Below are 56,383 nucleotides of genomic sequence, written 5' to 3' on the forward strand. Positions count from 1 at the left end.
TCCCGCAAGCCGTCATAGCGAACCGTCTGCCCGCCGATCAGAAAGGTGTCGCCGGTTTCCAGCGTTGCGGCAAAGCTCTCCTCGACCTCGCCCAAGGGGGCACCGCCGCGACCACGGAAGCGGACCTTCAGCATCTCCGCCTCGACGATGGTGCCGATGTTCATGCGCAGATCACGGGTGGCGCGTGGGTCGCGCAACCGCCACAGCCCGTCGCGCAACATCAGCCGCTGCCAGCGGTCATAGGCGCGCAGGGCATAGCCACCGGTCGCCGCGAAATCCAGACAGGCGTCAAAATCCTCCTGCGTCAGATGGCGATAGGGACCGGACTCGCGCACCTCGCGGAACAGGTCATCGGGGTCAAAGGGACCGGCGCAGGCGGTCAGCAGGATATGCTGGCACAGCACGTCCAAGGGGCCAGGACCGCGCGGATCGCCGTCCAGATCGCGTTCGCGCACGGCCTGCAGGGCGGCGGTGCATTCGATCACCTCGAAGCGGTTGGCAGGCACGATGCGTGCGCGGCTTGGCGCGTTATAGCGGTGGTTGGCCCGCCCGATCCGCTGGACCAGACGCTTGACGTTCTTGGGCGCGCCGACCTGAATGACCAGATCGACCGCCCCCCAATCGATGCCCAGATCAAGGCTGCCGGTCGCCACGACGGCGCGCAATTCGCCTGCGGCCATGGCGGCCTCGACCCGCTGGCGGGCCTCGCGCGACAGGCTACCGTGGTGCAGACCGATGGGCAGGTTATCGTCATTGGCGGCCCAGATGGCTTGGAAGAACAGCTCGGCTTGGGCGCGGGTGTTGATGAAGATGATGGTGGTGGTGGCCTGCGCCACCTGTGCCAGCACGTCGCGCACGGCGTAATGCCCACCGCCCCCTGCCCAAGGCGCGGGTTGCGTCGTTGCCAGCATGGCGATGTCGGGATCGGGGCCGGGATCGGCGTTGATGACCTGCGCGCCGCCCATGAAACCGGCCAGCCGCTGCGGGTCCTCGACTGTGGCGGACAGGCCTGTGACGGTAACTTCGGGGGCCAACGCCTTCAGCCGCGCAAGGCACAGCATCAGCTGATCGCCGCGCTTGCTTTCGGCCAACGCGTGCAGTTCATCCAGCACCACGCGGCGCAGCCCGCGAAAGATGCGCGGCGCCTGTTCATAGGACAGCATCAGCGCCAGCGATTCCGGCGTGGTCAGCAGCACATCAGGCGGATCGATCTTCTGGCGCGCGCGCTGGCTGGCGCGGGTGTCGCCGGTACGATCCTCGATGCGGATATCAAGGCCCAGATCGGCCACGGGGCGCGACAGGTTGCGGGCGATATCGGCGGTCAGCGCCTTCAGCGGCGACACGTAAAGCGTGTGCATCCCTTGATGCGGTTCGGCCAGATCGACCAGCGTCGGCAGGAAACCGGCCAGCGTCTTGCCCCCGCCCGTCGGCGCGATCAGCAGCGTGTCGCCCTTGGCCTGCATCAGATCGATCTGATGCGGATGGGGCTGCCAGCCCTGACGGGTGAACCAGTCCTGAAAACGCGGGGGCAGTGTCACGGGATCATGTCTTTCAGGGTCTGTAACCGGTCGGCTTCGGGGGCGGGTTTGTCCCACCTTATGCGGCTGATGCGGGGAAAGCGCATGGCGACGCCGGATTTGTGGCGGGCAGATGCGTTCAACCCCTCGAACGCGACCTCCAGCACCAGTTTGGGGGCGACAGAGCGGACGGGGCCGAAACGTTCGGTGGTGTTGTTGCGAACGAAGCGATCCAGTTCGCGCAGTTCCTCATCCGTGAAGCCGAAATAGGCTTTGCCAACGGGGACCAGCACATCACCATCCCACAGGCCGAAGGTAAAGTCGCTGTAGAAACCCGACCGTTTGCCGTGCCCGCGCTGCGCGTAGAGCATCACCGCGTCGATCACCATCGGATCGCGCTTCCACTTGAACCACGGGCCGCGCGGGCGACCACCCACGTAAGGACTGTCGCGGCGTTTGATCATCACGCCCTCGATCACGATGCTGGGCGGATCGGCACGCAGAGCGGCCAGATCGTCCCATGTAGCAAAATCCAACAAGGGTGACACATCGATCCGGTCGCTGCCGAAATCAGCCTTTTGCAGGATCGCGCGGCGGTCCTGATGCGGCAGGTCGCGCAGGTCGCGGCCATCCCAGATCATCAGGTCATAAACGCGCAAACCGGCGGGGTGGCTGTCCAGCATCGCCTTGCCGACAACCTTGCGGCCAAGGCGCTTTTGCAGATCACCGAAGGGGGCCACATCAGCCCCACGCCGGACCAGCAATTCGCCGTCGATGGCACCGTCGAAATTCAATGCCTCGATCACGTCGGGGAAGGATCCGCTGATATCCTCGCCCGTGCGGGAATACAGGCGGCGCACACCGTCATCATTGACCGCCTGCACGCGGATACCGTCCCATTTCCATTCCGCAATATGGTCGGCGGGGTCCAGCGCGCGCAGCTGATCCAGATCGACGGGGGTCGACAGCATCACGGGCCGGAAGGGCGCCTTGGCCGCATGTTCGGGGCGCGTGCCACCGGCAATCCAGTCGAACAGCGGCTGATAGGGGGGCGTCAGACCGTGCCAGATTTCCTCAAGGTCCTTGACCTGCGGGTCGCCCATTTCGGCCAGGGCCAGCCGCGCCATGCGGGCCGACAGACCTACCCGCATGTTGCCGGTGGCCAGTTTCAGGAAGGCCAGACGTTCCGACGGGCCAAGCCGGTCCAGCATGGCGCTGATTGCGGTAGGCAGGGCTGTGCGGCCCGTGTCCGACAGCAAGGCCACGGCATCGCGCAGCGGAACATCGTCGTCCTGATCGCCGTCCCACAACAGCGCAATCGTTTCGGCCAGATCACCAACGAAATCATAGGACAACGCGAACAGCTGTTCATCGACCCGTTCGGCCATCAAACCGCGCAGCAGCTTGGGCGTCACGGCGCGCAGCTTCAGATCGCCGGTCAGCGCAGCCAAGGCAAAGCCGCGATCCGGGTCGGGGGTCTGTTCCAGATAGTGCCGCAGGATGCGCAGCTTGGCGTTGCGGGCGGCGGTGAAGGCCAGACGTTCCAGAAGGTTGGCAAAGGATTTCATTCCGGTTCATCCTCGTAGCCCACCAGCCGCAGGGGGCGGGCGGCGATCTGGTGCAATTCGCACCAGCGCATCAACCCGTCCTCATTCCCATGGGTGATCCAGACCTCGGAGGGGGCCAGCTCGCGGATGGTCTGGGTCACCTGCGGCCAATCGACATGGTCGCTGATAACCAAGGGCAGTTCGACCCCGCGCTGGCGGGCACGGGCACGGACCTGCATCCAGCCCGAGGCAAAACCGATCACAGGGTCGCGGAAACGCTGAACCCATGCGCTGGCAAAGGCGGAGGGTGGCGCGATGACCAGCTGGGCGGGCACATCGGCGGCGGTAGCGGGGATCAGCTCGCCCAGATCGATGCCTTGTTCGACATGGTAATCGCACAGCCGCTGCAAAGCGCCGTGGATGGCGATCGGGCCATCGACACCGGCCTGACGGGCAAGCGAGATCACCCGCTGTGCTTTGCCCAAAGCATAGGCCCCGATCAGGTGCTGGCGTTCGGGGAATTCCTCCATGCTGGCACGCAGGCGGGCCATTTCGTCAAGCGGGTCGGGGTGGCGGAAGACGGGCAGCCCGAAGGTCGCCTCGGTCACGAAGATATCGCAGGGAACGGGTTCGTAGGGTGCGCAGACGGGGTTCGGGCGACGGCAGTAATCACCCGACACGACAATCTTCGGCCCCTTATCGGGTTGAACCGCGATCTGGGCCGATCCCAAAATATGCCCTGCCGGATGAAAGCTGACGGTGGTATCGCCGACGCGGATCTGCCCATCGGCGACCTGACGGCTTTCGGTGAAATCGGAACCATAGCGAATGGCCATAATTTCCAGCGTCTGGCGGGTGGCCATGACGGCACCATGCCCCGCGCGGGCGTGGTCGCCATGGCCGTGCGTGATCAGCGCGCGGGGGACCGGGCGGATGGGGTCGATGTAGAAATCACCGGGCGGGCAATAAAGTCCAGCCTCGGTCGGGTGCAATATCTGATCGGCGCGCATGGACCCACGATGGCAAATGTTTCATGATAATCAACGCGGCAGCCGAAGCGGGCGGGCCGTGAAGATCGTCTCCATTGAGAAAACGCCCGTAACGCGTTCTAGGTCCATGTCGCGGATCAATGCCTTGTAGCAAAGGTCATAGGCAGACATCGAGGTGGTCACCAGCTTTGCCATATAATCCCATTCGCCGCCGATGCGGTGAAACTCGGTGATCTCGGGAATGGATTCGACGCGGGCACGGAAACGCTTGGCCCATGCGTCGTCATGGTGGCGGGTGCGGATCATCACGAATACCGTCAGATGCAGGCCCGCGCGCGCCGCATCGATGACCGCACGGTTGCCTTGCAGAATGCCCGCTTGGGTCAGTTTTTGCAGACGCCGCCAACAGGCATTCTGCGACAGACCAATGCGGTCGGCCAGATCACGTTGTGACAATGCGCTGTCCTGCTGCAGGGCAGACAGGATCATGTTGTCGATTTCATCTATACGATGCGTATAATCGTTCATTTGACCCGATAATTATGCAAAACTAGCTAGATTTGAAATCAATATATGCGTCGTTCTGTGTCAAATTCCATAGAAAATAACAGGACGCCCCCATGGATATCTTCGACACATTTCGCGCAGGGCTGGGACAGCCCGACGAATTGCATCACGACATCATCGGCAAGGATGCGGTGATCGAGGGGCCATTCGGTCCCAAGCCGCTGATCTATGCCGATTACATCGCCTCGGGGCGGGCGTTGCGGGTGGTTGAACAGACCATCATGGACCATGTGTTGCCGTGGTATGCCAACAGCCATACCGAGGCCAGCCATTGCGGCGGCGTGATGACCCGCATGCGGCGGGCGGCGCGGGCACAGATTCTGGGATGTGTCGGGGGGACGGCGGACCATGCGGTCGTCTTTACCGGATCGGGCGCGACGGCAGGTCTGAACCGGTTGGTGCATCTGTTGCAGGCAGGGCCGCAGATCACGGTGATTATCGGGCCCTATGAACACCACTCGAATATCCTGCCGTGGCGTGAAAGCGGCGCGACGGTGATCGAATTGCCCGAAGGGCCGCAGGGCGGGCCCGACATGGATGCCCTAACCGATGCGCTGGCACGATCAGGACGCTGTATTGTGGCGATGTCGGCGGCGTCGAATGTGACAGGGGTCGTCAGTGATGTCGCGGCAATCACCACGGTGGTCAAGGCTGCAGGGGCCGCGATGGTCTGGGATTACGCCGGTGGCGCGCCCTATCTGCCCATCGATATGGGGTTGGGGATGGATGCTGTTGTCACCTCGCCCCATAAATTCCTTGGGGGGCCGGGGGCATCGGGGGTGATGATCCTGCGCCGCGATACCGTGCGGTCCGACCGCCCCAGCCTTCCCGGAGGCGGAACGGTGAAATTCGTCAATGACGATGGTCATGACTATGCCACCGCCGTCGAGGCCCGCGAGGAAGCGGGCACCCCCAATGTCGTCGGGGACATCCGCGCGGCGCTGGTCTTTGTGTTGAAGGACCATGTCGGGCAGGCTTGGATCGACGATGCGCATCGCCGCTGGATGCAGAAAGCGGCAGGGCTGCAAAATCTGGCGGGGGTTCTGATGCTGGGCCGTGATGACATCACACGCCTGCCGATTCTGGCGTTCCGGCTGCGTGATGGCGCGGGCGGTTTTATCCACCAGCAGCTGGCCACGCGGATGCTGTCGGATCTGTTCGGGGTGCAGGCGCGGGGCGGATGTGCCTGTGCCGGTCCCTATGTCCATCGTCTGTTGGGAATTGGCCCGCAGGAATCGGCGCAATTGCGGGCGGCAATCCTGTCGGGGCGGGAAATCGACAAGCCGGGCTTTGTGCGCCTGAATCTGTGCTGGGCCGCCCCCGAAGTGGAGATCGAGGCGATCCTGACAGCCGTCGCCGAACTGGCCGCCAACGCGCCACATTATCTGGCGCGCTATCAGGCCGATCCGGCAACGGCGATCTTTTCGCCGCTGGCGGCCTAACCGGGGGGTGCCCGCTTGACGGCGGGCGCCTTAGACAGCTGCACGGCCAGAATGCCGACCATGATGATCGCGACCCCGATCACATCACCCGCCCCAAGGTTTTCCCCCAGCAAAAGTGCAGCAAGTGCCACCCCGAAAAACGGTGTCAGGAAATGGAAGGTTGCCGCGCGAACCGCGCCAATTCGGCCAACCAGCAGGAACCAGACCCATGTCGCGCCGATCCCCGGAACGATCACGGTATAAAGGAATGCCGTGACCAGACGCGGCGTCAGCGTGACCTGCCATGTTTCGAAAAATGGCGCGATCATGCCAAGCGTCACGGCACCAACCAGCATCTGCAGGCCAACAATCATCATGACATTGCCGCCGGAACTGGCACCGCGCACGGTCAGCGTGGCCACCGCCAGCGCAAAGGCCGCCACAAAGCACATGGCGATTCCCGCCGGATCGCTGCCGCCTTGCAACCTTGCGCCCATAATGATGGCAACGCCGATCACGCCCAAGGCAAGCCCGCCATACCCCAGACGGCGCAGACGTTCGCCCATCAGGCTCCAACCCAGAAATGCAACCAGAAGCGGCATTGTGGCGGCGATGATCGAGGCGAGGCTGGCCTCGATCGACTGCATCGCGATCCAGTTCAGGCCCAGATACAAGGCGTTCTGGCACAGCCCCAGAATGATCACCGCCCGCCATTGCGGACGCGTCAGCCCGCGCCATGACTGGCCCAAGGCCCATGCAATCAGGATACCGATCACCCCTGACAGGGCAAAGCGCAGCGACAGGGCCATCAGGGGCGGAGCCTCCGTTACGATCATACGGGTGGTGGTAAAGGCAGACGCCCACATCACCACAAAGGCCAGCCCCATCGCCAACGCCTTGAAATCCATGCCTGTCCCCTGCTTCATGTTCTGCAAAACGGCTAACAGACGCATAGGACATCGGGAAGGCAGAAAGGAAAAGGGCCGCATCCCGAACGGAATGCGACCCTTGTCAGTCAGGCAAAGCCGGAAAAATCAGCTGTTGACGCTGTCTTTCAGTGCTTTGGCGATGGTCACCTTGACTTGCTTGTCAGCAGGCTTGGTCATCATTTCCTGGGTCTGCGGGTTGCGGACCTGACGCTCGGGGCGTGCGCGGCAGGCGATTTTGCCGATACCGGGCAAAGTCACAGCGCCGCCACCGGCGACTTCGCGCGTGACGATTGCAACGATCGCATCCAGAGCGGCCGATGCGGATTTCTTATCCGAACCCATTTCTTCGGCAAGAGTCGCCACCAGTTGGGTTTTGGTCATTGGTTTTGCAGCAGCCGTCGTCATGGTCTGTCTCCTTTTGCCCTATTTTAGCGGGCCCACAAATTGCGCCTTTTGCGGCATATCGCCTGCTACACACGGTTTTTACGGGCAGTTCAAGCCTTTTTCGATCAACGCGCGGAAAGCCGCGTCGGTCAGTTTTTGCGAAGCGGTCACAGAAATGCCGTCTCGCTGAAGGAACGCAGTTTGCGCGAATGGATCTTTTCCAGCGGCATCTCGCGCAGTTTTTCCATTGCGCGGATGCCGATCAGCAGGTGGTTGGCGACCTGCGTGCGGTAAAAATCGGTGGCCATCCCCGGCAGCTTCAGTTCACCGTGCAGCGGCTTGTCACTGACGCACAGCAAGGTGCCATAGGGGACGCGGAACCTGAAACCATTGGCCGCAATCGTTGCGCTTTCCATATCCAGTGCGACAGCGCGCGACAGCGACAGCCGGTGGACGGGGCCGGAATGGTCGCGCAATTCCCAGTTGCGGTTGTCGATGGTGGCAACAGTACCGGTGCGCATGATGCGCTTCAGCTCGTACCCCTCCAGCTGGGTGACTTCGGCGACGGCTTCCTGCAGGGCGACCTGCACCTCGGCCAATGCGGGAATGGGGACCCAGACGGGCAGGTCATCATCCAGCACATGATCTTCGCGCAGATAGGCATGGGCCAGAACGAAATCGCCCAAGGACTGGCTGTTGCGCAGGCCCGCGCAATGGCCAACCATCAGCCACGCATGGGGCCGCAGCACCGCGATATGGTCCGTCGCGGTCTTGGCATTGGACGGGCCGACGCCGATATTGACCAGCGTGATCCCCTGCCCGTCGGCGCGTTTCAGGTGATAGGTCGGCATTTGCGGCATCTTGGTCAGGGGCGTGATCTGCCCGTCAGCCGTGGTGATTTCCTGATTCCCCGGCGCGACGAAACCGGTATAGCCTGCGTCGGGATCGGACAGAACGCGGCGGGCATAAGCCTCGAATTCATCAACATAGAACTGATAGTTGGTAAACAGGATAAAGTTCTGGAAATGCTCGGGTGATGTGGCCGTGTAATGGGACAGGCGGGCCAACGAATAATCGATGCGCTGCGCCGTAAAGGCCGACAGATATTGCGTGCCATCGGGCTGGGGCACGGCCACGCCATTGACGATATCATCGTTCATCGTATTCAGGTCCGGCACGTCGAATACGTCCCGCAACGAAAACGACAGCACCCCTTCCTGCGGCACAGCCAGATCACTGTTCGAGGCGACGGCAAAATGCACCGGCATCGGCGTATCGGACAGGCCGATCCGGACCGGCACACCGTGGTTGCGGATCAGCAGACCCACCTGTTCGATCAGGTAGTTCTGGAACAGATCGGGGCGGGTGATGGTGGCCGCATAGCTGCCCGGTTCGACAACATGCCCGAAGGACAGTCGCGAATCGGTTTTGGTATGGGTCGGCACCGTCAGGCGGATTTCAGGATAAAAAGCACGATAGCGGGCCGTCGGTTCGGCACCTTCCAGAACGCGGGTGAAATTTTCCAGCAAGAACCCCGTTGCCTGATCGTAAAGCGACCGCAAATACTGGATTGCTTGCGCGGCATCGGTGAATTCGCGGCGTTCGGGGGTCCGGGGGCTTTCAACCGGCAGGAATCGGGAATCCGTTGTCATATGTTCATGTCCTTCTTTGGAACAAACCCTGCCAGCACCGCCTGCGGCAGGCAAGCGTCTGGCGCTGCCTGAAACGCGCGGTTACGGTAGCGTCATGGAAATGCTTGTTTTCGGTCATGGCTATTCGGCCAGCTATCTGACGCCCCTGCTGATCGCACGGGGCTGGAATGTCACAGGCACGACGCGGGGTGATACCGCCCGCGTTGCGGCATCGGGCGCGCAGCCTTTGCTGTGGCCGGGCCCACGCCAGCCTTTGCTGGATGCCATTGCGCGGGCTGATGCGATTCTGGTGTCGGCGGCCCCTGCTGATCAGGGCGATCCGGTGCTGGCCGATTTTCGCGACGCGCTGGCGGCATCCCGTCCGCACTGGATCGGCTATCTGTCGACGACGGGTGTGTACGGCGACCGCAATGGCGGCTGGGTGGACGAAGACAGCGTGCTGGACGGATCGGGACCCCGTGGTCAGGCCCGCATCAGGGCCGAGGCTGACTGGCAGGCCCTTGCCCGTGCCCATAATCTGCCACTGACCATCTTCCGGCTGGCGGGCATCTATGGTCCGGGCCGCGGGCCGTTCAAAAAGGTGCTGGATGGCACGGCGCGCCGGATCATCAAGGAAGGTCAAGTCTTTTCCCGCATCCATGTGGAAGATATCGCGCAGATCCTGCTGGCCTCGATCCAGCAACCGCATGGCAGCGGTATCTACAATATGTGCGATGACGACCCTGCCCCGCCGCAGGATGTGATTGCCCATGCCGCCGGATTGCTGGGCATGCCTGTGCCCCCTGCCGTGCCCTTGGAACAGGCGCAGATGTCGCCGATGGCGCGGTCATTTTACGCCGACAGCAAACGCGTGCGGAACGACCGCATCAAATCCGAGTTGGGCGTCGAACTGCTTTACCCAGATTACCGCAGCGGGCTTGCCGCCCTGTTGCACACCGAAACCTGAGGCTGTGCGCCGCATTGCAACCGCCCCCGCCCCATGCATGGATCGCGACATGACACAGAACCATGATGTTATCATTGCCGGAGGCGGGCTGAACGGCCCCGCATTGGCCTTGGCGCTGGCGCAATCAGGCCTGTCGGTGGCGGTCATCGACCCCCGACCTGCCGATGCCCGCGCCAGCGATACCTTTGACGGGCGGGCCTATGCGCTGGCCGTTTCCTCGCAACGTTTGCTGAAAGCGCTTGGACTGTGGGACGGGCTGGCCGCCGACAGCCAGCCGATCCGGCAGGTCAAGGCATCGCAGGGCCGCGCAGGCGAAGGTGCTGCGCCGTTTTTCCTGCATTTCGACAGCGCCGAGACCGAGGAAGGCCCCGTCGGTCACATGCTGGAGGATCGCTTTCTGTACAAAGCCCTGCTGAACGCAATGCAGGGCAGCGTCACCCATCTGTCCGGTGTGGCGGTCAGCGGCCATCAGGTCGATGCAGCAGGTGTGACGGTGACCCTGTCCGATGGCCGCAAAATGCAGGGGCGGATGCTGGTCGGTGCCGACGGGCGCGGGTCGGGTGTGGCGAAACGGGCGGGTATTGCGCGGCGCGGCTGGGATTATGGCCAGACGGCGCTGGTGGCCGCCATTGAACATGATCTGCCCCATAACGGCATCGCGCAGCAGTACTTCATGTCCTCCGGCCCGTTGGCAATCCTGCCGCTGACCGGCAATCGCAGCAGCGTCGTCTGGTCCGAAACCCGTGCCAATGCCGAAGCGATCCTGACGCTGGAGGATGATGATTTCCTGTCGGTCCTGCGCCCGCGCTTTGGCGATTTTCTGGGCAATATCAGACTGGCAGGGGCGCGCTTTTCCTATCCACTCAGCCTGTCGTTGGCTGACAGCTATGCCGCGCCGCGTGTGGCATTGGTGGGTGATGCGGCACATGGTGTGCATCCGATTGCCGGTCAGGGGCTGAACCTCGGTCTGCGCGATGTCGCAGCCTTGGCGCAGGTTTTGGTCGAGGCGACGCGCCGCGGCGAGGATATCGGGTCCGAGCTGGTTTTGCAGCGCTATCAGGCGTGGCGGCGTTTTGATGCGACCTCACTGGCGCTTGGCATGGACAGCGTGAACCGGCTGTTTGCGACGGATAATCCGGTTATCTCGGCCATAAGGCGCTTGGGGATGGGCGCTGTCACAGCGATGCCCGCCCTGCGGCGCGGATTTATGCGGCAGGCTGCAGGTCTGTCGGTCGATCCGATGCCGCGTCTTCTGACGGGGCGACCGCTTTAGAACTTTCCCCGCAGCGGCTTTATCTGCATAGGCTGCCATCAATGCGAAGGGGGCAGCATGACACAGCATCTGGGCCGGTTTCTGGACGATCTGGACCGTGACATCCGCGCTTCGGCGGATTGGGGCAAGGTTGCCGACTATATTCCGGAACTGGGTGGCATCGATCCGGCGCAATTTGGCATCGCCGTCGCTTTGGCGGATGGCCAGCTGTTGACCGCAGGTCAGGCAGGCCAGCCGTTTTCCATCCAGTCGGTCAGCAAGGTCTTTGCGCTCGCCTGCGTTCTGGGGCGGATCGGGGAACAACTGTGGCTGCGGGTTGGTCGCGAACCCTCTGGCGACCGGTTCGATTCCATCTTGCTGCTGGAACAGGAAAAGGGCCGTCCGCGCAATCCGTTTATCAACGCCGGTGCGCTGGTGGTGACCGATGAATTGCTGACAGGCCGCAGCCCGAAACAGGCCCTGTCCGAGGTGATCGGCTTTCTGCGCACCGCCGCAGGGGATGATGACATCCACATCGACAAAGCCGTCGCCGAATCCGAGGCGGCACATGGGCATCGCAACGCAGCCCTTGCCCATTACCTGCGCAGCTTCGGCAATTTGCGTAATCCGCCGGATCATGTCACCGGCACCTATTTCCACCAATGCGCGATCGAGATGTCATGCATCCAGCTGGCCCGCGCCGGTCGCGTCATTGCCGGACTGGATTGTGCGCCAAATCTGCTGTCGCGTGTGAAACAACGGCGGATCAACGCACTGATGATGACTTGCGGCCAATATGACGGGTCAGGTAATTTTGCCTTTCGGGTTGGGCTGCCTGCCAAATCTGGGGTCGGTGGCGGGCTGCTGGTCATTGCACCGGGGCGCGCCTCTATCGCGATCTGGTCGCCGGGGCTGGATGGCTGGGGCAATTCGCAGGCGGGCACCTTGGCGGCCGAAAAGCTGGCCGAATTTACCGGCTGGTCGGTCTTCGGCTAAAGCAACCTAGGCCGCCAACAGCTGGCCTGCATGGCGCAGGTCCGACAACAGCTCGGCCCGCGCGGTGGCGGCGCGGTCATCAGGCAGGCGCAGGATCAGGCTGGGGTGCCATGTCACCAGAACCGGCCCGCCATCTGTGGCCGCCTGAACCTTACCACGGCGCGGGGTCAGGGGCGATCTGTCCCCTGTCAGTGCAAAGGCCGCCGTTGCGCCCAAGGCCACCGTCAGCTTGGGCGCGACAAAGCGACGTTCCAGCCCCAGCCACCAGCTGCAATGTTCGACATGCGATTTATCGGGCGTCTGGTGCAGCCGCCTTTTGCCCCGCGGCGTAAAGCGGAAGTGTTTGACCGCATTGGTCATCCACGCCTTATCAGGGTCAAGGGCGGCTTGGGTCATGGTCTGGCGCAGCAACTGCCCTGCAGGCCCGACAAAGGGGCGACCGGCCAGATCCTCTTGATCGCCGGGGGCTTCGCCGACAAACATTAGACCCGCATCGGGATCACCCTGCCCCCAGACCGTCTGCGTTGCATCATGGCACAATTCACAGCGTGTGCAGCGTGCCGCCTGTTCCTGTGCCTGAGTGATGGTTTCCGCAGGCGTATCCTGCGGCTGTTGCCTGATACGTGCTGTCACCTTGGCGGCGAATTGCGGGGCATCGCTGGCCCCCGCATCGCGCATTGCCTGAACACGTCGCGGCGCATCGGCCAGCATATGCGGGATCAGATGTGTTTCGGGCAGGTTCTTCCAGTATTTCATCGGCATTTCGGACCGCATCGCATTCGTCTTGATACGGGCCGGATTGAAAATATTGGCAAAATAGGTCTGCCACAAACCGTGGCTGGCATCCGCCGGCAGGTCGGGACGGGGTGCAGGTGGATCAAAGGCGATCCGGTCGCCGGTAAAGCGGGCAATCCCTTCCGGCGTGGCAATCAGCCAGTCCATATCGGCAAACCGCTTGGCGAAGAAGGGCGTGCCCGCTTGCAGGATCAGATGTTCCGGTTCGAACCATGCGCCGAAGCTGCGGCGGTTGCCCGTTGATGGCAATTCGTGAAAGCGGACAAAGGCGTGCATTTTGTGGATGTCACGGCGCACCGATTTGGCCAGACGGTTCAGGCGGTCCATCAGCGGATCGGCAGGGTTGCCCAGAAACGCACGGTCGGTTTGTGCGCGCCACAGGGCGGTATAAATCAGCGCCCAGCGTTCCGGATCGGAATGGCTGCTGACAGTTCTGGCCAACTGCAGAAAATCCTTGGTGGCGGTGACGGGCGCATCATTTGGCTGCGCCATCGGATCACTGCCGAACAGATCGGCGGGGGTGTCAGGATCGGCCCATGTAATCCGATCAGGCGTAACACCTGCACCGACCAGCTGTCGGGCGGCATCACGCCAGCCCTCAAAGCGATCAAATCGGGGCAGGTCAATGCGGATCATCAGAACAGGGACAGCTGTTCTGGCGCGGGGGCAAAGCGGGCGCGCAAACCGTCGCTGTCGGTCAGGGCGCCGGGGTGCCAGTCGGGCAGCGTTACAAAAGACCGCGCTTTGGACATGATCGCCCCCATCCGCAACAGATCGGCATAGCGCACCGCACCGCTGCGCCGTGCCGCAAGAATACGCCCCACTGTCTTGGTGCCAAAGCCCGGCACCCGCAGCAGCATTTCACGTGAAGCATTGCGCACATCGACCGGAAACTGTGCGCGATTGGCCAAAGCCCATGCCAGTTTGGGGTCAATCGCAAGGTCAAGATTGCCCGACGGATGGGCCGCACCAATCTCCTCGGCGTCGAAACCGTAAAAGCGCATCAGCCAATCGGCCTGATACAACCGGTGTTCGCGGATCAATGGCGGCTTGATCAGCGGCAGCGCGGCAGAGGCATCTGGGATGGGACTGAAGGCAGAATAATAAACCCGCTTCAGATGATACCCCGAATAGAGGTTCGATGACGTTTTCAGGATATCGCGATCTGTCGCGGCATCCGCCCCGACAATCATCTGCGTAGATTGCCCCGCTGGCGCAAAACGTGGCGGACGCTTGCCGGTATGGCTGCGATCCTTGGCAGCCTCGCGGCCCAAGCGCACATCCGCCATGGTGGCACGGATGGTTTCGGGGCGCTTTTCAGGGGCCAGCTGACGGAGGCTGGCGTCTTGTGGCAATTCGATATTCACCGACAGGCGATCGGCATAAAGCCCGGCCTCGGCCACCAGTTCGGGGGCAGCATCGGGAATGGTCTTCAGGTGGATATAGCCTTTAAAGCCGTGATCGACCCGCAGCATCTTGGCGATCTGCACCATATCACCCATCGTCTGGTCAGGGCTGCGGATGATGCCCGATGACAGGAACAGACCTTCAATCATGTTGCGGCGATAGAATTCCAGCGTCAGCTTCACAACCTCTTCAGGGCTGAAGCGGGCGCGTTCAACATTGCTGCTGACGCGGTTGATGCAATAGGCGCAATCATAGATGCAGAAGTTCGTCATCAGGATCTTCAGCAGGCTGATGCAGCGACCGTCCGGCGTATAGGCGTGACAGATGCCCGTCCCGCCCGCCGATCCGATGCCGCCGGATTGCGAATCGCGCCGCGTTGTTCCGCTAGACGCACAGGATGCGTCGTATTTCGCAGCGTCCGACAGGATCGCCAATTTCTGATCAAGAGTTCTTTGTGCCATGAAGGCAATATATGTTCATGCTCCGTTCCGATCAAGCGACGTTGAGTGAAACAAACTGCGTGGAACTGTCACGCCTTTGCGATTGTTCAGTGGCACTGCCATCGTTCAGACGTGATGTGCATCGCAACCGCGAAAGGATAAGATCGGCGTTATGAACATTCGCTCACTCGCACTTGCGCCCGCCCTCATCATCGGACTTGCCTTTCCGGCAATGGCCGAGCGTATCTCGCTGTCCGAGATTTCGCGTTACCTTAACAGCCTGACGACGCTGACGTCGGAATTTACGCAGGTGAACCCTGACGGTACCGTGTCCACGGGCACCGTCTATATCCAGCGCCCCGGTCGTGTGCGTTTCGAATATGACAACGACTCGACACTGGTTCTGGCATCGGGTGGCAATGTCGCCATCTTTGACAGCAAGTCGAACGGTGGCCCCCAGCAATATCCGCTGTCGCAGACACCCCTGTCAATTATTCTGGACGCAAACGTCAATCTAGGCCGCGCCAATATGGTCACCGGCCACAGCGAACAGAACAACGCGACGGTAGTAACCGCCCAAGACCCCGAGCGTCCGCAAAACGGCAATATCCAGATGGTCTTCTCGAACCCGACCGAATTGCGCCAGTGGATTGTAACCGATGACAGCGGGCAGAAAACCACTGTAATCCTGGGTGAAATGTCGAAAGGCGGATCCATTCCCGCCTCGCGCTTCTCGATCCGGTCCGAGCTGAACCGCCGTTGATCTGATATACCGCCGTGGCCATAGGGCATTCTATGGTCACGGCGACCGATGCGACGTTGCGGGCCTTTAACAGCCTTCCACCCTGTTGTTTGACGTTGCAAGACTGCCTGCCTAGGGTCGACCCGATGCCGCAAAAGTCGGCCAGATCAGGAAATCCATAATGCCCCTTCCGCCACATGACCACGCCATTGCCGTGCGCTATCAGCAGGCATCTGCCGAAATTCGGGCGCTACAGCGGCAATGCTATACTCTGGCAACACTGCGTCTGCGCGACGCGGTTGCAAAAGCAGGCGGTGGACAAGGGTTGGCGGTCCTTAGCGATATCGACGAGACTATTCTGGACAATAGCGCGGTTATGGCACTGGCCATGCATCAGGACGGCATGTTCGAAAGTGCTGAAACATGGAAGTTGTGGGAACGCGAAGGCAATCCCCACCTGCTGCCCGGTGCCGCAGAATTTTTCGCGTTGGCAAATGAATTGGGCGTTACAATCTTCTATGTCTCGGACCGGTTTCAGGAAAACAAACTGGCCACCATTGCGACCTTATCGCAGCTTGGTTTACCACAGGTCCATGCCGGTCACGTCCTGCTGTTCGGCCCACCCAAGGCCGAACGCCGCGCCGCAGTCGAACGCAATCACAGGATCATCCTGCAACTTGGCGACACACTTCACGATTTCCACGAAGCATTTGCCGGCGCCGAACTTGTTGACCAGCACCGTTTGACTGATGATCACAGCGACCGTTTCGGTCAAGACTGGATCGTCTTCCCGAATGCGGCACATGGAACGTGGATGAAGGCAGAGTTGAAACCGTGGCAGCGGCCCTGAAGAATACGGGACGCATTTTGACGGTATCAAGGAGGTCGGAACTGATCGACCGCATTCTGGACAATACGTGCGGGCAAATGGCTTAAAGTGCCTATCCTGCACTTTAAGCCATAAAGGAATTACCCTTTAACTTTTTGAACAAGTTTGTTCAGCAGGGAATTCGCCTGTTTCTCTTGCGAGGACGGATGGTTCTGTTCGACAAAACCACGCTCCGAAGCAGCGACCATCATATCTTCCAGTTTATCAATTCGCTTTTTGATAACGATCAAAGCAAAATAGATATCCTCAAGATCAACCCGATCAGGATGTGGTTTTACATCCTCACCTTTTGGAGGGGACGTTTTCTTGTGCTTTCCGCCATGGGCAAACTTTTTGAACTGCGCCAGGTCGTTTGCTTTGGCAGCCGCAATCATTTTGTAGGTACGGCCATCTTTTGAAAAGGCCAGACCGGTTATATCCTCGGATGAATACTGTGAAATGATTGCATGAATTTCATTGAACAGCAGATGCAGATCATCTTCAGCCGCTTTTTCACTGATCCAGGCATTTTGCTTGGCCACCCATTCGATCAGCAGGGGAAGATAGGATTCCTGTTCATGTTTGACCAGCCATTGCCTGATGTTGTCATGATGCTTGAACAGTTTGAACAGGCTTGGACCGACATTGGACATGGTTTGTCCGGGACGGGCCATCCGGTGATAACACAGCACCTCGGGCAGCAGTACGACTTTTTGTGCTGACAGGACGCTTGCCCAGTGAAACGGATTGTCTTCAAAGAAATAGTCACCGACCGGAAAGCGGATCTCATTGCGTTGAATCATCTCGCGGCGATAGATCTTCCGCCATGGAACAGGCGAGAATTCGATCATGCGTTTTCTGGACTCTGGATCCAGCGAGATCGGCGTGATCGTCTCGATCTGTTCCCAATGCTTTTTGTCATCCGATTCAACGCGTTCACCAGTCACCGCATTCTGCAGCATGAACTGGCATATCGCCAGATCCGCATCATGTTTGACAGCTGCACGATACATCTTACCGAACATTTCGGAATCATAGACATCGTCGCCATCTGCGAAGCCGATGTAGTCCCCCGTCGCGACCTCAAGCCCTGCGTTGGCAGCGGATGCCACGCCGCCGATAGTATTTTCCTTGAACAGGATCGGTTTCACGCGATTGTCCAAATCGGCATAGCTTCTAATGATTTCTACGGTTTGGTCGGTCGATCCATCATCCACAACAATGACTTCAATCTCTCCGATCGATTGGGCCAGAATTGAATCAATCGCCTCCGAGATATAGTCCTGAACGTTATAGGAGGTCACAATTATCGAAAGCTTCGGATTCGTCGTCATGTTCAGCCCCTGTAAAAATGGTCTTTGATCTTGTTTCCAAGACCTGGTGCGCGGCGGGACTGGATTAGAACGAAATCCTCAAGATCTATCCGTGACAGAAGTTGTGTGGTCAATTCGTCGAAACGGCGATGCATTTTCTTATCCACGCGGCTTTTCGACCACGACAATAGCCGCATCGCGAATTCCCAGTAGATATGGCAATAGCGCCGCCGCATATGCGGGAAATTAATCAGAAAGTCATATACCTGATTAAGTGCGGAAAAGACTTCCAACCGTGTTTCATTGCGATGGTTTGTAATATTTCCACCGGATGATTTCACAATATGCGAACAGATAACATCGCGTGAAATGATAATTTCTTTGGCCATTAGCAAAGTGGTCCAATGGCCCAGAATATCATTATTAACCTTTGTGCTACCGAACATAATCTCGGAGGCTTTATAGGTTGCCGTGCGGACAATTTTATTCCACGGATAATTGGTAATCAAAAGCAGCAGTGAATTACCCTCTAAGGTAAACGTGCTGCTTTCGTTTTTACCTAAAGACTTATTAAAAATCCTGATGTCTTCTTTATTCATTTCCGAACCAAGGTCCGGCGTATCCCGTTCGTAAATATAGGAACAAATAGCGACATCGGCCTTTTCGTTGGCTTCCAGCTTATCCAATGCCGAACGGATAGCTGCGGGATGTGGCCGGTCATCGACATCGAAGAAGATCGTGTATTTCCCCGTCACCTTTTCCCAACCGCAATTCCTGCAATGTCCGGCTCCAGCGTTCTTCGGTAACTTTATTAGCACATCGTTCGATTTAAAATCGAGAATACGTTCAAGAATATTGACTGTATCATCCGTAGAACAATCGTCGACAAAGACAAATTGAACGCCAAGTGGAAGAAGTTCTGCAAATTCCTGGTGCAAATTCTCGACATATTCAGCACCGTTAAAAACGGGAATTACGATACTTAGAAGGGATGTGTTCATCACAAGGCTTTCGTTCGTATAGCGCTTACAGGGGGAAGAACTTTAAGCGGCTTCATTCAAGAACTTCTTCGCAGTTTCGAGCGCTTCACCGATGGTAACATCCATATCCAGATAGCGATACGTTCCAAGCCGGCCGACAAAGGTCACTTTGCTTTCAGCTTCAGCAAGTGCTTGATAGTCTTCCAAAAGGGCCTTTTCCTCGACCAAACGGATCGGATAATACGGCGTATCGCCCGGCTCGGCCAAGCGCGAGAATTCGCGATAGCAAACGCTGGCTTCGGTGCTTTCCCAAGGACTGAAATGCTTGTGTTCGGTAATGCGTGTATATGGCACTTCGGGGTCGCCATAATTCATGACCGCACAGCCCTGATAATCGCCCTGATAATCAAAACGTTCAAAGTCGAGCGTACGGTACCCGAGACGACCCAGTTTATAGTCGTAATAACCGTCCAACGGGCCGGACCAGAAAACATGGTCGGCATCATCGGCCATCGAGGCGTTATAGGGAGTCTCAAGCTCGACCGTGATATTGGGGTGGTCAAGGATCGCTTCGATCATGGCCGTATATCCGTCCCGCGGCATCCCTTGGAAGCGGTGGAAGAAATAATTGTCGTCATAATTGAAGCGCACCGGCAATCTTTTCAGAATTGCTGCTGGCAGTTCTGTCGGTGAACATCCCCACTGCTTTTCGGTATAACCTTTAAAAAAGGCTTCATAAAGTGGGCGGCCAACAAAACGTAATGCCTGTTCTTCAAAGCTTTGCGGATCTTCGATCGTCAGATCGGCCTGCTGAGAGATAAACTTGCGGGCTTCATCCGGACGCATCGTTTTATTGAAAAACTGGTTGATGGTCAAAAGATTGATTGGCAGGGAATAAACCGCCCCCTGCGTCGTCGATTTCACACGGTTCTGGAACGGCATAAACGTCGCGAAGCTATTTACATAGTCCCAGACGGTTTCATCGTCGGTATGGAAAATATGCGGACCGTAGATATGCATCATTACCCCGGTCGCTTCATCGCGCGAGGTATGACAATTTCCGGCAATATGGTCACGGCTGTCGATGATGCGGCACTGATGTCCGGCGTTGGCCAACTCTCGCCCGATAACCGCGCCAGAAAGACCTGCACCTACAAGTAAGAATTTCATCAAAGACGTCCTGTTCATACTGGTTTATTCACGTCTAGCTGTCATTTTTTTACCTATTGAAGCAAGGCCTAATCAAAATTTAGCTGATTTTTTAGGCGAATGGCGATAGCCCGCCGGAACGCAAAGCGCAATTCCATTCCATATAGGCGATTATATGGCCAAGTCGTAGAAACGTCATATGCATATAGTAAATACATATCGCGAAACACTTGAATCTTGTGCCTGCTATGCGGTTCAGGCTGAACTGATATGACCTGAATCCCAAATGCTATTAACAGCATTATGTTCAGTGCAATTCGTGATCACCGTATTCGCAGAAATGTATTTTTGATGAATGCGGAATGTCTGTGAACGCGATTCACGACAAAGCCATCCTAGTTTTGATCACTAGCTGTGTCTTTGCGATAGCGCCGCCATAGCCGGCGCTATCGCAAAGACATTATGTTCTATCAAGCGAAAGACTGCAGATACACATCTGCAGTCTTTCGTTATGTTCCCCAAGGCAGAAAAGAACCTAGTATTCTACTTGATCGGGACCAGCCCATTCGCTCTTATCAGCAATTCAAATTCGCTTTGTGGATGCGTTTGTGTGAATTTAACCGCATCATTCTTGATCGGCGCAAACAGACCTGAAAGTCCGGTGACATGCGGATACTGTTTCGCAATCGCCTTATTGCCGTTTTCGTACACAGCAAGCAGCGATTGCCGCTGTTCCGTACTCAGAAGCCTCTGCTTGTGGCCATTAACGGCTTTATACAGCTTATCAAGTCTGATGACCTGATTGACCAGACGGTTGTGATAAGGTTCTGAAAAGTTCAGGGTGTTGCAATGGCGTACAAACTCCAACGCGCTTAGGGACAGGCTTGCTTTGTGATCGATCATCGCGCCGGTTGGCTGGACGAAACCTTCCGCACCCGGAAGGCCGATACAGCTCAGGAAATCCTGACCAATATCACCATTAACCATGAACTTGCGGTCGAAGACACGAACATGGGTCTGATCGGCGGCTCCGCTCCAACGCTCGATCAGGGCTTTGTAATCCAGATACGGATGGGGTTTACGCAATTGTTCTTCGATCGTGACGGTAAGTCTGGGCTTAAAGTCACGGATCTGCTGGCCATATAGGGATTCAAAGTAATCATCCTGACGGCGTAAATAGCAGACGACATGAATTTCAACGTCCGGCAGAAAGTCGCGAATGACCTTCGGATGATGCACCCATTCGAATTCTTCCGAGCTGATGACAATATTTTCGTAGCGCGTTGAACCAATTTCACGCTTGAACCGCTGCCAAAGTGGAATGTCGTGAATGGGTGCGGCAGATTTCGGGCGCTGGAAGATTGCCTGGCCAATCCGGTGTTGGGCATGATTCACGCGACCAGTTTTAGGATAATAATATCCCATATCTTCTAGCCGGTCAGCGTTCATGCCCAAGAAATGCTGCAACCACGTCGTTGCGGTTTTATGCGTGCCGATATGAATGAAAAGTTTCTGGGTCATCTGATGGCCTCGATTATTCTGCTTGTTCAATCTTCGGGCGGAAGCTTAACCCTTTGATGATTGATCCATAAACCTCACGGCGCAGGCGGTGGGGAACGTCATTTGCCCGCATCTGGTTTCGAACGCCGTAGGCATAGGCCAGAACGTTCATCAACCCGCCTTCACGACGGCGGAACGATGTTTCATTTCTGGCACCATACTTGAATTTCCACAGGCTCTTTTCATCAACCAGTCCGAAATTGACGCCACGGTTGTCCGGTGTGTCATGCACCACGCGGCTTTCGGGAACGAAGATACCGGGATAGCTGCGGGCAATACGGCGTGTGTATTCCGCGTCATCGAACCAGATGAAATAATCGGCGATTGGCAGACCATGTTCAGCAACGGCCCAGCGCGGGATCATGACTGACACGAATGAACAGCTGTCAACCAAAGCCCATGGCTTATCAGGTTGCACGAAACGCGCCCAATCCCAGACTGTGCGCGGGCAGTTCATCTCGCAAAGAGAGCCATCAATCCATTCGACACGCGAGCAGGCAAAGCTGGGCCGCCATTCGTTTTGGGATTGGAATTCGTTCAAGGCACTGTAAAGGCGTTCAATCGCATCGGGTTCCGGATAGGCATCATCATCCGAAATCCAGAAATATTGCGCGCCCATCTGATAGGCGGCTTTCATTCCCGCATGGAACCCGCCAGCGCCGCCCACATTGCTTGGCAGTTTCAGGTGACGGATAGAGGGGTCGGTCTTGGCACGTGCCTCGACCATTTCAGCCGTATCATCAGTCGAGGCGTTATTGACGACAAGCACGATATCGGGCCGCATCGTCTGCGCGGCCAGCGCATCAAGGACCTTCATCAGTTTTTCCGAACGATTGAAGGTCACAATCACCGCGGCTGTCTTGTTCAGAACACTCATTCGTTCAGTCCCCCAACGCGTCTTCGACAGCCGCGCGATAGATCGGTTTCAACACTTCCTCTGCGGTCGGATCGGCGGATAGCTTTTGCCATTTTGCACGGATGCCGTCCTTTTGACGCTGCAGGAAGCTGTTGTCATTAAACATGCGGTCAATCGCGAACACCGTCTGACGCACCCCTTGATAAGGCTGGGCCGGGACAAGAAGATCATCAGGAAGCAGTTCGTCCTGAGAGCCGACGCGGCTTGAAATCGGAATGCAGCCATGCGTGATCGCTTCATAGCACACCAAGGCCAGCCCTTCGTTATTGGACGGCAGAATCAGAATATCCGATTGTTCCAGCAGTGCAGGGACATCTGTATTCCCCGGCAGCTGTGCGACCTTGCTGCCCAGACCATAGCGGCGCAGCAATCGCGTCACGGCATGCTCGAACGGGCCTTCGCCGACCATTGTGGCGCTGAAGGCTACGTTGTTCTTCTTCGCCCAGACATCCAGCGCCCGAAGCGTTTCCACAACCACCACAGGGCGTTTCTGGTAATACATCCGCCCGACAAAAGCGACATGCAGCGTTTTCTGACCTGCCTGCAACCTTAGGTCCGGCATGGGAATCTGGCCATCCTTACGGTCCAGCATCCGGCCAAGAACAACCTTGCTTGGGGGCGCGTTGAACTGTCCCTGCATATAATCCACCAGTTCACCGCTGATGACATGCTGCACATCCAGATAATTCGACCACACACCCGAAATCCGCGGATAACCGCCATCGGCATGTTCGACAATATGAGTGCTGTCGATCGTCTTCACCCAAGGCATGCGGGATCGCAGCAACGGCAGCAATTCATAGAAGGGAATGCAATGATGGTTGTGCACAAGCGCGATGTTTTCTTGCAGGACCAGCTTCTCGACAAAGCGGGCCCATAGGTGGTGCGGCAACCACCTGTCCAGCCGGATAAACGTGACATCGGGGTGATCCGGCAGCCTATCGGCATAGCGCTGAAGCGACGGAACCGAGGCGACGACGAAAACGCGCAAGCCGGATTCAAGTGCCCAACGGATGGTATCAAAACCCAGCTTTTCAGCCCCGCCGGTTTCCAGCCAATGCATCCCGATCAAGGCCGCAGGGCGCTGTGTCGTTTCGGGGCGCTGCGCGTCGGGCAACAGATCGGCGCCCTTATTGAAAGAAATGGCAGTCATCCGGTTACGACGACCCGCATGCCGCTTGCGGCGCATTTCGGCCTGAAACCTAATATATTCATAGGCCATCGGGCTCGCGGCGAACAGCCTGCCCAATCTGGCTTGCGGCCTCCACGGAGCATCGGTTTGCTTTGTTTCCGAAGGCAAAGGCGGGCGCGGAATCGAAATCCGTATCGTCACCTCTGGCGAATCCTCGCGAAGTCCGGGGCGTTCGATTGTTCCCAAAAATTGTGGACCCAAATCTTGTGGGCCGGGAATATAAACGCCCTCGATGACCTCTGGCTTGGACCAGACAGCATTGATCCCCAATTCGACAATATAGCGCAGATGCTGGGTCGTAAAAATCCGTTCATAGATAGCGCGAAATTCTAGAATCTGGCTCTCGATATAGGAAGAAGCCGCAAGAGAGGCCGTTTTCGACATATGTGTAGATTCCCGAATTTCCGTTATCACTGTTCTATTGGCCCAAGTTATCAACCGCAGCAATGAACATGCGAAAAGCTACATGAGAATTCCGGACTGTTCCATCCCTGCCCGAAGATCAGGCTTTCCATCAATAATAGTTGATAGATATGTATTTTTTCCTTGCCGGACCAAGGGCTCAGGTGCGGTGGATAGACGTTGTGATAGCGAACCCCAAACCCGACTATTGCGCGGCGTCTCGCATCCGGCGAATGTTTGCAAAGGTTTCAGCCGCACGCAGACCACGGATTTCGGATAACGCTTTTGCACTCTGGCTTTCCAATGCGCGAATCCGGTTGTTCAGACCTGAAATCGCCTGTTCCAGCGACTTGTTCTGCCATTGAAGAACCTGACCGTCTATATCACCATTCCGCAAACGTTCCGCGACCGGCCAAATCTGCTTTTCCGAATTTTCCTTGGCAACCCCGGACCAGATATAATCCGGAACCTGTTGAAGCGCGGATGAGGCTGCCTGCCCATAGCGATAGCGTGCGCCCGCCTCCAGACGCGTGATATGCCATGTCATATTGTTCAGAAGCCACCGGCAGGCCACAAGCAGATTGTCACGGTCATCAACCGCAAAGCCGCCGATAATTGTTTTGAAATGGGTGAAGAACGCCACCAGTTCGATTCCGGTCGAGGCCATCGTCTGACCGGGCCGGTTGATCCGGTGGCAGCATGTGACAGCATTGATAAAACCTATGCTGTTGGCGGCCAGACAGACTGCCCAGTGGAACGGGTTGTCCTCGAAGAAAAAATCACCCTCGGGAAAGCGCAGCTTTTCGCGTTCAAGAAAATCACGGCTATAGAATTTGCGCCAGGGAACGGCGATCATATCAAGGCCAAGGATGCGGCTTTCGGTCAATGGCAGACCGTTGACCAGTCGTGCCCAACGTTGTGCATCCGCTGGGTGCTTGATCCTGTCGGCTTTCTGATCGAATTCCAGATAATTGGTAAACAGGATATCGGTCGGGTGCATGGCCCAATGCGCCCTTGCACGCCGGAAACCTTCCGGTTCGATCCAGTCATCGCCATCAACGAAAAAGACCGTATCCTTGGTCGCTTCTGCCAAGCCGATATTGGCACCGATCCCGACGCCACCCATAGTATTTGTACCAAGATAGACCGGACGCACGGCAATATCCGCACCAAAGCCTGCCTGATCGATGAACGTCCGGACCGCCTCGACGGTGCCGTCATCAGACCCGTCGTCAATGACAATCACCTCATCGCCGGCTATTGCGACGCCGGCCACGGATTGCAGGCAGCGACTGATATAGGGTTCGATATTATAGGTCGTCACAATGAAGCTGATCGACATGTCAGGCCCCTTCCGACAATAGGAACTGCACGATATCTGCAGCGCGATCCGGCTGCTGCGCTGAAAAAATCTGGAACTCGGCCGGGGTAAAGCGCAGATAGCTATCGGTCGCCAGCTTTTGGAACAAAGGGACCAGATCAGGATCAACACGCTGTAAGTTCCAGCGACAGATATCATCAAGGAAATGGATAAAGCGCGACATCAACTGGTTGTCGTTCGCCTGCCGGACCTGTTCGGTCAGTTCCGATAGAATGCCGCCAAGGCACAGCCGTTCCTCGCCAGTGCGGGACGTCAAATGGTGTCCGCGATCCCCGATGACATGCAACGCCCCGATATGATCAAGCGCCTGCACCTGACGTGCTTTCAGGAAGCTGAGCCAATGCAGACTGATGTCATTGTGCACCGGTGTCTCAGAGCACCTGATATCATTGTCGCGCAAGAAAGCCGTTCTGTAGATCTTGTTCCAAGGATAGGCACTGATCATGATCAGGTCCTGCCGCTCTTTCGCGGTCAGAATTTTTGCGGAATTTCCGGCCAAGGCCCTGTTCCACATGGCTTCCTCGGTCTGGAATGTCCCGCGACGGCCCTCGGTTTCCTCGACCCGGGTATCGCTGTGCCGAAAAATCGTGAAATCGGCTTGCTCCGCCTGCAAATGCCGTTGCCAGATCAGCGGTAGATCAGCGCACAACCTGTCATCGGCATCAAAGAACAGGACGTTGTCGGTTCTAACGGCGTCCAGCCCCATATTGCGCGCATGTCCCGCCCCTTTCTGAGTGGGCGAGCGGAGATAGGTGATATCCAGACCCAAGGTATCTGCCCCAAAGCCCACAAGCTGTGGCGTGCAGGCAGGTTCCGAGGCATCATCGGCGATGATAACCTGAGAAAATATCCCCATCGTCGCGATCTGGTCCAGAAGAATTGCAAGGTCTTCAGGCAGGTTCCAGACCGGGATAACGATAGCCAGCTGACCCTGTTGCATTTTCAGGGTCACACCGCAAACAGCCGAAGATCCAGCAGATCGATATCCACATCCCCTGCCCTGAAGAACAGGATCAGTTCCCGCCATTTGGCCTGTTTGGGCAGATCAACTGCCGATGCCAGATCCAGCACATCCAGATGCGTGCTGGGTTGGGCAAATGAAACCATCGTCTTGGAGAAGAACGTATCGACGAAATGTTCGCCATTTCCCGACCGGACACACAGGCGAGTGGTGATCGACGATGCCGCCTGACTGCGCACAACAACCCCCAAAACAGCCGTCGATCCCAGATTCAAATCGCCCAGTTCGATATGCAAAGCCTGCCAAAGCAGGTTTTTGGACGAACGGATGCTGATATTCAGCATGTTCGAAAGATCCGAGGTGAAATTACCCGATACGTCCGAATTCGGGTCACATGACATGAAAACGCCATCAATGACCTGATGCTTTCCTCCCAAAATCTCGCCCTGCCCTTCATGCGCGCGCAGCATCTGCAGGGTAAAGCGGCTATGGGCATCCGGGCCGATAAGGATGTTGTCTTGCATAAGAGGTGTGCCTGATAATATTGGTCTTTCGCGCATCATAGCGACGATGGCACGGCACTGCCATCGTCAAGACATAGGACCGGCGTCAATTGTCGCGGAACAGGTCGCGCGTAAAGATCTTATCTGTAACGTCGGAAATATCTTCGGTAATCCGGTTCGCAACGATCAGATCGCTGACTTCCTTGAAGCGTAACAGATCACGTTCATTGCGCGAATTGAGGAAGCTGTCTTCCGACATCGTCGGTTCATAGATGATGACCTCGATCCCCTCGCCCTTGATCTGTTTCATCAGGTCCTGAACAGAACTGTCACGGAAATTGTCCGAACCTGCTTTCATCACCAGCCGGTAAATTCCGACACATTGGGGCTTTTGCGCGATAATCCGTTTTGCCAGAAAGCTTTTCCGGGTCTGGTTCGCCTCGACAATCGCACCGATCAGGTTTTGCGGCACGTTCTGGTAATTTGCCAGAAGTTGCTTGCTGTCTTTTGGCAGGCAATAGCCGCCATAGCCGAACGAAGGATTGTTGTAATGGCTGCCGATCCGCGGATCCAGACTGACGCCTTCGATGATCTGACGGCTTTGAAGGCCGTGGGCCAAAGCATAGCTGTCAAGTTCGTTGAAATAGGCGACCCGCATCGCAAGATAGGTATTCGCGAAAAGCTTGATCGCCTCGGCTTCATCCGGATCCGTCAGAAGAATCGGCACATTCTCTTTTATCGCGGCACCTTCAAGCAGCTTGGCAAAAACCTGCGCACGCTCGGATCTTTCGCCGACAACGATACGCGAGGGGTGAAGGTTGTCATAAAGCGCCTGACCTTCGCGCAGGAATTCCGGCGAGAACATGATCTTGTCAGAGCCGGTTTTGGCGATCAAGGAACGTGTATAGCCAACCGGAATTGTCGATTTGATAACCATCACAGCTTCCGGATTGATCCGGGTCACCTGCTCGACCACGGATTCAATGCTTTCGGTATTGAAGGCATTCGTTTCGGGATCATAATTGGTAGGCGTGGCGATAATGACAAATTCGGCGTCGGCATAAGCTTCTGCGGGATCCATCGTTGCCTTCAGCGACAAGGTCTCTTCGGCCAGATAACGTTCACATTCGGCATCGACGATCGGGGATACGCCTGCCGACACCATCTTGATCTTGTCCTGAATTACATCAATCGCAATCACATCGTGATACCGTGCCAGCAAAATTGCATTGGACAGCCCAACATAGCCAAGTCCCGCGATCGCAATCTTCATATTCAGCTATCCTTCAATACTTGTAGATATGGACATTGCAGAAGTCCGGTTAATTCTCCAGTCCGGATTGGAGCCTTTTATATGCTGGCTTCCTGCATCCGGCCTGTTTGAAATAATTTATTCACCTATTTAATCGCCTTACCTAAATATTTGGCAATCTATGGTCAGGGGATCTTTGCATATTTCTCTGCCATCTCAGCATTCAGACACTATCAACATATAGACCGTCAACTTGGGCCTGCAGCTTATCCCCTTTGTGAACTGGACAAATTTCTGCAGGGCGTACGGCGCCATCATGACATTGCCATCTAGTTGCCCGAAGCTTGGCAGTTATGTTAGTGGTCGCGCGAAATGGACGGGCACCACGGGCCTCGTGCGCACCCTATCAGGTCATTTTCAGGCATATGCTACAGGACGTTCCGACCCTTACCGCAGCCGTGGTCACGCATAACCGGCTGGAAAAACTGGTCACGACAGTCGAACGCCTTTTGTCCGAACCCGTCAGCCGTGTGGTTGTGGTCAATAATGCCTCGACCGATGGCACGGCGGCATGGCTGGATCAATTAACGGACCCGCGCTTGATTGTGCATCACAGCAAGGAAAACCTAGGTGGTGCGGGGGGATTTTCCATTGCGATGGAAATTGCGCGTAATCGTACCGATGCGGATTGGATTGTTGTCATGGATGACGACGGGCGGCCCCATTCCGGTACGGTTGCAGCTTTTCAGCAAATGGACCTGACAGGTTGGGACGCGATCGGCGCTGCCGTTTTTCATCCTGACGGGCAAATCTGCGAAATGAATCGCCCCTATCGCAACCCTTTCTGGCATGCAGGTCGTTTTCTGAAGACATTGGCAAAGATGCCCTTGGGAAAGGGACGGAACGGCTTCCATCTGTCGGATCAGGATTACCGTAGTGATGGCCCGATTTTGCCTATCGATATGACCAGCTTTGTCGGGTTCTTCGTTTCACGTTCTGCATTGATCCATGCGGGCCTGCCCGATCCGCGCTTGTTCATCTATGGTGACGACCAGCTGTACACGCTGCAAATGCGCCGTAAAAAGCTGCGTATCGGCTTTGCGCCGCAGGTGACCTTCGAACATGACACACAGGCCGTTCAAGGCAAAAACGGGTTGATCCTGCGGCCGCTGTGGAAAGTGTTCTATATGTATAGAAACGCTTTGATGGCATATCGGGTGGCGGCGGGACCGTGGTTCTGGCCTTTGGTTCCAGTTCTGCTGCGCAAATGGCGGCGCAAAGCCGGGGATTATGGCGATGATGCCGCCATGTTCCGGACAATGCTGGAACTGGCCATAGGCGACGGCCTGCGCCGGAAACTGGATCGCGAACACGCTGACGTCGTCGAACGGGCGGGTGGTGATCCATCCGGCAGGGTCTGAACGCCGGCCCTGTGAAGGCCGGCATCTGGATTACACCAAGCGTTCCGCGTGCCATTCCACATGTTCGCCCATCAGGCTTTGGACAAAGAAATAGCTGTGGTCAAAGCCCGCCTGCATCCGGAACTGGCCGGGTTGCCGACGCTCCATCATGGCATGGGCCAGTGCTTCGGGCTTTAGCAGGTCAAGGAACTGGTCGCTGCTGCCCTGATCGATCAACACCTCGCCCGGATAGCCGCGTTCACGCATAAGCAGCGTGGAATCATGGGCGTGCCACGCGTCGGGGTCGTCCCCAAGATAAGCAGTCAGCTGTTTGCGGCCCCAGTCGGATTCAGAGGGGTTCGCAATCGGCGCAAAGGCCGACACCGACCGGTATTGTTCGGGATGGGTCATCGCGATGGTCAATGCCCCGTGCCCGCCCATCGAATGGCCTGTGATGCCCATCGCTTCGGGGTCGATAGCAAAGCTTTCGGTCAGCAGTTCGGGCAGCTCGTGGACGATATAGTCCCACATCTGATAGTTCGGCTTCCACGGGTCCTGTGTTGCATTGACGTAAAAGCCCGCGCCCTTGCCCAGATCATAAGCCTCGTCATCAGCGACATTGTCACCGCGGGGCGAGGTGTCGGGAAAGACGATCGCGATACCGGCTTCGTCGCACCATTGCTGGGCGGCGGCTTTGGTCATGGCGTTTTCATGGGTGCAGGTCAGGCCCGACAGATACCACAGCACCGGTACACGGCCATAATGCGCCATCTGCGGCAGGAAAACCGCAAAGGTCATATCGGTCCCCGTCACCTGCGAGCGGTGGCGATAGACGCCCTGTGTGCCTCCAAAGCTGCGGTTTTCTGAAAGGGTCTCAAAGCTCATGGGGCTCTTCCTTCAGGGTCTGGAACATGACCAGTGCATCGACGGGGCCATGCTTGGGATGAAGAAACGCATCGGGCAAACGCCCGACGATATCGAAGCCTGCCTTTTGCCACAGATGGATGGCATCCGCATTGGTCGAGACGACAAAGTTGAATTGCATCGCCCGGAAACCCTGATCACGGGCCCAGACTTTGGCCTCTGTCACAAGCGTCCGCGCAATGCCCGTGCCGCGTGCGTCGGCGTGGGTGGCAAAAGAGGCATTCGCCACATGTGAACCGCCCGCCGGACGGTTGGCACCGACATGGCTGGTGCCAAGAACACGGCCATCCAGTTCGGCGACAAAAGCAGTGAAAGGGTGGGCGAACCAATCCTGCAAAGCCTCATCCCGATCGATGTCGCGGGGCATGCAATATGTTTCGCCAGCACGATAAACGGGGCGCAGGATGTCCCATATCGCGTCATTGTCTGCGGGAATGGCAGGGCGGACAACCGCCCTGCCTGCCGTTATCATGCCAGTTCATCCACGCTGCGGATGACCTTGCCCAGAAGCCCGTAATCCAGCGCCTCTTGCGTGTTCAGCCAGAAGTCGCGGTGGGTGTCTTCCTCGATCTTTTCAACCGGTTGGCCAGTGGCATCGGCAAAGATGTGGTTCAGACGGTCGCGCATCAGGCGGACCTGTTCGGCTTGAATCATCATGTCCGACGTCGTGCCGCCGATCCCGCCCGAGGGCTGGTGGATCAGGAAGCGCGTGTTGGGCAGGCAATAGCGGTTCTCTTTTTCCGCAGCGACAAAGATCAACGCGCCCGCACTTGCTACCCAGCCCGAACCGATGGTGCGCACGGTGGGACGGATGAACTTGATCACGTCATGGATCATGTCACCCGATTCCACATGACCACCCGGAGAGCTGATCAGCATGTTGATAGGTTCGTCGCTTTCTTCGGCCAGGGCCAGCAGGTGGGCAACGGTGCGCTGTGCCAGCTTGTCGTTGATTGCACCCGCCACGATGACCGTGCGTGATTTGAAATACAATTTGCCGATCTTGTCGCCTTCGGGCAGGCCCAGACCACCGTCCTTGTCGCCCTTGGGCTGGCGGTCGTCGTCTTCTTCATGATCGTCGTCGTCATCCAGCCACTGATGGCGCATTGGCCTGCTCCTTCTTCGTTCTTGGGGCGTCGGCGGGGCCATGCGGCCCCGCTATTCTTTTACCTAAGCAGCCATGAACGATCAGTAAAGGACGACCGAGCGGATGGATTCACCGCTATGCATCAAATCGAAGCCTTTATTGATGTCATCCAGTGACATCGTATGCGTGATCATGGGGTCGATCTCGATCTTGCCGTCCATGTACCAGTCAACGATCTTTGGCACATCAGTCCGCCCACGAGCACCGCCAAAGGCCGTTCCCTTCCAGACGCGACCTGTCACTAATTGGAACGGACGGGTGCTGATTTCAGCCCCTGCTGCCGCCACGCCGATAATTACCGACACACCCCAGCCGCGGTGGGTGCATTCCAGCGCATCGCGCATGACCTTGGTGCTGCCCGTTGCGTCAAAGCTGTAATCAGCGCCGCCGATCTGGTCGAGGGGAGTCTTGGTCATCTCGACAATGTGACTGACAATGTCGCCGTCGATTTCCTGAGGATTGACGAAATGGGTCATGCCGAAACGCTCGGCCATTTCCTTGCGGTCATTGTTCAGGTCGACACCGATGATCATATCGGCACCAGCCAGACGCAGGCCCTGCACGACATTCAGACCGATTCCGCCCAGACCGAAGACGACAGCCTTGGCACCGATTTCCACCTTGGCGGTATTGATGACGGCACCGATTCCCGTGGTCACGCCGCAACCGATATAGCAGATCTTGTCGAAAGGCGCGTCTTCGCGGACCTTGGCGACCGCGATTTCCGGCAGCACCGTATGGTTCGCAAAGGTCGAACAGCCCATATAGTGATAGATCGGCGTGCCATCCAGCATGCTGAAACGGGTTGTCCCATCGGGCATCAGGCCCTTGCCCTGTGTGGCGCGGATGCGCGTGCACAGGTTGGTCTTGCCCGACAGGCAGGATGCACATTCGCGGCATTCGGGCGTATAAAGCGGGATAACATGATCGCCGACCTTCAACGAGGTGACGCCTTCGCCAACCTCGACCACAACGCCTGCGCCTTCATGGCCCAGAATCGCGGGAAAGATACCTTCGGGGTCCGCGCCCGAACGGGTAAATTCATCCGTGTGACAGATACCTGTGGCCTTGATCTCGATCATGACCTCGCCGGCTTTGGGGCCGTCCAGATTGACCTCCATCACTTCCAGCGGCTTACCTGCCTCAAGGGCTACGGCGGCACGGGTTCTCATATTTATCGTCTCCTATCGATCCGGCAGGCTTTCGGTCAGGTCGAAGGGGTCGGCCAGCGTCCCCTCCGGCAGGATAAAACGGTTCTGGCCCATTCACGGCAGGCAGGCAAGGGACCCGCCTGTCCGGCACGCGTTGCAGGTTTAAACCGCAGGAAATAGGGCGCGGAATTGATCAGTTCTGTGCAGGTTAAAAAAGCCCGCCCTGTCAGGGGCGGGCCGCAGTCGCTCAGCTTAGCTGGCCGGGGTCGATGATACGCCGACCTTGGCCGGACGCAGCAAGCGGTCATGCAGGCGGAAACCGTTATCCATCACCTGAATCACCTCGCCGGCGACAGTACCGGGGGCGGGGGCTTCGAACATCGCCTCGTGGAAGGTGGGGTCGAATTTTTCGCCCAATTCGGGGCGGATGACGGTGATGCCATGTTTGGTAAAGACATTGGACAATTCGCGCAGGGTCAGATCGACCCCCTCGATCAGGGCCGAGGCTGCGGCGCGTTGTTCATCCGTGGCCGCATCCAGCGCGCGGGTCAGCGCGTCATGCACGGGCAGCAGGTCCCGTGCCAAACGCGAACCGCCATAATTTTCTGCGTCGCGACGGTCCTTGTCCGCCCGCTTGCGGGAATTTTCCGCATCGGCCAGCGCGCGCATCCATTTGTCGCGCATCTCGTCACGCTCGGCTGTCAGGCGAAGAACGGCATCTTCGTCCTGATCCGCCAGCGGATCATTCAGGAAATCATCCATAGGCTGTTCATTCTGATCGGTCATCTTCAGTTCATCCTTTCCGGCCGGACAGCACACGCCCAACCAGCTGCGCGGTATAATCAACGATCGGCACGATCCGGCCATAGTTCAGCCGGGTTGGTCCGATAACACCGACCGCGCCTACAATCTTACGATCGGCATTCATATAGGGTGAAACCACCAGAGCGGAACCCGAAAGTGAAAAAAGCTTGTTTTCAGAGCCGATGAAAATGCGAACACCCTCGCCCCGCTCGGTCAGGTCCAGAAAATCAACGATATCGCGCTTGCGTTCCAAATCGTCGAACAGGATGCGAATCCGGTCGATATCGGCCACTTCGCTGTCCAGCAGGTTCGCACGCCCCCGAACAATCAGCCGCGGATCGGCGGTTTCGGGACCCCAAAGTGCAATCCCTGATTCGACCAGCTCGGCTGCCAGTACATCCAGTTCGCGCCGCCGGTTCGAGATTTGCTGGGACAAATGGCCGCGCAGTTCCGCGACGGTCTTTCCTTCGGCCATGGCGTTCAGGAAATTCCCGGCCTCGCGCATGGACGACGGGGTCTGGCCCGGTGGCGGGGTGAAAATGCGGTTTTCGACATGGCCGTCGGCAAAGACCAGCACCACCAAGGCGCGGTCGATGCCAAGGCTGACAAATTCGATATGCCGGATCGGTGCTTCATGTTTAGGCATCAACACCAATGAGGCGCCGCGGGTGATGGACGACAGTGCCGTGCTGACCCGATCCAGCAGCACGCCGGTTTCGGGATCGTCATTGCCAAGGGTCTGGTCGATGGCCGCGCGGTCGTTCGGGGCAACCTGATCGATCTCCATCATGCCATCGACGAACATCCGCAGCCCCTGCTGGGACGGCAACCGCCCCGCCGAGCTGTGCGGGCTGTCTAGTAACCCCATGAATTCAAGGTCTTGCATGACGTTGCGGATCGTTGCGGCGCTGATTTTTTCCGACAGCGTGCGCGTCAACGTGCGGGAACCCACAGGTTCACCCGTATCAAGATAGCCTTCGACCACCCGACGAAAGACTTCGCGGGACCGGTCGTTCAATTGATTCAACAGCGTTTCCTGGCTCATATGCCTCGTGGGGTTGCGGGACAGTGCCCTCGGGCGGTATTGGACAGATTATCTTCACGAAAAGGATGAACCATGCGCCCCTCTGGCCGGAATCTAAGCGAAATGCGCCCGATTTCAATTGAAACCGGTGTCATGCGCCATGCCGAGGGGTCATGTCTGATCCGTTGCGGCAATACCCACGTGCTGTGCACGGCAACCATCGAAGACCGTCCCCCGCGGTTCCTGAAGGGGACCGGTCTGGGTTGGGTCACCGCCGAGTATGGCATGTTGCCCCGTGCCACGAACAGCCGCAACCGTCGTGAAGCCACCAGTGGCCAGCAAACCGGTCGCACACAGGAAATCCAGCGCCTGATCGGCCGCAGCCTGCGTGCGGGCATCGACCGTTCCGCATTGGGTGAACGCCAGATCACCATCGATTGTGACGTCATCCAGGCCGATGGCGGCACCCGTTGCGCCTCCATTACCGGCGGCTGGGTCGCACTGCGTTTGGCGGTGAAAAAACTGCTGAAGGCTGGTGTTGTGACCAGTGATCCGGTCATCGACCATGTCGCCGCTGTCAGCTGCGGCATCTATGCCGGACAGCCGCTGGTCGATCTGGATTACGCCGAAGACAGCGAAGCAGGCACCGACGGCAATTTTGTCATGACCGGCGCAGGCCGCCTGATCGAGGTGCAGATGTCTGCAGAAGGCGCGACCTTCACCCGCGATGAAATGGGCAAGCTGCTGGATCTGGCCGAAGGCGGCATGGCCGATCTGGTCGCCGCACAGAAGGCAGCACTGGCATGAGGAAGTTTACCGAAAAACGCCTGCTGGTCGCCACACATAACGCCGGCAAACTGGCCGAGATGCGTGCCCTGCTGGCTCCTTACGGGGTCGAGGTTGTCGGCGCGGCTGATATGGGTCTGGGCGAGCCGGTCGAAACCGAAGACAACTTTATCGGCAACGCCCGTATCAAGGCCCGCGCCGCGATGGAGGCCACCGGTCTGCCCGCCCTGTCCGATGACAGTGGCATCAGCGTTGATGCGCTGGATGGTGCGCCCGGCGTCTATACCGCCGATTGGGCCGAAACCGGAAATGGCCGCGACTTTCCCATGGCCATGAAGCGCACATGGGACGAGCTGGAGGCCATTAACGCCCCTGCCCCGCGTCTTGCACAGTTCCGTTGCACGCTGGTTCTGATGTGGCCGGACAATCACGAGGAAATCTTCGAAGGTGTGCTGCCCGGTCAGGTCGTCTGGCCCCCGCGCGGTGCGGCCGGACACGGCTATGACCCGATCTTTATGCCCGAAAGCCATGACATCACTTTGGGTGAAATGTCGGCCGAAATGAAAAACATCCTTAGTCACCGTGCGATCGCAGTCCAGAAAATGCTGGACGCTGCCTTTACCTGAGGGCTTCGGCTCGTCCCGTTAGGGGCGAGCCGGTAATTTTCAGGACAAACACCCCGATCCGCATCAGGGATATGGTATTTCCGACATGACAACGACCTCCGAAGATTGGCGCGCTGGCGGTTTTGGGCTGTATGTCCACTGGCCCTTCTGTGCATCGAAATGCCCCTATTGCGATTTCAACAGCCATGTCGTTGCACATGTCGATCAGAAGCGATGGGCCGATGCCCTGACCGCCGAAATCGCCCGTGTGGCCGCAGAAACGCCGGATCGCCACCTTGGCAGCATCTTCTTTGGCGGCGGCACCCCGTCCCTGATGTTGCCCGAAACCGTCGATGCCGTCATTCGTGCGGCGCAAGCCGGTTGGGGTTTCACAAACAACATCGAAATCTCGCTAGAGGCGAATCCGACCAGCGTCGAGAAAACCCGCTTTCGGGGCTATGCGGATGCCGGTGTGAACCGCTTGTCCATGGGCGTGCAGGCGCTGAACGACGACGACCTGCACCGCTTGGGCAGGATGCATTCCGTGGCCGAAGCCCGCGCCGCCTTTGATGTGGCACGTGATACCTTCCGGCGGGTCAGCTTCGATCTGATCTATGCCCGTCAGGGTCAGGAACGCGACGCATGGCGCGCCGAGTTGAACGAGGCACTGTCGATGGCCGTGGACCACCTGTCGCTTTATCAGCTGACCATCGAGCCGGGCACAGCCTTCGGTGCGCGTGCAGAAATTGGAAAGCTGCGCGACCTGCCTGATGATGACCTGTCCGCCGATATGTATGCCGACACGCAAGATATTTGCGCCGCCGCCGGGATGACCGGATACGAGACGTCGAACCATGCACCTGCCGGATCGGAAAGCCGCCACAATCTGGTCTATTGGCGTCAAGGTGACTGGGCCGCTGTCGGCCCCGGTGCGCATGGCCGTATCACCCTGCCCCAAGGCCGCATGGCCACCGAGGCCCATCGTGCCCCCGGCGCATGGCTGGACGCAGTTGAGCAACGCGGAACAGGTGAGCTGCCGCGAGAGTTGATCCCTTCAGAAGAACAGGCAACGGAATATTTGTTGATGTCGATGCGACTGAACGAGGGGCTGGATATGACCCGCTATGAAAAGCTGGCTGGTCAACCCTTAGATGAAAAGGCAATTGCCTCATTGATCGAACTGGGGATGGTCGAACAACATCACGACCGACTTTGTGCAACAGATGCGGGGCGACCTGTCCTGAACGCGATTTTGCGCGAATTGGCGCTCTGATATGCGTCGCAGATTATGGCTGGTGATCGGTTGGTTGTTTACAGGGCTGGCAGTCATCGGCGTTGCCTTGCCCGTCGTTCCAACGGTCCCGTTTTTGTTGGTCGCAGCTTGGGCCTTTGCCAGATCATCCCCCGTGCTAAGACAGCGTATTCTGGACCATCCGACCTATGGACCCTCGGTCCAAGCGTGGCAGGAACGCGGCGCAGTCGGCAAAAAAGCCAAGATTTGGGCCATCAGCGCGATGACAGCCGGTGTCGGCTTTTCTTGGTATGTCGGAATGCCCGATTGGGTCGTCGTGACACAAGCCGCAATATGCAGCTGCGTTGCGGTTTTCCTGATAACCAGACCATGCAGATAAACCACGCTTATTTGGTGAGTTGTTCGCTGGTAAACACCATATAACGTATCAGGATTGACCGCCCAAAAGTTGGCAAAGCCGGTCCAGTTGATCCAGATCCTTGTAGGAAATTACCAGTTCGCCACCACTTGAACCTTTATCATTAATCTGGACATTCATTTTTAGATTGGCCGATAAGTCACCTTCCAAGGCCCAGGTATCCGCATCTTTATCGGTATTTTTGGCTGACTTACGCTGCTGATTTTTCTCGGGCTGGGACAGTTTACGTACCATTTCTTCGGTATCCCGAACCGAAAGTCCTTTTTCGATGACTTTTCGTGCCAGTTGCTGAGCATTTGGAACCGTAATCAAAGCCCGTGCATGCCCGGCACTCAATTTGCCATCCTTGACCAGATCCTGAACCTGATCAGGCAGGTTCAGCAAACGTAGCAAGTTCGCAATATGGCTGCGGCTTTTGTTCAACGCTTCTGCTAAACGTTCCTGCGTATGACCAAAACGGTCCATCAACTGCCGGAACGATGCCGCCTCTTCGATCGCATTTAGGTCCGCACGTTGAATATTCTCGATAATCGCGACTTCCAGAACCTCGGTATCTGACATCTGGCGGATAATCACCGGAAGCTCGTGCAACTGCGCCATCTGCGCTGCGCGCCAGCGACGTTCCCCCGCAACAATCTGATAAATGCCGTCATCGTTCGGATGGGGCCGAACAATCAACGGCTGAAGAACTCCACGCTGTTTGAGCGAGGCGGATAGTTCTTGCAGCGCATCGGGGTCGAACGTACGACGGGGCTGATCCGGATTCGCAGTAATTTGTTCAATTGGAACAACGATTTGATCTTTTGAACCGCCCGTTGACGTATCTGCTGGTACAACAGCCAGATCCATATCCGCCATCAACGCTGAAAGTCCGCGACCCAAACCCCGTTTTGCTATTTTGCTGTCAGACATCATGCATCCTCCGTCACAAGATTAAGCCTGTCACAGAATTCCTTTGCGAACTGGCGATATGCTACGCTTCCCTTGGATTGCGGATCATAGGTCAGAACAGGTTGGGCATGGGACGGCGCTTCGGATACCCGCACATTGCGTGGGATCACGGTCGGATAAACCAAATCACCCAGAGTTTCGCGGGCATCAGCTTCCACCTGCTGAGACAGGTTGTTTCGATAGTCGGACATGGTCAGAAGAATTCCATTAATCCGCAGTGCAGGATTCGCGCCTTGCCGTACCTGTTTTACCGTACCTAAAAGCTGGGAAAGTCCTTCCAAAGCATAGAATTCAGCTTGAAGTGGGACCAGAACGCTTGTTGCAGCAACCATAGCGTTTACCGTTAGAAGTCCAAGCGCCGGCGGGCAGTCGATCAGGACAATGGTGCCAGCAGGCGCCAATGAAAGCTGTTTCGTCAGCAAGCGCGTCCGATCCGGCGTTTGCGACAGTTCAACATCTGCGGATGCCAGATCCGATGTTGCTGGCACGACACTTAGATTCTGAATATCGGTATCAACCGCAGCTTGCAGCAGACCAGCATCGCCGGTCAAAAGATCATAAACCGTATACTCACGTTGATCTGTCGATATACCTAATCCGGTCGAAGCGTTCCCCTGAGGGTCTAGATCAACCAATATCGTAGGACGTCCGGATTGCGCCAAGGCTGCGGCAAGATTAACCGCGGTTGTGGTTTTCCCCACGCCGCCTTTCTGATTTGCGATTGCGACGATCTGCTGCTCACGCATGCGACACTCCGGATATCTTCAAAATTGCAGCCTCTGAGTCGGTTTTACTTGGAAACTGTTCTGATTTAAACTGCCAAGTTTCTTCCGCCGCGACCAGTTCTTCTTGCCACTTTCGCCCTTTCATTAACCAAGCAATACCGTCTGATGAAAGATGCCACGAGATATAACCAAGAAGCTTGGGTAAGGCCGCAAGTGCCCGCGCAGACATATAATCCGCGTTTAGGGGGCTAATACTTTCAATACGTTGAGGGAGTATAGAAACATTTTTAAGACCAAGCTCACGTATGACAGTTCGCAGAAATTCACACTTGCGCTTATCGCTTTCCACAAGCGTTAATTTTAGCTGCGCCTTACGAAAAGCTATTGCAATAACCAATCCGGGCAACCCACCCCCGCTGCCAATATCGACCCAATGACCATTTGGCGTTTCCATAATCTCGGTCAGTTGAAGGCAGTCTTCAATATGACGATTGCGAAAATCTACCAAGGTCGAGGGCGCGACCAAATTAATCTTTGGGTTCCATAGGGTGACAAGGTTCACATACTGATCCAGAAGATCATGTGTTTCACGTGAAACGTTGCTCATGCTGTTTTACGCATATGCATTTTTCCTGCAGCTATAAGAAGCGTCAAGGCAGCAGGCGTCATTCCCTCAATCTTAGCAGCATCAGCAAGTGTGTCTGGACGGGTTTCGGACAGTTTTTTTACAAGTTCGCCTGAAAGTCCACCAAGCTGAGTATAATCAAGATCGTTACTTAATCTGGTCTTTTCATTCGCTCTAATAGCAGCGGCATCCTTGCTCTGACGATCGCTATATTGTGCATATAAAGCATCATTCCGAAGTTGATGAAGTGTTTCACGTGAAACCTCGCCAAGTTGCGGGACCAAATCGACTAGCTTATCAAATTCGATATCTACCATTCCAAGGAGTGTAAAAACGGATCGCATTTGTCCGTCCAACCGAACTTTAAACCCAGCTTTCGACAATTCGTTTGGCGAGAACTTCATAGCGTCGAACATAGTTCTTGACGTTAGGTATGCGTCTTGCCGTTTGCTAAATGAAGCCTCTCGCTCGGGGGTTATGCATCCGATTGAAAGACCAAGAGCTGTAAGTCGTTGATCCGCGTTATCCGCGCGTAGGCTTAACCTGAATTCTGCACGCGATGTGAACATACGATAGGGTTCTGTAACACCCTTCGAAACAAGATCATCAATCATTACACCGATATAACTGTCTGCCCGGCTAAAAACCAAAGGTTCTTTATCCTGAGCATGTAGGGCAGCATTTAAACCGGCCGCAAGTCCCTGCCCCGCTGCTTCTTCATATCCTGTGGTCCCGTTGATCTGACCCGCCAAAAACAGACTTGAAATAGATTTGACTGACAAAGTTTTGTCCAGACTGGTCGGATCCACAAAATCATACTCAACCGCATAGCCCGGCTGTAAAATGACCGCATTCTCCAACCCTGCGATCGAACGAACATATGCTTCTTGAACATCTGCCGGAAGCGAGGTCGAGATACCATTTGGATAGACCGTATGGTCATCTAGCCCTTCAGGCTCAAGAAATATCTGATGGGAAGTTTTGTCCGCAAATCTGACGACTTTATCCTCGATTGATGGGCAATATCGCGGCCCACGACCGGCAATATGGCCACCGTACATCGCAGAACGGCCCAAGTTCTTCCTGATAATCTCATGAGTTTCAGAATTGGTATGGGTAATCCCGCACGAAATCTGACGCGCTGATGGCTCGTGATTCATATACGAAAAAACTACAGGTTCTTCGTCGCCTGGCTGCATTTCAAGCCTATCCCAAGCAATAGTGCGGCCATCCAAACGAGGAGGTGTACCTGTCTTCAATCGTGAGAGTGGCAAATTGAATTTTGCCAGTGATACGGCCAGATCATTTGATGCATTATCACCCCAACGCCCGGATGGTTGGGAGACGTCGCCGATATGAATAACGCCGTTCAGGAATGTTCCAGTTGTTAAAATTGTCGCAGAAGACGTGATTTCTGACCTATCAGTCAGTCTAACGCCGGTCACATTCGAAAAATCGCCTAGGAATTCCGATACTTCAGCAAATATCAAATCCAGCCTTGGATATGTGCTTATTAATTTCCAAGCTTCCGCACGGTATATTGCGCGGTCCATTTGCGCCCGCGGCCCCTGCACTGCCGGACCTTTACGACGGTTTAACAAGCGGAACTGTATACCTGCCTTATCAGCAATACGTCCCATAACGCCATCAAGTGCATCAACCTCTCGGACCAGATGACCTTTCCCAAGGCCACCAATTGCCGGGTTACATGACAGGGTGCCAATATCTTCCTTACGCATTGTAATCAACGCAACGGAAGATCCCATACGAGCGGCTGCCGTAGCGGCCTCAAGCCCGGCATGTCCTGCACCAATCACGATGACGTCGTAATGTTTCACGTGAAGCAATCCCTATTTCCCGATGCAAAACGATGAGAATATCTTATCAAGATAGTCTTCCGCATCGATTCGTCCAAGTAATCTATCCAAGGCGTGATTGGCCTTGCGTAGGTGTTCTGCAAGAATTTCGACAGGTAGATTGTCGATGTCTGTCAGCGCCTCATGCGCCAATTGCAGTTCGTTTAGCTGACGCTCGTGACTAACGATACCGGCATTGGCCACGCGGACAGATAACATGTCGAAAATCTGCGTCAGCAAACTATCGACACCCTCGCCGGTCATGGATGACAATTCTAGTTGCTGGTTCGATTTGTGAAGATCACTTTTACTTTTTGCAACGATGTCTCCCTCGACATATAGGTCATCCACCGCAAAACCGTCTTCCGAAAGATGTATTCGAAGATCCGCCGCAACCGCCCTCGATTTTGCACGTTCGATACCGACGACCTCAACCTCGTCATTGGAAGTTCGCAATCCTGCGGTATCCAGAATGGTAACAGGCAGTCCTTGAAGATCCATTCGTAATTCAATGACATCGCGGGTTGTACCGGCAACTGTCGAAACGATAGCAACATCCCGCTTTGCTATCCTGTTCAAAAGACTTGATTTTCCAGCGTTTGGCGGGCCAACAATAGCCACTTCAAAACCCTGTCTGATCCGTTCTGCGCCGCTAAATCCGTGAATTTCTTGTTCTATAGACTGTCTTAAATTTTCAAGCAGCGAATAGACTGCATCCGGAACATCGTCCGGAACTTCTTCATCAGCAAAGTCGACACTCACTTCGACGAATGCGCCGGCCTCTATTAACCAAGCCCGCCATTCCTCGGATTTTTGCGATAGCTCGCCGCCAATTGAACGCATGGCAAGTTTACGTTGGGCCTCGGTTTCGGCGGCCAGAAGATCGCCAAGCCCCTCGATTTCTGAAAGATCCATCCGGCCGTTCAAAAAAGCACGGCGTGTAAATTCTCCCGCTTCAGCAAAGCGAACACCAGCTGCCAGCAAAATCGCCGAAACTCGTTTAGAGATGACCGGGGCGCCATGAAGGTGCAACTCGGCAACTTCTTCACCAGTAAAGCTGCTTCCTGCGGCGAACCACATGGCCAGGACCTGATCCACGACTTCATTTTCGTCAAACAGATTGCGGAAATAGGCATGTCGGGGATTTGGCATGGATCCAACCAATGCCTCTGCAGTCGACCGGGCACCATCGCCGCTCAGTCGAATTACAGAAACTCCCCCCCGCCCGGGCGGGGTGGCTTCGGCAAAAATCAGATCCATTAGCTAACCTCGTCAGGCGTTCATCGAATCGAAGAACTCTGAATTGCTTTTGGTTTGCTTCAGTTTTGAAATCAGGAACTCGACAGCATCGGTGGTGCCCATCGGGTTCAGGATTCGGCGTAGAAGGTAAGTCTTCTGCAAATCCTTGGCATTGACCAGCAGTTCTTCCTTACGCGTGCCCGATTTAAGGATATCCATCGCCGGGAAAACGCGTTTATCGGCAACTTTGCGATCCAGAACGATCTCGCTGTTGCCTGTGCCTTTGAATTCCTCAAAGATCACTTCGTCCATCCGCGAACCGGTATCGATCAATGCAGTTGCGATAATCGTCAGGCTGCCGCCTTCTTCAATGTTACGAGCAGCACCGAAGAACCGTTTTGGACGCTGCAAGGCATTTGCGTCGACACCACCGGTCAACACTTTGCCGGAACTTGGCACAACGGTGTTGAACGCCCTACCAAGTCTTGTGATCGAATCAAGCAAGATGACGACATCTCGTTTATGCTCGACCAAACGCTTGGCCTTCTCGATCACCATTTCCGAGACTGCAACGTGGCGGCTGGCCGGTTCATCGAAGGTCGAGGAAACGACCTCGCCGCGCACACTGCGCTGCATGTCGGTGACTTCCTCGGGGCGTTCGTCGATCAACAAGACGATCAGATAGCACTCGGGGTGATTCTTTTCGATCGAATTGGCAATATTCTGCAGCAAAACGGTTTTACCGGTCCGCGGCGGCGCCACGATCAACGACCGCTGGCCCTTACCGATCGGGGCAACCAGATCGATGATCCGCGCACTGCGGTCCTTGATCGTCGGATCCTCGATTTCCATCGTCAAACGGTCATTCGGGTAAAGCGGCGTCAAATTGTCGAAAGCCACCTTGTGGCGGGCCTTTTCAGGCGCCTCGAAGTTGATCTGTTCGACTTTCGTCAGTGCAAAATAGCGCTCGTTATCACCAGGCGCACGAATCACGCCCTCGACCGAGTCGCCGGTCCGCAGCGAATGCTGACGAATCATGTCGGGACTGACGTAAATATCATCCGGTCCGGGCAGATAGTTTGCCTCGGTCGACCGCAAAAAGCCGAACCCGTCCTGAACAACCTCCAGAACGCCTTCGCCGCCGATATCCCAGCCCTCTTCGGCATGCTCTTTCAGGATCGAGAACATCATCTCGCCCTTACGCATGGTCGAAGCGTTCTCGATTTCCCATTCCTCTGCCATAGACAGCAGATCAGCCGGGCTTTTGGCTTTCAGATCGGAAAGATTGAGGCGTTCTTCGGTCATATTGGCGCATACTTTCGGCCGTCCAATATGTCGGACGGCGAAGAAAAAGTGTTCTGGGAATCCTGCACCGGACGGTCAGGGTTGCGGGGCATTTAATCCGCCCCCCGCCACGAGTCAATCTTTACGATCAGAACTTGACGATAACCGCCAGAACGATCCCGACCATCAAAAACGTCGGTAATTCGTTCATCATCCTGTAATTCCTGCCTGATTTCGCCTTTTGAACGGCCAAATTCCGGCGTTCACGGGCACACCACATGTGAAACCAGGTCATTCCCAAGACGCATCCGGCCTTCACCCAGGGCCAGGTCAGTGACCAATCGATGATTCCCGGCGTCATCACCAAGGTCAAACCGCTGATCCATGTCGCAACCATCGCCGGATTCATGATCAGACGCAGCAATTTGTCCTCCATGATGACGAAACTGGACGCCGGTTCCGCCGGATTCGCACCACGTTCTGCGTGATAGACGAATAATCTGGGCAAATAGAACACGCCTGCCATCCAGGAAATGACGGACATGACGTGAAACGCCTTCACATAGGGATAGATTATCAAAAGCCAGTCGAACATGCGCACCTCTCTCCTTCTCACTTAAATAAAAGAAAAGAGAAAAGGAATGTTGTTGAAGTAGGGGCTGTGGATAGGAGGATTTCTGTGTTCTTCACTGGCAAATCCCCAGAATCAAAAGCTGTGGATAAATGTGTTGAAAATTAATCCTGTGAAAAGAAAATCTTTTGTAAACAAAGTTATCTTGTGTGGATAATTTTGAGGATAATGATTTGGCGACAGATTCGCCCACAGATTCGGTGTTTTGCGAAATCAAGTTATGCACTTGTGGATGACAGGGGTGTGTTCGTCCTTTGTTTCAGGGCGAAAATCAGCCACCGACAGGGCTTGACCGACTTGCCACCAAGTGCCGGACCGATTCCCCCCGCAATCTGTCCACAGGGTTCACGGTGAATGCGTGAAGCGCTTGCGCGCCTTCACGGCCACAGGGACAAATCTTGTGTATTCTTTGATCTTTTTCCGGCGTGATTTGGGCCATAGTCTGACGGACACCATGAACCGCGAACAACAAAGTCCCCCATGACCGACGATATGCCAGCCAATCCGATCATCCATGCCCCGCTTGCGGGGGTTATCGGGATGCCGATCGCCTATTCCCAGTCACCGCGACTTCACGGACATTGGCTGTCCCGATACGGATTGGCGGGGCATTATGTGCCCATCCCTGTCATGCCGGAACATCTGGCCGAGGTTCTGCGCGTTCTGCCGCGTGCCGGTTTTGTCGGAGCGAACGTGACGATCCCCCATAAAGAGGCGGTTCTGACCCTTGCCGATACCGTCACAGACCGTGCCGCGTTAATCGGCGCGGCAAATACATTGATTTTCCGGTCCGACGGGAAGATCCATGCCGATAACACCGATGGATACGGCTTCATTGCAAATATCCGACAGAAAGCCCCCGATTGGCAGCCCGATGCCGGCCCTGCGGCGGTGATCGGTGCCGGTGGGGCGGCGCGGGCCGTGGTTGCCTCGCTTCTGGACAGTGGCGTGAAGGAACTGCGGATCTCGAACCGGACGCGCTTGCGGGCCGAACAGATCAAGGCGGAATTCGGCGCAAGACTGGTCGTTTATGACTGGGCGCAGGTCGGCAATATGCTGGAAGGGGCGACAACCGTCGTCAATGCAACATCGCTTGGAATGAAGGGAAAACAGCCGCTGCGGGTGCCAATGGATGCGCTGTCGCCGGGCACATTGGTCACCGATCTGGTCTATATCCCGCTGATGACCCCTTTCCTGACCGAGGCCGAGGCCCGCGGATGCCGCATCGTCGATGGTCTTGGCATGTTGCTGCATCAGGCAGCCCCCGGTTTCGAACGCTGGTTCGGGCGTCGCCCCGATGTCGATGACGAAGCCCGCCGGATCATGTTGGAATGACCTATCGTCTGGGCCTCACCGGCAGCATCGGCATGGGAAAATCGACAACCGCGCAGATGTTCCGCGATCTGGGACACCCCGTCTGGGATGCGGATGAAGCCGTCCACCGGCTTTATGCCGAACAGGGGGCCGCCGTTGCGCCGGTGTCCGCGATGTTCCCAACAGCTTTGGCAGGTGGGCTGATTGATCGCGCGGCGCTGAAACAGGTCTTGGCGCAAGATCCCTCGGCCCTGGCGCGGCTTGAGGGGATCGTCCATCCGCTGGTCGCCCGCGACCGGCAGGATTTTATCGACATGCATGCGGATGCGCCTTTGGTGGTTCTGGATATTCCGCTGTTGTTCGAAAGCGCATCGCCGCCGGAACTGGACGGTATCGCAGTGGTTTCCACCGATAAACAGACACAGCGGGCGCGTGTCAGGGCACGGTCGGGAATGACCGATGACACCTTTGCGATGATCCTTGCACGCCAGATGCCCGATGCCGATAAACGAGCCCGCGCCGATTGGATCATCCCGACCGATACGTTAGAGGGCGCGAAAAACGCTGTTGAAGCCATTCTTGGAAAGGTCATCCCCCATGCGTGAGATCGTTCTGGACACGGAAACCACCGGTTTTGACGCCGAAAACGGCGACCGTATCGTCGAAATCGGCGCGTTAGAGCTGTTCAACCATCTGCCGACCGGCAAAACCTTCCATGTCTATATCAACCCCGAACGCACGATGCCCAAAGGGGCCTTTGATGTTCACGGTCTGGGTGACGAATTCCTGAGTGATAAGCCGAAGTTCGCGGCTATTGCCCAAGGGTTTGTCGATTTTATTGCCGATGATGCCAAGCTGGTTATTCATAACGCCAGCTTCGATATGAAATTCCTGAACGCCGAACTGAAACGCGCGGGTTTTCCGGTCATTCCCTATGAAAGGGCGCTGGATACGCTGATGCTGGCGCGGGAAAAATTCCCCGGCTCGCCCGCGACGCTGGATGCCTTGTGCCGGCGTTTCGGGGTCGACAACTCGAATCGTGAACTGCACGGAGCTTTGCTGGACAGTGAATTGCTGGCCGAGGTCTATCTGGAACTGATCGGCGGTCGCCAGCCCGATCTGATACTGGCGCAGGCCAAGAACGAGGATGATAGCCCTGTCGACGGCCAGATGCGTCCACGTGCCGCGCGTCCAAAACCCTTGCCCGGTCGTTTAACCGAAGCCGAGGCGGCAGCACATACCGCCTTTGTGGCCAAACTGGGCGAGGAATCGGTCTGGGCGCGGTACGATCCGGCCTAAGGGGCAGGCTTGCCCCATAAGACTGCGGGCAAAAACAGGAAACGGGGTACCATGTTTGGCTGGCTAAGGGACATCGGCAGTTTCTGGGGTGCCATTTTCGAGCGGATGGACCAGACCCATATGACCCTGATCGCAGCAGGCGTCGCCTTCTATGGGATGTTTGCAGTTTTCCCCGGACTTGCCGCCATTATCGCCTTATGGAGCCTGTGGTTCGATCCTGCCGTCGTTCTGACCTATCTGAACGTTGCACATGAGTTTCTACCTGACGGAGCCTCGACGATCGTCGATGATCAGGTGAATTCTTTGACATCTAACGGGCAGACATCGGTGGGCTGGACCTCGTTTCTGTCCTTCATGATCGCGACGATCGCTGCGCGTGCAGGGGTCGACGCGCTGATCCGGGGTCTGAATGCGGCCTATGGGGTCAGGGCACATTCGACGATATTCGGTTTCGTGCTGGCCTATGGGCTGACGCTGGTCATTGTGGGGATATCGCTGGCCGGATTGGCAACCATCGTAATTATCCCGATTTTCCTGAATTTTTTCGTCATCGCGCCGGTCCGGTCGATCATGGTGACGGCGCTGCCTTGGGCAGGAATGTTCCTGCTGGTGATCCTGACAATTGGCGTGTTGTACCGCTATGGTCCCAACGTCAAAACGCCACGGACGCCGATTTTCACATGGGGGGCCTTGGCTGCGGCCTTGCTGTGGGCGGCAGGATCAATTGCCTTTTCGGCCTATCTTGGCAGTTTCAACAGCTATAACCGCATCTATGGGTCTATCGGTACGGTGGTCGCCCTGTTGATGTGGCTGTATCTGGCGGGGTTTTCAGTGCTGCTGGGGGCCTTGATCAATGTCGAACTGGCCCGCCGCCGCCGTCTGCGTAAAGCACGCGAGGCGCGGAAGGGTTTTGTCGAAGCAGTAGCACAGAAATAGCAAAAAAAGGCGCCCCGAGGGGCGCCTTATTGATCATAACATGGTGCTGGGCTTATGCCTGCAACCCTTCGGTCGAGGCAAAGAACATGGCTTGGCTGACTGCCGAACGGACCTGTTCCTCGCTGTAAGGTTTGGAAATCAGGAAAGCCGGTTCCGGACGGTCGCCCGTCAGCAGGCGTTCGGGGAATGCGGTGATGAAGATCACCGGAATGTCGCCCATGCTGCCCAGCAATTCGTTGACAGCGTCCACGCCCGACGATCCGTCCGCCAGCTGAATATCTGCCAGAATCAGGTCGGGACGCTGTTTGCCTGCCAGATCGATGGCTGCGGTATGGGTGCGTGCGACGCCTGTAACCTCATGGCCCATGGCCTGTACGATGCCTTTCAGGTCCATCGCGATGATCATCTCGTCCTCGATCACCATGACCTTGCCACGCAGGGTGCTGCCCATTTCGTTCAGGGCGATCTGGACCAGTTCCTCTGCCTCGGCGGTGTCGATCTGCATCACGCGGGCGATCTGATCGGTCCGCAATTCCTCGATCGTGCGCAAAAGCAATGCTTCACGTGAATTCGGCGTCAGGCCACGCAGGTGGTCTTGTGCGCGACGTTCACGGGCCGACATATCAGCCTCTTCCACGGGCTGGCCGGAACTTTGCCAGATTGCATGGAAGGTCTTGAACAGCGCGATACGCAGATCGTCTTCACCATCAAGCACGCTCCGGTCGGATAGAATAGCCTCGAGCGTGGCGGCCGCATAATTGTCACCAGCACTCTGGCTTCCGGTCAATGCGCGCGCGTAACGCCGCAAGAATGGAAGCTGTTTGCCAATGGATTGGGCCAGATCTGCTGCAGTCATCACACAGTCCTTTTAATTCGTATATTGCAAGGAACCATCTAGACCCCCTATCGGTTGCATACCTGTGCGCACAAGTTTGTCGGGACTAACATTAATATGACACCAAAGCGAGACGACCGTCGGAGAGCGGCTGTGGAAAAACAGATAGACGAGAACCTGAAGAGGGTCTACGAGCAGGACGCCACCAATGACGTTCCGGATAGATTTCTTGAGCTTTTACAAAAGCTCAAGGACCAGGGATGACGACATCCCAGGCTATTTCACACTCTGAATCCCTGTCCCATGGTGTCCCCTTCTTATGACGAATTCAGCCCTGCCCGATCCCCGCGATCAGTTGGTCGACCATCTTCCGGCCTTGCGGGCCTTTGCCCTGTCTTTGACGCGTGAAGGCGCGGCAGCCGACGATCTGGTGCAAGACACCATCGTCAAGGCATGGACAAATATGGATAAATTCCAGGCTGGCACCAATCTGCGTGCATGGCTGTTTACCATTTTGCGCAACACATTCTATTCCGCCCGTCGCAAAACCAAACGCGAGGTCAGCGACAGTGACGGCATCCATGCCGCGCGCCAATCGACCCGTCCGGACCATGATGGCCGTCTTGCGATGCGCGATTTCCGTGCAGCTTTCGAAAATCTGCCCGACGAACAGCGCGAAGCTTTGATTCTGGTCGGCGCCTCGGGCTTTTCCTACGAAGAAGCTGCCAATATGACCGGCGTTGCTGTTGGTACAGTCAAATCGCGCGCCAACCGTGGCCGCCGCAAACTGGCGGAACTTTTGCATCTGGAACAGGGCGAAGACCTGAACATGACCGATCAGGCAACGCTTGCGGTGATGGCTCAGAACAACTCCAGCTCTCGCTGAGGGGCGGGACATGCTGAGGCGCATCACGGACCGGTTGGAATTTACGCGGCGCCTCGGGTTTCGTCTGGGTGCGCTGCTGTCGGTTGCCATTCTGCCCATCGGCCTGATTTCGCTTGTCCAGAACCTGCACCTGTCACAAGAGGCTGAACGCAGCGCCGAAATTGCCCTGTTAGGCCGGACAGCTTCGGCGGCTTCGGGTGAACGGGCTTTGCTGCAAAGCGCCTTGGGTTCTGCTGATGCCTTGGGGCCTGCCGTTCTGGAAACAATGGATCGGCCCGAACAATGCGCCGAGCTTTTGCGAAATTTTGTCCAGCGCAGCGGCACTTATTCCCACGCAGGTTTCGTTCCGGTGAACGGTTTCATGCAATGCAGTTCCGACCCTGACGCGTTGGAAGGGTTCGATCTGGCGAACAACAACGTCTATAAGGAATTTCTGGCGTCGCCCTCGACATGGGTCACGTCGGTCCGGCGCGGGGCTGTCACGGGCAAGGCCGTCGTGGTCGTGATGCAGCCGCTGTATCGTGATCGCGAACTATTGGGATATGTCTCGCTTTCCCTGACGCAGGAATTGCTGCGTTCTACGCATTCGATGAACTTCGGCACCGAAGGCGCACGGATCATGACGTTCAACAGCCGTGGAACGGTCCTGAACGGTGATGATATCGCTGCCGAAGATACAAACGACCTTTTGCCCCGCGATCAGGACCTTGTCAGCCTGCTGGACAAGGGTGAGGCCACATTCCGTGCCACCTCGAACGGCAATGAAACCCGCGTTTTCACCGTTGTCCCTGTCATTCCGGGCCTTGTCTACGCCCTTGGCAGCTGGAGCCCGCAAACCGCAGGCGTAGGTGTTTTCCAATTGTCACGCTTCGGGGCCGTGCTATTGCCCGCTGCCTTATGGATCGTTTCGCTGGCGGTGGCCTATTTCGCAGTCTTCCGGCTTGTACTGCGTCATATCACCGTTTTGCGCGGGCAAATGCGCCGTTTTGCCATCGGTAACCGTGAAAGTGCACCCCCCGTCCTGCAGGACGCCCCGACAGAAATTGCCGATGTCAGTCAAACTTTCCACAATATGGCCCGCATCCTGATCCGCGACGAAGAGGCGATGGAAAAAGCCGTCGCTGAAAAAACCGTTCTGCTGAAAGAAGTGCATCACCGCGTCAAGAATAACCTTCAGCTGATCGCCTCGATTATCAATATGCAAAGCCGGTTGATCGACGATCCTGATGCCAAGCGTGTGCTGCGGTCGGTTCAGGACCGTGTGGCGGCGTTGGCGACAATCTATCGCAACCTGTATCAGGCCGAACAGCTGGACGCGGTCAATGCCGACAGTCTGATCACCGATATCATCAGCCAGCTTGCGAATGTGTCACAGGATTCGGGCCGCAATCTAAAGGTGACAGCCGATATCCAGCCGCTGACCATGCTGCCTGATCAGGCCGTGCCACTGACCCTGCTGGCGACCGAGGCATTTACCAATGCCCTGAAATATGCCGGACGCGGTCCTGATGGCGAAGGCGCATGGGTCAAGGTGTCGCTGACGTCCCCCAAGCCGGGCATCGGTGTGCTGGAAATCGCCAATTCCCTTGGGGACGGTGCTGCGGAACGCGGCACGGGTCTTGGCAGCCAGTTGATCGAGGCATTCTCGATGCAGTTGGAAGGTAATGTCGAAACACAACATCTTGAAGATCGCTACAGTCTGTCGATGTCCTTTAAACTGGCACAGGGCAGTCATCCGCATGCAGGCGAGACCCGCAAAGTCGTCCTGACCTCGGCTGCGCGGGCAGGATCGCGTCACTAACCGGTCAATTCTAACCCGCGCTGTCGTGGCATGCTTGCGCCGTCGCTGTGGTGGTTTATCTTGGCGGTTATGAAAAACGAACAAAGCTATGATCTGGCGACAGGACGCGGGCTGGTGGCCTGCCCCAATTGTGACGCCCTGCATGTCGAGGAAGATCTTGAGCTGGGGGAAACCGCACGCTGTATCCGTTGTGGAACGGTTCTGGCAAAACCGCGCGAGGGGGCGTTCGCACAGCTGATTGCGCTGTCCTTTACCTCGATGGTGCTTCTGGTGGGGGCTGTCTTCTTTCCCTTTCTTCAGGTGTCGGCCATGGGCTTTGGTAACGCCAGTTCCCTGTTCGACGTCGCATTGGCCTTTGCTGACGGTGTTCTGCTGCCCTTGGTGATTGCAGTTCTGGCCATGATCATCGGCCTGCCGATCACCCGCGCCTTCCTGTTGGTCTATGTGCTGGCACCGCTGGCCAAGGGGCGTGCGCCCTATCGCCACGCGGCCCGTGCCTTCCGCTGGTCCGAAGTGATGCGCCCCTGGTCCATGGCCGAGATTTTCGTGATCGGCACGGCAGTCGCTCTGGTCAAGGTCGCCGGTCTGGCGTCGGTCCATCTGGGACCGGCCTTCTGGGCGTTCTGCGCCCTGATCTTCGTCAATATCGCGTCAAAAGCCTTCATGTGCCAGACCTGCATCTGGGACGCGATCGAGGATGCGGGCCAAGCCACCGAATTCGAACCCAAACAGACAAGGGTCAAGGTATGAGCGCGCCTTCCGAACACAGCGGTCCCGTCATGACCGCCCATCGCGCAGGTCTTACCGGATGCCACAGCTGCGGTCGCGTTTGGCCGCAAGACCATACCAAATGCCTGCGCTGCGGTACGCATCTCAGCCCGCCGGACCGCCGCAGTCTGCAAAAGGTCTGGGCCTGGCTGATTGCCGGACTGATCATGTACATCCCTGCGAACCTGTTCCCGATGATGAGCACGCAGACATTTGCCGGTCTTGCAGGCAATTCGGAATCCACGATTCTTGGCGGCGTGGTCGAACTGATGCATCACGGCAGCTATGATATCGCGATCATCGTATTTGTTGCCTCGATCATTGTGCCGGTCGGGAAATTCATTGCCATCGCATGGCTGGCGATTGTGGCGGGACGCCCTGCCACCGTCGATCAGGCCCATACGCGGCTGAAAATCTACGAGGTGGTCGAATTCATCGGGCGGTGGTCGATGATCGACGTCTTTGTCGTCGCGATTCTGTCGGCGCTGGTCCAGTTGGGCTTTATGGCCTCGGTCCATCCCGGACCTGCGGCAGCGTCATTTGCGCTGTCGGTTGCCTTCACAATGCTTTCCGCGCAAAGCTTTGACGCGCGATTGATCTGGCGTGGCCTGCCATTGCGATCAAGAACCGGCTAATACGCCCTGAAATCACCAAGACGGCCAAGGACAGCAAATAGATGACTGACAAGCCAGAGCCCCTGAAACCGGCAAGTCCGGTCCGAAAGACCGCTGCGCGTGCGGCCCAGGCGGGCGTGAACGTCATCTGGATCGTGCCCATTGTCGCGTTGATCGTAACTTTGGGCATCGCATGGAATTCCTTTCGTGACCGCGGCAGCCTGATCGAGATCGAATTTGCCGATGCCACAGGGATCACCCCCGGCGACACCACCCTGCGTTTTCGTGAAATTACCGTAGGTCAGGTCGAAAGCGTCGCCTTTAACGATGATCTGTCCAAGGTCATTGTGTCAGTGCGCGTGGACGGCGATGTGGCCCAATATATCGACAGCGACGCGTCTTTCTGGATCGTACGGCCACAGGTCAGCGCACAGGGCGTGACCCGTCTGGATACCGTCCTGTCGGGGGCCTTTATCGAAGGCTATTGGGACGCCGACGTGCAACAGACTGCGACCGAATTTACGGGCCTGCAGCGTCCGCCGCTGGTCCGTGGCGATCAGGCGGGCACATGGGTCAAGCTGTCCATGCCAAGCGCCGACGGCATGAGCGAGGGCGCACCTGTCCTGTTCCGCGGTGTCGAAGTCGGTCGCGTCGAAAACATCCGCCTCTCCGAGGAGGATGACAGCGTTCTGGCCGATGCCTTTATCGAAGCACCCCATAACGCCCGCCTGACCACAGCCAGCGTCTTCTGGGACACTTCGGGGTTTTCGCTGTCTTTGGGGGCACAAGGGATCAGCTTCAACGTGAATTCGCTGTCGTCGGTTCTGCAGGGCGGCGTTGCCTTTGATACCATCGTCAGCGGTGGCAACCCGATCGAGGCGGGGCATGAATACCCGATCCTTGCCGATGAAAGCAGCGCCCGCAGCACCTTGTTCGCGACCGATGACAACGACCGCCTGCGGGTCGGCATGTTGATCGACGATTCACTGCAGGGTCTGGAAAAAGGCGCTGATGTCCAGTTCAAGGGCCTGCGGATCGGTCAGGTCACCGGACTGGCGGTCAATGTCGCCACCGATGATTCCGACAACGCCGAGGTCAAGCAGCTGGTGACGATGGCAATTTCTCCGCGCCGGATGGGTCTGCCTGATGATGCCACAGCCGAAGACGCCTTGGCCCTGCTGACCAATGAAGTCGCCGAAAGCAGCCTTCGCGCCCGCGTGGCCAGTGCAGGTTTCTTGGGAACGTCCTTGATGGTCGAACTGGTGCAGATCCCCGGTGCGGAGCCTGCCACAGTCGATGCGACGGCTGAACCCGTTCCGCTGATCCCCTCGGTCGAGGGTGATCTGGATGATTTCACCGCCAGCGCGCAGGGTCTTGTGAACCGCATCGGCAACCTTCCGATCGAGGAATTGCTGAATTCGGCCCGCGATGCCTTGGACAGCGTAACGGCTTTGGCCAGCAACGAAGACACCCGTGCGATCCCCACCGCCCTACGCAAGGCGATCGAGGATGGCAGTGTCGCACTGTCCGATATCAGCGGCATCACCGGCGATCTGCGTGAAGCCAATAGCGGCGAAACCATCGCCCGCATGCTGGATGAGGCGTCATCGGCCTTTAAAGCCATCACCGATGCTGCGGTCGATATTCCCGAAATGGTCGACCAGATCGACGTCGCCGCCGCCTCGGTCGAGGAATTCGGCTTTGCCGAGGTCAGCGTTCAGGTCGAAGGCATCCTTGCCGATTTGCGCGCCATGCTGGGCAGCGACGATGCCGAAGCCCTGCCACGCAACCTGTCCAACACGCTGGAAGCAGCCAGTGGTCTGTTAAACGATCTGCGTGACGGCAATGCGGCTGGCAGCCTGAACAACGCCCTGGATTCGGCCAGCAGCGCTGCCGATGAAATCGCCCGTTCGGTGCAACAGCTTCCGCAGCTGATCCAAAGCCTGCAAACCACCGCAGCACGGGCCGATACTTTGTTTGCCAGCTATGGCAGCCGGTCGGCCTTTAACAACGAACTGATCAGCGCCCTGCGCGAACTTAGCCGCGCTTCGGCTTCTTTCGGCTCGGTCGCGCGGCTGATCGAACGCAACCCCCGCGCCTTTATTCTGGGACGATAAGACATGACGAGACTTTCCCTTCGCCTGCCGCTGGTCGCCCTGTCAGGGCTTGTTCTTCTGGGGGCATGTTCCGATCCTGAAAAGACCGGTCGTTTCCTGATCGATCCGCCCACCCAGAATGTGCGCGTTGCCAACCGCCTTGGCACAGCCGAACTCAAGGATGTGTCCCTGCCGGAATATGCGTCCGATCAGGAAGTCGCGTTCCAGACGGCGGATGGTGCCGTGCGGTCGAACCCGAAGAACCTTTGGGCGGACACACCTGCGCGTTCTTTCACCACCACGCTGGCACGCGCCATCAGCGATGTGTCCGGCGCAACGGTCATCGGCGAACCATGGCCACTGGCCGAACCCCCCGCCCGCGTGTTGGAGGTTCGGGTCGAACGTGCCCTTGCACAGGCCGATAACACCTATCGTCTGTCGGGTCGTTATTTCGTGTCCGATGACGGGCTGAATGGCAGCGGTGCAAACCACGCGCGCAGCTTTGACATCCGTGTGCCGATGGCAGCCCAAACCCCCGAAGCAACGGCCACTGCCGCAAGCGAGGCGATTTCACTTCTGGCCCAGCAGATTGCAACCCTGTCTGGGCCGGGTGCGACCATTGCCACCAAACAGCCCGCGCAAAGCGATCCGTTCAACCTGCCGCCTTTGTTCTGAAGATAATGCGGGGGCCGGAAACGGTCCCCTTTTTTATCAGGCCAATGTGTCCTGCAGCTGTCGATGCAGCTTTGGCCCTGCGACGATCAATCCGTCAACCTGTGCGCGGGGGCTGTTGAATTGCATGGGCTTGCCACGGCGGTCGGTGACATGCGCCCCCGCCCGTTCGGCAATCAGGCTGCCTGCAGCAATATCCCATTCCCACGCCGCACGCAGCGACAAAGCGGCGTCAAAGCGCCCCTCGGCTGCCAGTGACAAACGCCATGCCAGCGATGA

At 57.0% G+C, this 56,383-nt stretch carries 56 protein-coding genes (2 of these 56 cut by a window edge); 22 read left to right on the forward strand and 34 right to left on the reverse strand.

The features are described 5' to 3' along the window. The 4 genes in view from DWB67_RS04830 to DWB67_RS04845 are tightly spaced (at most 30 nt apart) and all read right to left on the reverse strand, a layout consistent with a single transcriptional unit that may run on beyond the window. Nucleotides 1-1,538: the 5' portion of a ligase-associated DNA damage response DEXH box helicase gene (locus DWB67_RS04830; RefSeq protein ID WP_119806383.1), read on the reverse strand. It extends 838 nt beyond the left edge of the window; the window shows 1,538 of its 2,376 coding nt (coding positions 1-1,538); the start codon lies at nt 1,536-1,538; the stop codon falls past the left edge of the window. Next, complete coding sequence (locus DWB67_RS04835; RefSeq protein WP_119806384.1) at nt 1,535-3,085, reverse strand: cisplatin damage response ATP-dependent DNA ligase; 1,551 nt, start codon at nt 3,083-3,085, stop codon at nt 1,535-1,537. Before DWB67_RS04835 ends, DWB67_RS04830 begins: the two co-directional genes overlap by 4 nt. Then, entirely contained in the window at nt 3,082-4,074 is a 993-nt protein-coding gene (locus tag DWB67_RS04840) for a ligase-associated DNA damage response exonuclease (protein ID WP_119806385.1), read from the reverse strand. The genes DWB67_RS04835 and DWB67_RS04840 overlap by 4 nt, the downstream gene beginning before the upstream one ends. Before the next feature lie 30 nt (nt 4,075-4,104). Beyond that, nucleotides 4,105-4,581, reverse strand: a complete 477-nt coding sequence (locus tag DWB67_RS04845; RefSeq protein ID WP_119806386.1) for an Lrp/AsnC family transcriptional regulator — start codon at nt 4,579-4,581, stop codon at nt 4,105-4,107. 92 nt (nt 4,582-4,673) lie between these two features. On the opposite strand from DWB67_RS04845, the gene DWB67_RS04850 reads away from it, so the two are divergent. Then, entirely contained in the window at nt 4,674-6,062 is a 1,389-nt protein-coding gene (locus tag DWB67_RS04850; RefSeq protein ID WP_119806387.1) for an aminotransferase class V-fold PLP-dependent enzyme, read from the forward strand. Here the strand turns inward: DWB67_RS04850 and DWB67_RS04855 are convergent. The 3 genes from DWB67_RS04855 to DWB67_RS04865 all read right to left on the reverse strand — a co-directional run bounded on the left by DWB67_RS04855 (nt 6,059) and on the right by DWB67_RS04865 (nt 9,006). Continuing rightward, the gene (locus DWB67_RS04855) at nt 6,059-6,949 is read right to left on the reverse strand and encodes a DMT family transporter (protein WP_119806388.1); all 891 of its coding nucleotides are present in this window, start codon (nt 6,947-6,949) and stop codon (nt 6,059-6,061) included. The genes DWB67_RS04850 and DWB67_RS04855 overlap by 4 nt on opposite strands. Before the next feature lie 126 nt (nt 6,950-7,075). Further along, nucleotides 7,076-7,375, reverse strand: a complete 300-nt coding sequence (locus DWB67_RS04860; RefSeq protein WP_072296707.1) for an HU family DNA-binding protein — start codon at nt 7,373-7,375, stop codon at nt 7,076-7,078. A 146-nt stretch (nt 7,376-7,521) separates the two neighbouring features. Beyond that, nucleotides 7,522-9,006 (reverse strand): AMP nucleosidase, encoded by a 1,485-nt coding sequence (locus DWB67_RS04865; RefSeq protein ID WP_119806389.1) that lies wholly within the window; start codon nt 9,004-9,006, stop codon nt 7,522-7,524. A 94-nt stretch (nt 9,007-9,100) separates the two neighbouring features. On the opposite strand from DWB67_RS04865, the gene DWB67_RS04870 reads away from it, so the two are divergent. Genes DWB67_RS04870 through DWB67_RS04880 form a run of 3 tightly spaced genes read left to right on the forward strand, consistent with a single transcriptional unit; the run spans nt 9,101 to nt 12,200 of the window. Beyond that, nucleotides 9,101-9,952 carry an SDR family oxidoreductase gene (locus DWB67_RS04870; RefSeq protein WP_119806538.1) on the forward strand — a complete coding sequence of 284 codons (852 nt, stop codon included), beginning with the start codon at nt 9,101-9,103 and terminating at the stop codon, nt 9,950-9,952. A gap of 49 nt (nt 9,953-10,001) precedes the next feature. Beyond that, on the forward strand, nt 10,002-11,225 hold the full coding sequence (locus DWB67_RS04875; protein ID WP_119806390.1) for a UbiH/UbiF/VisC/COQ6 family ubiquinone biosynthesis hydroxylase: 1,224 nt from the start codon (nt 10,002-10,004) through the stop codon (nt 11,223-11,225). A gap of 57 nt (nt 11,226-11,282) precedes the next feature. Continuing rightward, entirely contained in the window at nt 11,283-12,200 is a 918-nt protein-coding gene (locus tag DWB67_RS04880; RefSeq protein WP_119806391.1) for a glutaminase, read from the forward strand. A 6-nt stretch (nt 12,201-12,206) separates the two neighbouring features. On the opposite strand, the gene DWB67_RS04885 is transcribed toward DWB67_RS04880, so the two are convergent. Next, nucleotides 12,207-13,631: a UdgX family uracil-DNA binding protein gene (locus DWB67_RS04885; protein WP_119806392.1), complete on the reverse strand. Its 1,425-nt coding sequence runs from the start codon at nt 13,629-13,631 to the stop codon at nt 12,207-12,209. Continuing rightward, complete coding sequence (locus DWB67_RS04890) at nt 13,631-14,863, reverse strand: putative DNA modification/repair radical SAM protein (protein ID WP_119806393.1); 1,233 nt, start codon at nt 14,861-14,863, stop codon at nt 13,631-13,633. The genes DWB67_RS04885 and DWB67_RS04890 overlap by 1 nt, the downstream gene beginning before the upstream one ends. A 151-nt stretch (nt 14,864-15,014) precedes the next feature. On the opposite strand from DWB67_RS04890, the gene DWB67_RS04895 reads away from it, so the two are divergent. Further along, nucleotides 15,015-15,605 (forward strand): outer membrane lipoprotein carrier protein LolA, encoded by a 591-nt coding sequence (locus DWB67_RS04895; RefSeq protein ID WP_119806394.1) that lies wholly within the window; start codon nt 15,015-15,017, stop codon nt 15,603-15,605. 160 nt (nt 15,606-15,765) lie between these two features. Continuing rightward, nucleotides 15,766-16,434: a 5'-nucleotidase, lipoprotein e(P4) family gene (locus DWB67_RS04900; RefSeq protein WP_119806395.1), complete on the forward strand. Its 669-nt coding sequence runs from the start codon at nt 15,766-15,768 to the stop codon at nt 16,432-16,434. Between the two features lie 119 nt (nt 16,435-16,553). Here DWB67_RS04900 and DWB67_RS04905 read toward each other — a convergent pair whose 3' ends face one another. The 10 genes from DWB67_RS04905 to DWB67_RS04950 form a co-directional block, all read right to left on the reverse strand. Then, entirely contained in the window at nt 16,554-17,786 is a 1,233-nt protein-coding gene (locus DWB67_RS04905; RefSeq protein WP_119806396.1) for a glycosyltransferase family 2 protein, read from the reverse strand. A gap of 2 nt (nt 17,787-17,788) precedes the next feature. Further along, complete coding sequence (locus DWB67_RS04910; protein ID WP_119806397.1) at nt 17,789-18,766, reverse strand: glycosyltransferase family 2 protein; 978 nt, start codon at nt 18,764-18,766, stop codon at nt 17,789-17,791. Nucleotides 18,767-18,808: 42 nt separating this feature from the next. Next, nucleotides 18,809-19,915 carry a UDP-galactopyranose mutase gene (gene glf / locus DWB67_RS04915; RefSeq protein WP_119806398.1) on the reverse strand — a complete coding sequence of 369 codons (1,107 nt, stop codon included), beginning with the start codon at nt 19,913-19,915 and terminating at the stop codon, nt 18,809-18,811. 522 nt (nt 19,916-20,437) lie between these two features. After that, nucleotides 20,438-21,415: a hypothetical protein gene (locus DWB67_RS04920; protein WP_119806399.1), complete on the reverse strand. Its 978-nt coding sequence runs from the start codon at nt 21,413-21,415 to the stop codon at nt 20,438-20,440. A 13-nt stretch (nt 21,416-21,428) separates the two neighbouring features. Beyond that, nucleotides 21,429-22,331, reverse strand: a complete 903-nt coding sequence (locus DWB67_RS04925; RefSeq protein ID WP_119806400.1) for a glycosyltransferase family 2 protein — start codon at nt 22,329-22,331, stop codon at nt 21,429-21,431. 4 nt (nt 22,332-22,335) lie between these two features. Beyond that, nucleotides 22,336-23,946 carry a glycosyltransferase gene (locus tag DWB67_RS04930; protein ID WP_119806401.1) on the reverse strand — a complete coding sequence of 537 codons (1,611 nt, stop codon included), beginning with the start codon at nt 23,944-23,946 and terminating at the stop codon, nt 22,336-22,338. A gap of 223 nt (nt 23,947-24,169) precedes the next feature. Next, nucleotides 24,170-25,306: a glycosyltransferase family 2 protein gene (locus DWB67_RS04935; protein ID WP_182911492.1), complete on the reverse strand. Its 1,137-nt coding sequence runs from the start codon at nt 25,304-25,306 to the stop codon at nt 24,170-24,172. 1 nt (nt 25,307) lies between these two features. Continuing rightward, entirely contained in the window at nt 25,308-26,285 is a 978-nt protein-coding gene (locus DWB67_RS04940) for a glycosyltransferase family A protein (RefSeq protein ID WP_182911493.1), read from the reverse strand. Between the two features lie 8 nt (nt 26,286-26,293). Beyond that, nucleotides 26,294-26,830 carry a hypothetical protein gene (locus DWB67_RS04945; RefSeq protein ID WP_119806404.1) on the reverse strand — a complete coding sequence of 179 codons (537 nt, stop codon included), beginning with the start codon at nt 26,828-26,830 and terminating at the stop codon, nt 26,294-26,296. 85 nt (nt 26,831-26,915) lie between these two features. After that, nucleotides 26,916-28,082, reverse strand: a complete 1,167-nt coding sequence (locus DWB67_RS04950; protein WP_119806405.1) for a nucleotide sugar dehydrogenase — start codon at nt 28,080-28,082, stop codon at nt 26,916-26,918. A gap of 404 nt (nt 28,083-28,486) precedes the next feature. Between DWB67_RS04950 and DWB67_RS04955 the strand changes: the two genes are divergently transcribed. After that, nucleotides 28,487-29,482 carry a glycosyltransferase gene (locus tag DWB67_RS04955; protein WP_119806406.1) on the forward strand — a complete coding sequence of 332 codons (996 nt, stop codon included), beginning with the start codon at nt 28,487-28,489 and terminating at the stop codon, nt 29,480-29,482. Nucleotides 29,483-29,512: 30 nt separating this feature from the next. On the opposite strand, the gene fghA is transcribed toward DWB67_RS04955, so the two are convergent. From fghA to hrcA, 6 genes are all read right to left on the reverse strand, one after another. After that, complete coding sequence (fghA, locus tag DWB67_RS04960; RefSeq protein WP_119806407.1) at nt 29,513-30,346, reverse strand: S-formylglutathione hydrolase; 834 nt, start codon at nt 30,344-30,346, stop codon at nt 29,513-29,515. Further along, on the reverse strand, nt 30,336-30,857 hold the full coding sequence (locus tag DWB67_RS04965; RefSeq protein WP_119806408.1) for a GNAT family N-acetyltransferase: 522 nt from the start codon (nt 30,855-30,857) through the stop codon (nt 30,336-30,338). Before DWB67_RS04965 ends, fghA begins: the two co-directional genes overlap by 11 nt. Next, complete coding sequence (locus DWB67_RS04970) at nt 30,854-31,492, reverse strand: ATP-dependent Clp protease proteolytic subunit (protein WP_119806409.1); 639 nt, start codon at nt 31,490-31,492, stop codon at nt 30,854-30,856. The genes DWB67_RS04965 and DWB67_RS04970 overlap by 4 nt, the downstream gene beginning before the upstream one ends. An 81-nt stretch (nt 31,493-31,573) precedes the next feature. Then, entirely contained in the window at nt 31,574-32,704 is a 1,131-nt protein-coding gene (locus DWB67_RS04975; protein ID WP_119806410.1) for an S-(hydroxymethyl)glutathione dehydrogenase/class III alcohol dehydrogenase, read from the reverse strand. 231 nt (nt 32,705-32,935) lie between these two features. Further along, the gene (locus tag DWB67_RS04980) at nt 32,936-33,469 is read right to left on the reverse strand and encodes a nucleotide exchange factor GrpE (RefSeq protein WP_119806411.1); all 534 of its coding nucleotides are present in this window, start codon (nt 33,467-33,469) and stop codon (nt 32,936-32,938) included. Nucleotides 33,470-33,476: 7 nt separating this feature from the next. After that, nucleotides 33,477-34,532, reverse strand: coding sequence for a heat-inducible transcriptional repressor HrcA (gene hrcA, locus DWB67_RS04985; protein WP_119806412.1), 1,056 nt, complete (start codon nt 34,530-34,532; stop codon nt 33,477-33,479). A 72-nt stretch (nt 34,533-34,604) separates the two neighbouring features. On the opposite strand from hrcA, the gene rph reads away from it, so the two are divergent. The 4 genes from rph to DWB67_RS05005 all read left to right on the forward strand — a co-directional run bounded on the left by rph (nt 34,605) and on the right by DWB67_RS05005 (nt 37,533). Further along, entirely contained in the window at nt 34,605-35,318 is a 714-nt protein-coding gene (gene rph, locus DWB67_RS04990; protein ID WP_119806413.1) for a ribonuclease PH, read from the forward strand. Continuing rightward, on the forward strand, nt 35,315-35,923 hold the full coding sequence (rdgB, locus tag DWB67_RS04995; protein ID WP_119806414.1) for an RdgB/HAM1 family non-canonical purine NTP pyrophosphatase: 609 nt from the start codon (nt 35,315-35,317) through the stop codon (nt 35,921-35,923). The genes rph and rdgB overlap by 4 nt, the downstream gene beginning before the upstream one ends. Nucleotides 35,924-36,008: 85 nt before the next feature. Then, nucleotides 36,009-37,175 carry a radical SAM family heme chaperone HemW gene (gene hemW / locus DWB67_RS05000; RefSeq protein WP_119806415.1) on the forward strand — a complete coding sequence of 389 codons (1,167 nt, stop codon included), beginning with the start codon at nt 36,009-36,011 and terminating at the stop codon, nt 37,173-37,175. A 1-nt stretch (nt 37,176) separates the two neighbouring features. Further along, a complete protein-coding gene (locus tag DWB67_RS05005) occupies nt 37,177-37,533 on the forward strand; it encodes a YbaN family protein (RefSeq protein WP_119806416.1) in 357 nt (118 codons plus the stop codon). A 48-nt stretch (nt 37,534-37,581) separates the two neighbouring features. On the opposite strand, the gene DWB67_RS05010 is transcribed toward DWB67_RS05005, so the two are convergent. The 7 genes from DWB67_RS05010 to DWB67_RS05040 form a co-directional block, all read right to left on the reverse strand. Next, nucleotides 37,582-38,484 (reverse strand): ParB/RepB/Spo0J family partition protein, encoded by a 903-nt coding sequence (locus DWB67_RS05010; RefSeq protein WP_119806539.1) that lies wholly within the window; start codon nt 38,482-38,484, stop codon nt 37,582-37,584. Next, nucleotides 38,484-39,269 (reverse strand): ParA family protein, encoded by a 786-nt coding sequence (locus DWB67_RS05015; protein ID WP_119806417.1) that lies wholly within the window; start codon nt 39,267-39,269, stop codon nt 38,484-38,486. Before DWB67_RS05015 ends, DWB67_RS05010 begins: the two co-directional genes overlap by 1 nt. Next, entirely contained in the window at nt 39,262-39,855 is a 594-nt protein-coding gene (gene rsmG, locus DWB67_RS05020; protein ID WP_119806418.1) for a 16S rRNA (guanine(527)-N(7))-methyltransferase RsmG, read from the reverse strand. The genes DWB67_RS05015 and rsmG overlap by 8 nt, the downstream gene beginning before the upstream one ends. Continuing rightward, complete coding sequence (mnmG, locus tag DWB67_RS05025) at nt 39,852-41,711, reverse strand: tRNA uridine-5-carboxymethylaminomethyl(34) synthesis enzyme MnmG (protein WP_119806419.1); 1,860 nt, start codon at nt 41,709-41,711, stop codon at nt 39,852-39,854. The genes rsmG and mnmG overlap by 4 nt, the downstream gene beginning before the upstream one ends. 12 nt (nt 41,712-41,723) lie before the next feature. Beyond that, nucleotides 41,724-42,989 (reverse strand): tRNA uridine-5-carboxymethylaminomethyl(34) synthesis GTPase MnmE, encoded by a 1,266-nt coding sequence (mnmE, locus tag DWB67_RS05030; RefSeq protein WP_119806420.1) that lies wholly within the window; start codon nt 42,987-42,989, stop codon nt 41,724-41,726. A 12-nt stretch (nt 42,990-43,001) separates the two neighbouring features. After that, on the reverse strand, nt 43,002-44,273 hold the full coding sequence (gene rho / locus DWB67_RS05035; protein WP_119806421.1) for a transcription termination factor Rho: 1,272 nt from the start codon (nt 44,271-44,273) through the stop codon (nt 43,002-43,004). 127 nt (nt 44,274-44,400) lie between these two features. After that, nucleotides 44,401-44,847, reverse strand: coding sequence for a CopD family protein (locus tag DWB67_RS05040; RefSeq protein WP_119806422.1), 447 nt, complete (start codon nt 44,845-44,847; stop codon nt 44,401-44,403). Between the two features lie 528 nt (nt 44,848-45,375). Here DWB67_RS05040 and DWB67_RS05045 point away from each other — a divergent pair. Genes DWB67_RS05045 through DWB67_RS05060 form a run of 4 tightly spaced genes read left to right on the forward strand, consistent with a single transcriptional unit; the run spans nt 45,376 to nt 48,432 of the window. Further along, nucleotides 45,376-46,218, forward strand: a complete 843-nt coding sequence (locus DWB67_RS05045; RefSeq protein ID WP_119806540.1) for a shikimate dehydrogenase — start codon at nt 45,376-45,378, stop codon at nt 46,216-46,218. Next, nucleotides 46,215-46,802, forward strand: coding sequence for a dephospho-CoA kinase (gene coaE / locus DWB67_RS05050; protein WP_119806423.1), 588 nt, complete (start codon nt 46,215-46,217; stop codon nt 46,800-46,802). Before DWB67_RS05045 ends, coaE begins: the two co-directional genes overlap by 4 nt. Beyond that, nucleotides 46,795-47,496, forward strand: a complete 702-nt coding sequence (dnaQ, locus tag DWB67_RS05055) for a DNA polymerase III subunit epsilon (RefSeq protein ID WP_119806424.1) — start codon at nt 46,795-46,797, stop codon at nt 47,494-47,496. The genes coaE and dnaQ overlap by 8 nt, the downstream gene beginning before the upstream one ends. A gap of 51 nt (nt 47,497-47,547) precedes the next feature. Further along, the gene (locus DWB67_RS05060) at nt 47,548-48,432 is read left to right on the forward strand and encodes a YihY/virulence factor BrkB family protein (protein ID WP_119806425.1); all 885 of its coding nucleotides are present in this window, start codon (nt 47,548-47,550) and stop codon (nt 48,430-48,432) included. A 52-nt stretch (nt 48,433-48,484) separates the two neighbouring features. Here the strand turns inward: DWB67_RS05060 and DWB67_RS05065 are convergent, their stop codons facing one another. Continuing rightward, nucleotides 48,485-49,288 (reverse strand): response regulator, encoded by an 804-nt coding sequence (locus DWB67_RS05065; protein WP_119806426.1) that lies wholly within the window; start codon nt 49,286-49,288, stop codon nt 48,485-48,487. Nucleotides 49,289-49,384: 96 nt separating this feature from the next. Here DWB67_RS05065 and DWB67_RS05070 point away from each other — a divergent pair, with 96 nt between their 5' ends. The 7 genes from DWB67_RS05070 to DWB67_RS05100 all read left to right on the forward strand — a co-directional run bounded on the left by DWB67_RS05070 (nt 49,385) and on the right by DWB67_RS05100 (nt 56,107). Further along, the gene (locus DWB67_RS05070; protein ID WP_119806541.1) at nt 49,385-49,531 is read left to right on the forward strand and encodes a NepR family anti-sigma factor; all 147 of its coding nucleotides are present in this window, start codon (nt 49,385-49,387) and stop codon (nt 49,529-49,531) included. A 55-nt stretch (nt 49,532-49,586) separates the two neighbouring features. Then, nucleotides 49,587-50,153, forward strand: a complete 567-nt coding sequence (locus tag DWB67_RS05075) for an RNA polymerase sigma factor (RefSeq protein WP_119806427.1) — start codon at nt 49,587-49,589, stop codon at nt 50,151-50,153. Between the two features lie 10 nt (nt 50,154-50,163). After that, the gene (locus DWB67_RS05080) at nt 50,164-51,954 is read left to right on the forward strand and encodes a sensor histidine kinase (RefSeq protein ID WP_119806428.1); all 1,791 of its coding nucleotides are present in this window, start codon (nt 50,164-50,166) and stop codon (nt 51,952-51,954) included. A 69-nt stretch (nt 51,955-52,023) separates the two neighbouring features. After that, nucleotides 52,024-52,704 carry a paraquat-inducible protein A gene (locus DWB67_RS05085; protein WP_119806542.1) on the forward strand — a complete coding sequence of 227 codons (681 nt, stop codon included), beginning with the start codon at nt 52,024-52,026 and terminating at the stop codon, nt 52,702-52,704. Then, entirely contained in the window at nt 52,701-53,357 is a 657-nt protein-coding gene (locus tag DWB67_RS05090) for a paraquat-inducible protein A (RefSeq protein WP_119806429.1), read from the forward strand. Before DWB67_RS05085 ends, DWB67_RS05090 begins: the two co-directional genes overlap by 4 nt. Nucleotides 53,358-53,398: 41 nt before the next feature. Beyond that, nucleotides 53,399-55,453 carry an intermembrane transport protein PqiB gene (locus tag DWB67_RS05095; RefSeq protein WP_119806430.1) on the forward strand — a complete coding sequence of 685 codons (2,055 nt, stop codon included), beginning with the start codon at nt 53,399-53,401 and terminating at the stop codon, nt 55,451-55,453. Between the two features lie 3 nt (nt 55,454-55,456). After that, nucleotides 55,457-56,107, forward strand: a complete 651-nt coding sequence (locus DWB67_RS05100) for a membrane integrity-associated transporter subunit PqiC (RefSeq protein ID WP_119806431.1) — start codon at nt 55,457-55,459, stop codon at nt 56,105-56,107. Nucleotides 56,108-56,143: 36 nt separating this feature from the next. On the opposite strand, the gene DWB67_RS05105 is transcribed toward DWB67_RS05100, so the two are convergent. After that, nucleotides 56,144-56,383, reverse strand: the 3' portion of a protein-coding gene (locus tag DWB67_RS05105; protein ID WP_119806432.1) for a 3'(2'),5'-bisphosphate nucleotidase CysQ. It continues 540 nt past the right edge of the window; 240 of the gene's 780 nt are visible here — the last part of the coding sequence; its start codon lies off the right edge, out of view — the gene reads right to left on this strand; it ends in the stop codon at nt 56,144-56,146.

Origin of the sequence: Paracoccus sp. JM45, from assembly GCF_003590715.1 — a bacterium.
Lineage (GTDB): Bacteria > Pseudomonadota > Alphaproteobacteria > Rhodobacterales > Rhodobacteraceae > Paracoccus.

What these genes read in the sequence shown, in the direction of transcription:
- DWB67_RS04835 (WP_119806384.1), bottom strand. Translation starts at nt 3,085, where the DNA reads ATGAAATCCTTTGCCAACCTTCTGGAACGTCTGGCCTTCACCGCCGCC.
- DWB67_RS04840 (WP_119806385.1), bottom strand. Translation starts at nt 4,074, where the DNA reads ATGCGCGCCGATCAGATATTGCACCCGACCGAGGCTGGACTTTATTGC.
- DWB67_RS04845 (WP_119806386.1), bottom strand. Translation starts at nt 4,581, where the DNA reads ATGAACGATTATACGCATCGTATAGATGAAATCGACAACATGATCCTG.
- DWB67_RS04850 (WP_119806387.1), top strand. Translation starts at nt 4,674, where the DNA reads ATGGATATCTTCGACACATTTCGCGCAGGGCTGGGACAGCCCGACGAA.
- DWB67_RS04855 (WP_119806388.1), bottom strand. Translation starts at nt 6,949, where the DNA reads ATGGATTTCAAGGCGTTGGCGATGGGGCTGGCCTTTGTGGTGATGTGG.
- DWB67_RS04860 (WP_072296707.1), bottom strand. Translation starts at nt 7,375, where the DNA reads ATGACGACGGCTGCTGCAAAACCAATGACCAAAACCCAACTGGTGGCG.
- DWB67_RS04865 (WP_119806389.1), bottom strand. Translation starts at nt 9,006, where the DNA reads ATGACAACGGATTCCCGATTCCTGCCGGTTGAAAGCCCCCGGACCCCC.
- DWB67_RS04870 (WP_119806538.1), top strand. Translation starts at nt 9,101, where the DNA reads ATGGAAATGCTTGTTTTCGGTCATGGCTATTCGGCCAGCTATCTGACG.
- DWB67_RS04875 (WP_119806390.1), top strand. Translation starts at nt 10,002, where the DNA reads ATGACACAGAACCATGATGTTATCATTGCCGGAGGCGGGCTGAACGGC.
- DWB67_RS04880 (WP_119806391.1), top strand. Translation starts at nt 11,283, where the DNA reads ATGACACAGCATCTGGGCCGGTTTCTGGACGATCTGGACCGTGACATC.
- DWB67_RS04885 (WP_119806392.1), bottom strand. Translation starts at nt 13,631, where the DNA reads ATGATCCGCATTGACCTGCCCCGATTTGATCGCTTTGAGGGCTGGCGT.
- DWB67_RS04890 (WP_119806393.1), bottom strand. Translation starts at nt 14,863, where the DNA reads ATGGCACAAAGAACTCTTGATCAGAAATTGGCGATCCTGTCGGACGCT.
- DWB67_RS04895 (WP_119806394.1), top strand. Translation starts at nt 15,015, where the DNA reads ATGAACATTCGCTCACTCGCACTTGCGCCCGCCCTCATCATCGGACTT.
- DWB67_RS04900 (WP_119806395.1), top strand. Translation starts at nt 15,766, where the DNA reads ATGCCCCTTCCGCCACATGACCACGCCATTGCCGTGCGCTATCAGCAG.
- DWB67_RS04905 (WP_119806396.1), bottom strand. Translation starts at nt 17,786, where the DNA reads ATGACGACGAATCCGAAGCTTTCGATAATTGTGACCTCCTATAACGTT.
- DWB67_RS04910 (WP_119806397.1), bottom strand. Translation starts at nt 18,766, where the DNA reads ATGAACACATCCCTTCTAAGTATCGTAATTCCCGTTTTTAACGGTGCT.
- glf (WP_119806398.1), bottom strand. Translation starts at nt 19,915, where the DNA reads ATGAAATTCTTACTTGTAGGTGCAGGTCTTTCTGGCGCGGTTATCGGG.
- DWB67_RS04920 (WP_119806399.1), bottom strand. Translation starts at nt 21,415, where the DNA reads ATGACCCAGAAACTTTTCATTCATATCGGCACGCATAAAACCGCAACG.
- DWB67_RS04925 (WP_119806400.1), bottom strand. Translation starts at nt 22,331, where the DNA reads ATGAGTGTTCTGAACAAGACAGCCGCGGTGATTGTGACCTTCAATCGT.
- DWB67_RS04930 (WP_119806401.1), bottom strand. Translation starts at nt 23,946, where the DNA reads ATGTCGAAAACGGCCTCTCTTGCGGCTTCTTCCTATATCGAGAGCCAG.
- DWB67_RS04935 (WP_182911492.1), bottom strand. Translation starts at nt 25,306, where the DNA reads ATGTCGATCAGCTTCATTGTGACGACCTATAATATCGAACCCTATATC.
- DWB67_RS04940 (WP_182911493.1), bottom strand. Translation starts at nt 26,285, where the DNA reads ATGCAACAGGGTCAGCTGGCTATCGTTATCCCGGTCTGGAACCTGCCT.
- DWB67_RS04945 (WP_119806404.1), bottom strand. Translation starts at nt 26,830, where the DNA reads ATGCAAGACAACATCCTTATCGGCCCGGATGCCCATAGCCGCTTTACC.
- DWB67_RS04950 (WP_119806405.1), bottom strand. Translation starts at nt 28,082, where the DNA reads ATGAAGATTGCGATCGCGGGACTTGGCTATGTTGGGCTGTCCAATGCA.
- DWB67_RS04955 (WP_119806406.1), top strand. Translation starts at nt 28,487, where the DNA reads ATGCTACAGGACGTTCCGACCCTTACCGCAGCCGTGGTCACGCATAAC.
- fghA (WP_119806407.1), bottom strand. Translation starts at nt 30,346, where the DNA reads ATGAGCTTTGAGACCCTTTCAGAAAACCGCAGCTTTGGAGGCACACAG.
- DWB67_RS04965 (WP_119806408.1), bottom strand. Translation starts at nt 30,857, where the DNA reads ATGATAACGGCAGGCAGGGCGGTTGTCCGCCCTGCCATTCCCGCAGAC.
- DWB67_RS04970 (WP_119806409.1), bottom strand. Translation starts at nt 31,492, where the DNA reads ATGCGCCATCAGTGGCTGGATGACGACGACGATCATGAAGAAGACGAC.
- DWB67_RS04975 (WP_119806410.1), bottom strand. Translation starts at nt 32,704, where the DNA reads ATGAGAACCCGTGCCGCCGTAGCCCTTGAGGCAGGTAAGCCGCTGGAA.
- DWB67_RS04980 (WP_119806411.1), bottom strand. Translation starts at nt 33,469, where the DNA reads ATGACCGATCAGAATGAACAGCCTATGGATGATTTCCTGAATGATCCG.
- hrcA (WP_119806412.1), bottom strand. Translation starts at nt 34,532, where the DNA reads ATGAGCCAGGAAACGCTGTTGAATCAATTGAACGACCGGTCCCGCGAA.
- rph (WP_119806413.1), top strand. Translation starts at nt 34,605, where the DNA reads ATGCGCCCCTCTGGCCGGAATCTAAGCGAAATGCGCCCGATTTCAATT.
- rdgB (WP_119806414.1), top strand. Translation starts at nt 35,315, where the DNA reads ATGAGGAAGTTTACCGAAAAACGCCTGCTGGTCGCCACACATAACGCC.
- hemW (WP_119806415.1), top strand. Translation starts at nt 36,009, where the DNA reads ATGACAACGACCTCCGAAGATTGGCGCGCTGGCGGTTTTGGGCTGTAT.
- DWB67_RS05005 (WP_119806416.1), top strand. Translation starts at nt 37,177, where the DNA reads ATGCGTCGCAGATTATGGCTGGTGATCGGTTGGTTGTTTACAGGGCTG.
- DWB67_RS05010 (WP_119806539.1), bottom strand. Translation starts at nt 38,484, where the DNA reads ATGTCTGACAGCAAAATAGCAAAACGGGGTTTGGGTCGCGGACTTTCA.
- DWB67_RS05015 (WP_119806417.1), bottom strand. Translation starts at nt 39,269, where the DNA reads ATGCGTGAGCAGCAGATCGTCGCAATCGCAAATCAGAAAGGCGGCGTG.
- rsmG (WP_119806418.1), bottom strand. Translation starts at nt 39,855, where the DNA reads ATGAGCAACGTTTCACGTGAAACACATGATCTTCTGGATCAGTATGTG.
- mnmE (WP_119806420.1), bottom strand. Translation starts at nt 42,989, where the DNA reads ATGGATCTGATTTTTGCCGAAGCCACCCCGCCCGGGCGGGGGGGAGTT.
- rho (WP_119806421.1), bottom strand. Translation starts at nt 44,273, where the DNA reads ATGACCGAAGAACGCCTCAATCTTTCCGATCTGAAAGCCAAAAGCCCG.
- DWB67_RS05040 (WP_119806422.1), bottom strand. Translation starts at nt 44,847, where the DNA reads ATGTTCGACTGGCTTTTGATAATCTATCCCTATGTGAAGGCGTTTCAC.
- DWB67_RS05045 (WP_119806540.1), top strand. Translation starts at nt 45,376, where the DNA reads ATGCCAGCCAATCCGATCATCCATGCCCCGCTTGCGGGGGTTATCGGG.
- coaE (WP_119806423.1), top strand. Translation starts at nt 46,215, where the DNA reads ATGACCTATCGTCTGGGCCTCACCGGCAGCATCGGCATGGGAAAATCG.
- dnaQ (WP_119806424.1), top strand. Translation starts at nt 46,795, where the DNA reads ATGCGTGAGATCGTTCTGGACACGGAAACCACCGGTTTTGACGCCGAA.
- DWB67_RS05060 (WP_119806425.1), top strand. Translation starts at nt 47,548, where the DNA reads ATGTTTGGCTGGCTAAGGGACATCGGCAGTTTCTGGGGTGCCATTTTC.
- DWB67_RS05065 (WP_119806426.1), bottom strand. Translation starts at nt 49,288, where the DNA reads ATGACTGCAGCAGATCTGGCCCAATCCATTGGCAAACAGCTTCCATTC.
- DWB67_RS05070 (WP_119806541.1), top strand. Translation starts at nt 49,385, where the DNA reads ATGACACCAAAGCGAGACGACCGTCGGAGAGCGGCTGTGGAAAAACAG.
- DWB67_RS05075 (WP_119806427.1), top strand. Translation starts at nt 49,587, where the DNA reads ATGACGAATTCAGCCCTGCCCGATCCCCGCGATCAGTTGGTCGACCAT.
- DWB67_RS05080 (WP_119806428.1), top strand. Translation starts at nt 50,164, where the DNA reads ATGCTGAGGCGCATCACGGACCGGTTGGAATTTACGCGGCGCCTCGGG.
- DWB67_RS05085 (WP_119806542.1), top strand. Translation starts at nt 52,024, where the DNA reads ATGAAAAACGAACAAAGCTATGATCTGGCGACAGGACGCGGGCTGGTG.
- DWB67_RS05090 (WP_119806429.1), top strand. Translation starts at nt 52,701, where the DNA reads ATGAGCGCGCCTTCCGAACACAGCGGTCCCGTCATGACCGCCCATCGC.
- DWB67_RS05095 (WP_119806430.1), top strand. Translation starts at nt 53,399, where the DNA reads ATGACTGACAAGCCAGAGCCCCTGAAACCGGCAAGTCCGGTCCGAAAG.
- DWB67_RS05100 (WP_119806431.1), top strand. Translation starts at nt 55,457, where the DNA reads ATGACGAGACTTTCCCTTCGCCTGCCGCTGGTCGCCCTGTCAGGGCTT.